At 71.2% G+C, this 57,671-nt stretch carries 50 protein-coding genes (2 of these 50 cut by a window edge); 31 read left to right on the top strand and 19 right to left on the bottom strand.

All coding sequences use genetic code 11. The features are described 5' to 3' along the window. Nucleotides 1–1,647, top strand: partial view of a glycoside hydrolase family 3 N-terminal domain-containing protein gene (locus AB0K21_RS06265; protein ID WP_364148263.1) — the 3' portion only. The gene continues 1,017 nt to the left of window position 1, outside the view; only the last 1,647 of its 2,664 coding nucleotides appear in the window; its start codon lies off the left edge, out of view; the stop codon is at nt 1,645–1,647. 91 nt (nt 1,648–1,738) lie between these two features. Here AB0K21_RS06265 and AB0K21_RS06260 read toward each other — a convergent pair whose 3' ends face one another. The 10 genes from AB0K21_RS06260 to AB0K21_RS06215 form a co-directional block, all read right to left on the bottom strand. Beyond that, a complete protein-coding gene (locus AB0K21_RS06260) occupies nt 1,739–2,263 on the bottom strand; it encodes a gas vesicle protein K (RefSeq protein ID WP_364148260.1) in 525 nt (174 codons plus the stop codon). A 71-nt stretch (nt 2,264–2,334) separates the two neighbouring features. Then, nucleotides 2,335–2,646, bottom strand: coding sequence for a gas vesicle protein (locus AB0K21_RS06255; RefSeq protein WP_343979406.1), 312 nt, complete (start codon nt 2,644–2,646; stop codon nt 2,335–2,337). Beyond that, a complete protein-coding gene (locus AB0K21_RS06250; RefSeq protein WP_343979409.1) occupies nt 2,636–3,445 on the bottom strand; it encodes a GvpL/GvpF family gas vesicle protein in 810 nt (269 codons plus the stop codon). Before AB0K21_RS06250 ends, AB0K21_RS06255 begins: the two co-directional genes overlap by 11 nt. Then, entirely contained in the window at nt 3,438–3,875 is a 438-nt protein-coding gene (locus AB0K21_RS06245; RefSeq protein WP_343979412.1) for a gas vesicle protein, read from the bottom strand. Before AB0K21_RS06245 ends, AB0K21_RS06250 begins: the two co-directional genes overlap by 8 nt. Before the next feature lies 1 nt (nt 3,876). Then, nucleotides 3,877–4,320: a gas vesicle protein GvpO gene (gene gvpO / locus AB0K21_RS06240; protein ID WP_343979415.1), complete on the bottom strand. Its 444-nt coding sequence runs from the start codon at nt 4,318–4,320 to the stop codon at nt 3,877–3,879. A 45-nt stretch (nt 4,321–4,365) separates the two neighbouring features. Further along, nucleotides 4,366–4,587: a gas vesicle protein GvpG gene (locus AB0K21_RS06235; protein WP_030922954.1), complete on the bottom strand. Its 222-nt coding sequence runs from the start codon at nt 4,585–4,587 to the stop codon at nt 4,366–4,368. Between the two features lie 4 nt (nt 4,588–4,591). Next, nucleotides 4,592–5,482 carry a GvpL/GvpF family gas vesicle protein gene (locus AB0K21_RS06230; protein ID WP_364148256.1) on the bottom strand — a complete coding sequence of 297 codons (891 nt, stop codon included), beginning with the start codon at nt 5,480–5,482 and terminating at the stop codon, nt 4,592–4,594. 1 nt (nt 5,483) lies between these two features. Then, entirely contained in the window at nt 5,484–5,906 is a 423-nt protein-coding gene (gene gvpJ, locus AB0K21_RS06225) for a gas vesicle protein GvpJ (RefSeq protein ID WP_343979423.1), read from the bottom strand. A 37-nt stretch (nt 5,907–5,943) separates the two neighbouring features. Beyond that, entirely contained in the window at nt 5,944–7,011 is a 1,068-nt protein-coding gene (locus AB0K21_RS06220; protein ID WP_364148253.1) for an SRPBCC family protein, read from the bottom strand. A 5-nt stretch (nt 7,012–7,016) separates the two neighbouring features. After that, nucleotides 7,017–7,622, bottom strand: coding sequence for a hypothetical protein (locus AB0K21_RS06215; RefSeq protein WP_364148250.1), 606 nt, complete (start codon nt 7,620–7,622; stop codon nt 7,017–7,019). 488 nt (nt 7,623–8,110) lie between these two features. On the opposite strand from AB0K21_RS06215, the gene AB0K21_RS06210 reads away from it, so the two are divergent. Both AB0K21_RS06210 and AB0K21_RS06205 read left to right on the top strand, forming a co-directional pair. Then, the gene (locus tag AB0K21_RS06210) at nt 8,111–8,803 is read left to right on the top strand and encodes a hypothetical protein (protein WP_343979432.1); all 693 of its coding nucleotides are present in this window, start codon (nt 8,111–8,113) and stop codon (nt 8,801–8,803) included. 14 nt (nt 8,804–8,817) lie between these two features. After that, entirely contained in the window at nt 8,818–11,730 is a 2,913-nt protein-coding gene (locus tag AB0K21_RS06205) for an AAA family ATPase (RefSeq protein WP_364148247.1), read from the top strand. A 101-nt stretch (nt 11,731–11,831) separates the two neighbouring features. Here AB0K21_RS06205 and AB0K21_RS06200 read toward each other — a convergent pair whose 3' ends face one another. Both AB0K21_RS06200 and AB0K21_RS06195 read right to left on the bottom strand, forming a co-directional pair. Then, the gene (locus AB0K21_RS06200; RefSeq protein ID WP_343979464.1) at nt 11,832–12,062 is read right to left on the bottom strand and encodes a DUF397 domain-containing protein; all 231 of its coding nucleotides are present in this window, start codon (nt 12,060–12,062) and stop codon (nt 11,832–11,834) included. 33 nt (nt 12,063–12,095) lie between these two features. Next, nucleotides 12,096–12,920, bottom strand: a complete 825-nt coding sequence (locus AB0K21_RS06195) for a helix-turn-helix transcriptional regulator (protein WP_343979438.1) — start codon at nt 12,918–12,920, stop codon at nt 12,096–12,098. A 192-nt stretch (nt 12,921–13,112) separates the two neighbouring features. Between AB0K21_RS06195 and AB0K21_RS06190 the strand changes: the two genes are divergently transcribed. Together AB0K21_RS06190 and AB0K21_RS06185 are read left to right on the top strand one after the other, a co-directional pair. After that, nucleotides 13,113–13,520, top strand: coding sequence for an ATP-binding protein (locus AB0K21_RS06190; protein ID WP_343979442.1), 408 nt, complete (start codon nt 13,113–13,115; stop codon nt 13,518–13,520). 119 nt (nt 13,521–13,639) lie between these two features. After that, on the top strand, nt 13,640–15,469 hold the full coding sequence (locus AB0K21_RS06185; protein WP_343979445.1) for a M14 family zinc carboxypeptidase: 1,830 nt from the start codon (nt 13,640–13,642) through the stop codon (nt 15,467–15,469). A 61-nt stretch (nt 15,470–15,530) separates the two neighbouring features. On the opposite strand, the gene AB0K21_RS06180 is transcribed toward AB0K21_RS06185, so the two are convergent. Continuing rightward, nucleotides 15,531–16,337, bottom strand: a complete 807-nt coding sequence (locus AB0K21_RS06180; protein ID WP_343979448.1) for a class I SAM-dependent methyltransferase — start codon at nt 16,335–16,337, stop codon at nt 15,531–15,533. 157 nt (nt 16,338–16,494) lie between these two features. Here AB0K21_RS06180 and AB0K21_RS06175 point away from each other — a divergent pair, with 157 nt between their 5' ends. Beyond that, complete coding sequence (locus AB0K21_RS06175; protein ID WP_364148242.1) at nt 16,495–16,977, top strand: hypothetical protein; 483 nt, start codon at nt 16,495–16,497, stop codon at nt 16,975–16,977. 68 nt (nt 16,978–17,045) lie between these two features. On the opposite strand, the gene AB0K21_RS06170 is transcribed toward AB0K21_RS06175, so the two are convergent. Both AB0K21_RS06170 and AB0K21_RS06165 read right to left on the bottom strand, forming a co-directional pair. After that, on the bottom strand, nt 17,046–18,581 hold the full coding sequence (locus AB0K21_RS06170; protein WP_364148239.1) for an aldehyde dehydrogenase family protein: 1,536 nt from the start codon (nt 18,579–18,581) through the stop codon (nt 17,046–17,048). 56 nt (nt 18,582–18,637) lie between these two features. Continuing rightward, on the bottom strand, nt 18,638–19,069 hold the full coding sequence (locus AB0K21_RS06165) for a cupin domain-containing protein (RefSeq protein WP_343979457.1): 432 nt from the start codon (nt 19,067–19,069) through the stop codon (nt 18,638–18,640). Between the two features lie 281 nt (nt 19,070–19,350). On the opposite strand from AB0K21_RS06165, the gene AB0K21_RS06160 reads away from it, so the two are divergent. The 5 genes from AB0K21_RS06160 to AB0K21_RS06140 all read left to right on the top strand — a co-directional run bounded on the left by AB0K21_RS06160 (nt 19,351) and on the right by AB0K21_RS06140 (nt 27,167). Then, nucleotides 19,351–20,727 carry an SWIM zinc finger family protein gene (locus tag AB0K21_RS06160; RefSeq protein WP_364148236.1) on the top strand — a complete coding sequence of 459 codons (1,377 nt, stop codon included), beginning with the start codon at nt 19,351–19,353 and terminating at the stop codon, nt 20,725–20,727. Further along, nucleotides 20,724–22,151, top strand: coding sequence for a DUF5691 domain-containing protein (locus AB0K21_RS06155; RefSeq protein WP_343980116.1), 1,428 nt, complete (start codon nt 20,724–20,726; stop codon nt 22,149–22,151). The genes AB0K21_RS06160 and AB0K21_RS06155 overlap by 4 nt, the downstream gene beginning before the upstream one ends. Beyond that, the gene (locus tag AB0K21_RS06150; RefSeq protein ID WP_343980120.1) at nt 22,148–23,215 is read left to right on the top strand and encodes an AAA family ATPase; all 1,068 of its coding nucleotides are present in this window, start codon (nt 22,148–22,150) and stop codon (nt 23,213–23,215) included. The genes AB0K21_RS06155 and AB0K21_RS06150 overlap by 4 nt, the downstream gene beginning before the upstream one ends. Before the next feature lie 252 nt (nt 23,216–23,467). Next, a complete protein-coding gene (locus AB0K21_RS06145) occupies nt 23,468–26,020 on the top strand; it encodes a DUF5682 family protein (RefSeq protein WP_364148234.1) in 2,553 nt (850 codons plus the stop codon). After that, on the top strand, nt 26,013–27,167 hold the full coding sequence (locus tag AB0K21_RS06140; RefSeq protein WP_343980126.1) for a VWA domain-containing protein: 1,155 nt from the start codon (nt 26,013–26,015) through the stop codon (nt 27,165–27,167). The genes AB0K21_RS06145 and AB0K21_RS06140 overlap by 8 nt, the downstream gene beginning before the upstream one ends. 226 nt (nt 27,168–27,393) lie before the next feature. Here AB0K21_RS06140 and nhaA read toward each other — a convergent pair whose 3' ends face one another. Next, nucleotides 27,394–28,710: a Na+/H+ antiporter NhaA gene (gene nhaA, locus AB0K21_RS06135; protein ID WP_364148230.1), complete on the bottom strand. Its 1,317-nt coding sequence runs from the start codon at nt 28,708–28,710 to the stop codon at nt 27,394–27,396. A 24-nt stretch (nt 28,711–28,734) separates the two neighbouring features. Beyond that, nucleotides 28,735–28,953, bottom strand: coding sequence for a hypothetical protein (locus tag AB0K21_RS06130; RefSeq protein WP_364148228.1), 219 nt, complete (start codon nt 28,951–28,953; stop codon nt 28,735–28,737). An 81-nt stretch (nt 28,954–29,034) separates the two neighbouring features. On the opposite strand from AB0K21_RS06130, the gene AB0K21_RS06125 reads away from it, so the two are divergent. After that, on the top strand, nt 29,035–30,405 hold the full coding sequence (locus AB0K21_RS06125; protein ID WP_343980133.1) for an MFS transporter: 1,371 nt from the start codon (nt 29,035–29,037) through the stop codon (nt 30,403–30,405). Nucleotides 30,406–30,639: 234 nt separating this feature from the next. Then, the gene (locus tag AB0K21_RS06120; RefSeq protein ID WP_364148225.1) at nt 30,640–31,644 is read left to right on the top strand and encodes an enolase C-terminal domain-like protein; all 1,005 of its coding nucleotides are present in this window, start codon (nt 30,640–30,642) and stop codon (nt 31,642–31,644) included. A 70-nt stretch (nt 31,645–31,714) separates the two neighbouring features. Here the strand turns inward: AB0K21_RS06120 and AB0K21_RS06115 are convergent, their stop codons facing one another. Then, nucleotides 31,715–33,172, bottom strand: coding sequence for an LCP family protein (locus AB0K21_RS06115; RefSeq protein WP_343980139.1), 1,458 nt, complete (start codon nt 33,170–33,172; stop codon nt 31,715–31,717). Between the two features lie 151 nt (nt 33,173–33,323). Here AB0K21_RS06115 and AB0K21_RS06110 point away from each other — a divergent pair, with 151 nt between their 5' ends. Further along, nucleotides 33,324–34,205 carry an enoyl-CoA hydratase-related protein gene (locus AB0K21_RS06110; RefSeq protein ID WP_364148222.1) on the top strand — a complete coding sequence of 294 codons (882 nt, stop codon included), beginning with the start codon at nt 33,324–33,326 and terminating at the stop codon, nt 34,203–34,205. Nucleotides 34,206–34,276: 71 nt separating this feature from the next. Here AB0K21_RS06110 and AB0K21_RS06105 read toward each other — a convergent pair whose 3' ends face one another. After that, on the bottom strand, nt 34,277–35,794 hold the full coding sequence (locus AB0K21_RS06105; RefSeq protein ID WP_364148219.1) for a prolyl oligopeptidase family serine peptidase: 1,518 nt from the start codon (nt 35,792–35,794) through the stop codon (nt 34,277–34,279). A gap of 141 nt (nt 35,795–35,935) precedes the next feature. Between AB0K21_RS06105 and AB0K21_RS06100 the strand changes: the two genes are divergently transcribed. The 17 genes from AB0K21_RS06100 to AB0K21_RS06020 all read left to right on the top strand — a co-directional run. After that, nucleotides 35,936–37,063, top strand: a complete 1,128-nt coding sequence (locus AB0K21_RS06100; protein ID WP_343980149.1) for an exonuclease SbcCD subunit D — start codon at nt 35,936–35,938, stop codon at nt 37,061–37,063. After that, nucleotides 37,064–41,044 carry an AAA family ATPase gene (locus tag AB0K21_RS06095; protein ID WP_364148216.1) on the top strand — a complete coding sequence of 1,327 codons (3,981 nt, stop codon included), beginning with the start codon at nt 37,064–37,066 and terminating at the stop codon, nt 41,042–41,044. Between the two features lie 442 nt (nt 41,045–41,486). Beyond that, nucleotides 41,487–43,520, top strand: a complete 2,034-nt coding sequence (locus AB0K21_RS06090) for an FAD-dependent oxidoreductase (protein ID WP_364148214.1) — start codon at nt 41,487–41,489, stop codon at nt 43,518–43,520. A gap of 88 nt (nt 43,521–43,608) precedes the next feature. Beyond that, on the top strand, nt 43,609–44,682 hold the full coding sequence (locus tag AB0K21_RS06085; protein ID WP_343963321.1) for a class I SAM-dependent methyltransferase: 1,074 nt from the start codon (nt 43,609–43,611) through the stop codon (nt 44,680–44,682). Next, on the top strand, nt 44,682–44,993 hold the full coding sequence (locus tag AB0K21_RS06080; protein WP_343963322.1) for a hypothetical protein: 312 nt from the start codon (nt 44,682–44,684) through the stop codon (nt 44,991–44,993). The genes AB0K21_RS06085 and AB0K21_RS06080 overlap by 1 nt, the downstream gene beginning before the upstream one ends. Then, the gene (locus AB0K21_RS06075) at nt 44,993–45,406 is read left to right on the top strand and encodes a nuclear transport factor 2 family protein (RefSeq protein ID WP_343963323.1); all 414 of its coding nucleotides are present in this window, start codon (nt 44,993–44,995) and stop codon (nt 45,404–45,406) included. Before AB0K21_RS06080 ends, AB0K21_RS06075 begins: the two co-directional genes overlap by 1 nt. 14 nt (nt 45,407–45,420) lie before the next feature. Continuing rightward, the gene (locus AB0K21_RS06070; RefSeq protein WP_343963324.1) at nt 45,421–46,551 is read left to right on the top strand and encodes an ABC transporter substrate-binding protein; all 1,131 of its coding nucleotides are present in this window, start codon (nt 45,421–45,423) and stop codon (nt 46,549–46,551) included. 150 nt (nt 46,552–46,701) lie between these two features. After that, on the top strand, nt 46,702–47,532 hold the full coding sequence (locus AB0K21_RS06065; RefSeq protein ID WP_364148209.1) for an ABC transporter ATP-binding protein: 831 nt from the start codon (nt 46,702–46,704) through the stop codon (nt 47,530–47,532). A gap of 14 nt (nt 47,533–47,546) precedes the next feature. Continuing rightward, the gene (locus AB0K21_RS06060; RefSeq protein ID WP_343963326.1) at nt 47,547–48,404 is read left to right on the top strand and encodes an ABC transporter permease; all 858 of its coding nucleotides are present in this window, start codon (nt 47,547–47,549) and stop codon (nt 48,402–48,404) included. Further along, nucleotides 48,401–49,171 (top strand): SDR family oxidoreductase, encoded by a 771-nt coding sequence (locus AB0K21_RS06055; protein ID WP_364148206.1) that lies wholly within the window; start codon nt 48,401–48,403, stop codon nt 49,169–49,171. Before AB0K21_RS06060 ends, AB0K21_RS06055 begins: the two co-directional genes overlap by 4 nt. 17 nt (nt 49,172–49,188) lie before the next feature. Continuing rightward, nucleotides 49,189–50,550, top strand: a complete 1,362-nt coding sequence (locus tag AB0K21_RS06050) for a M20/M25/M40 family metallo-hydrolase (RefSeq protein WP_343963329.1) — start codon at nt 49,189–49,191, stop codon at nt 50,548–50,550. After that, the gene (locus tag AB0K21_RS06045; protein WP_343963330.1) at nt 50,547–51,821 is read left to right on the top strand and encodes an Ohr family peroxiredoxin; all 1,275 of its coding nucleotides are present in this window, start codon (nt 50,547–50,549) and stop codon (nt 51,819–51,821) included. The genes AB0K21_RS06050 and AB0K21_RS06045 overlap by 4 nt, the downstream gene beginning before the upstream one ends. 64 nt (nt 51,822–51,885) lie before the next feature. Then, nucleotides 51,886–52,713 (top strand): IclR family transcriptional regulator, encoded by an 828-nt coding sequence (locus AB0K21_RS06040; RefSeq protein ID WP_343963331.1) that lies wholly within the window; start codon nt 51,886–51,888, stop codon nt 52,711–52,713. 50 nt (nt 52,714–52,763) lie between these two features. After that, the gene (locus AB0K21_RS06035; RefSeq protein ID WP_364148201.1) at nt 52,764–53,966 is read left to right on the top strand and encodes a CoA transferase; all 1,203 of its coding nucleotides are present in this window, start codon (nt 52,764–52,766) and stop codon (nt 53,964–53,966) included. Between the two features lie 63 nt (nt 53,967–54,029). Then, on the top strand, nt 54,030–54,926 hold the full coding sequence (locus AB0K21_RS06030) for a cyclase family protein (RefSeq protein WP_343963333.1): 897 nt from the start codon (nt 54,030–54,032) through the stop codon (nt 54,924–54,926). Then, the gene (locus tag AB0K21_RS06025; RefSeq protein WP_343963335.1) at nt 54,919–56,355 is read left to right on the top strand and encodes an MmgE/PrpD family protein; all 1,437 of its coding nucleotides are present in this window, start codon (nt 54,919–54,921) and stop codon (nt 56,353–56,355) included. Before AB0K21_RS06030 ends, AB0K21_RS06025 begins: the two co-directional genes overlap by 8 nt. Then, nucleotides 56,348–57,671: the 5' portion of a dihydroorotase family protein gene (locus tag AB0K21_RS06020; RefSeq protein WP_364148197.1), read on the top strand. The gene runs 146 nt beyond the window's last position; the window shows 1,324 of its 1,470 coding nt (coding positions 1–1,324); it begins with the start codon at nt 56,348–56,350; its stop codon lies off the right edge, out of view. The genes AB0K21_RS06025 and AB0K21_RS06020 overlap by 8 nt, the downstream gene beginning before the upstream one ends.

Genomic DNA, 57,671 nt, shown 5'->3' with positions numbered 1-57,671 from the left:
GCCCTCACCGACATCCTCAAGCAGAAGATCGGCTTCGACGGCATCGTCGTCTCCGACTGGAACGGCATCGGCCAGGTCGCCGGCTGCACCAACGCGAGCTGCCCGCAGGCGATCAACGCGGGCATCGACGTGGTCATGGTGCCCAACGACTGGAAGGCGTTCATCGCCAACACGATCGCCCAGGTCCAGAGCGGCGAGATCCCGATGGCGCGCATCGACGACGCGGTGACCCGCATCCTGCGCGTGAAGCTGCGCACCAACGTGCTCGACGGGCCGAAGCCCTCCAAGCGGGCCTTCGCCGGTTCCAGCGACGCGCTGCAGGCGAGGAGGCTCGCCAGGGAGGCGGCGCGCAAGTCGCAGGTCCTGCTCAAGAACAACGGCAGGGTGCTGCCGCTGGCCGCGAACTCCAAGGTCCTCGTGGTCGGCAAGAGCGCCGACAGCCTGCAGAACCAGACCGGCGGCTGGACCCTCACCTGGCAGGGCACCGGTAACGTCAACGCCGACTTCCCCAACGGCACGACGATCCTCGGCGGCCTGCGCGAGGCGCTCGGCGCGGCCAACGTCACCTTCAACGAGACCGGCGAGGGCGTCGACCCCTCGGCGTACGACGCGGTCATCGCGGTGATCGGCGAGACGCCGTACGCCGAGGGCGTCGGGGACCTCGCGCGGCGCTCGCTGGAGGCCGCCAAGATCTACCCCGCCGACCTCGCCGTGCTGGATCGGGTCAGCGGCAAGGGCGCGCCCGTCGTCACCGTCTACGTCAGCGGCCGGCCGCTCTGGGTCAACAAGGAGCTCAACCGCTCCGACGCCTTCGTCGCCGCGTGGCTGCCGGGCACCGAGGGCGGCGGTGTCGCCGACGTGCTGGTCCGGGGCAGGTACCGCGACGGCTTCACCGGAAAGCTGCCCTACTCCTGGCCCAAGAGCGCCTGCCAGACGCCGCTCAACGCGGGCACCGAGGGCTATGACCCGCTCTTCCCGCTCGGCTACGGCCTGCGCAACGGCCAGAGCGGGGCGGTCGGCACGCTGGACGAGACCGCGCCCGAGTTCGGCTGTGGCGGGCAGGGCGGCGGCGGTGAGGCGAGCGAGGATCTGGAGATCTTCAACCGGACCGACATCGCGCCCTACAAGAGCTTCATCGGTTCGGCGGAGAACTGGGGCGGCACCGAGATCGGCGCCGACGGCCAGGCGTCGCACGCCGAGATCTCCGTGGTGCAGTCGGACGTCAACGTGCAGCAGGACGGCCTGAAGGCGACCTGGAGCGGCACGGGCCCGGCACAGATCTACCTGCAGGACCCGGCGGGCGGTTCCGACCTTCGGGGCTACCTCAACTCCGATGCGGCTCTGGTCTTCGACACCATCGTCCACCAGGCCCCGGCTGCGAGGACCGTGCTCAGTGTGCACTGCGTCTATCCGTGCCTCTCAGAGGTGGTGGCGACCTCCCTCTTCCAGGGACTTCCGGCCGGGAGCAAGTCGACGGTCAAGATTCCCATCGCCTGCTTCGCCGCGGGGGGACTCGACCTTGAGGTGGTCAACACCCCGTTCCTCGTCTACACCGACGGAGCGTTCTCCGCCTCGTTCGCCAACATCCGCTGGGTGCCGAAGGCGGCCAACGACCCCGACGCCAAAAAGTGTGAGGACCTGACCTAGGGCTCTTCGCGCACGAGAGATCCGAGGGACGGGACTCGGTGGTCCGGCCACCGAGACCTGTCCCTCGCGTCTCCGGTCCCGGGCAGGTGGGTCAGTCCGTGGGCAGCAGGGTTCCGAGCGGCCCGAGGTCGAGGTTGAGGTCGGAGGGGGAGAGTCCGAAGCGCTCGCACAGTTCGGTCATCGCCTCCTCCAGACGCATGAGCGTCAGTCCCAGCACCTCGACCTGCTCGTCCGACAGGTCACCCCGGTCCATCCGGCGCACGCACTGGCGTTCCACCAGTTGCCGGATGAGCTCGACGAGGGTGAGCACGAGGCGGGTCAGGTCCCGCTCGACCGTCTCCGGGTCGGTGTTCACCCGCCAATGGCCGCTCCGCGCCGTCCCCCGTGCCGTTCCCCGAGCCGTTCTACGCGTGTTCCGGAAACCCTCCCACACGCCGCCGGCCCCCTCCCACACCCCACCGGTCCTCTCCCACACCCCACTGGCCTCCTGCCACACCCCGCCCGCCCCGCTCACCTCGCCGGAGCTCCTCCGGGTGTTTTCGGAAGTCCTGGGCGAGGTCTCGGCGGGCACCCGCGCCCTGCCGGACGCCTGCCGCGCGGTGCGTGGGTCCTCCACGGCGGCACGGGGTCTCTTCCGGGTGACACCGGGGGCCTCCGTCTCGTGGAGCTTCTTTTCTGACGGGCGGTTCACCGCGGGAACCCCTGGTCCGGTGAGTCGAGCGCCTTCGCAGGGGCGGTCGCGCCGAAGGTCCGTGCGACCGTGACCGTGCCGGGCGGGTTCGCGGAGGGGACCGGGTCGATCGCCCACACGGATGTGATCAGGGCGCGTAGGGAGATGCGGACGAGGTCGACGTCCGCGATGGAGAGCACGAGGTCGCCGCTGACGACGACCCCGCCCGCCAGCAGCCGGTCGAGCAGGTCGACGAGCGCCACGCGTTCGGCGGGAATGCGTCCCTGGGCGGCGAGCTCGGCGCCGCGCGGGCGGTGGTCACGTGTCATCGGAGGTCTCCCGGTCGGCCGGGCCGAGATCCAGCGCGGTGAAGGAGTAGGGCGCCCAGGGGCCGGTGAGCTCCACGTCGATCCCCTGACCGCGCAGACCGTCGACGGTCGCGACGAACTCCTCCGCGCGGTCCTCGTCGACGAGGTAGGCGCCGTTCAGCACCATCGGGTCCTCGCGGCCGGACAGCTCCGGATCCTGGGGCCGGTGACGATGACTCGCGACAGCGGTGGCGGCCACGGTGGCGTGGATGTGCTCCGCGCGCTCAGCCGTCAGGCGCCACGTCTCCTCCCGGCCGCGCAGATTCGCCCGGCGACGTTTCAGGTAGGCCGTACCCGGCCTGTCGTCCTCCGGCTCCGCGGCGGAGTCGGCGGAGTCGGCCGAGGGGGAGTCGGCCGCGGCCGCACAGGCGTACGCCTTCACTCCCCACTCCCTGCGACCGGTGACGCGGGCGAGCACCGCGGCGAAGTCGTCATGCCTGCGGTGCAGCAGGTCACGGACCTGGTCCTCGGTGCTGTAGACGGTCACCAGCCGGACCGGTGCCGTGGGAGCCTGCTGTGACACGGCCTCCACGACGCGATGGTGAGCGCGGGCCGTCCCCCCGACCCAGTCCAGATCCTCCAGGGAACGCCGCAGCGGCTCCTCGCCGAACTCGTCCAGGGGAACCGGGCTCACGTACGCGACCAGACCCTCGTGCGTGATCGCACGTACGGGGGCCCCGGCCACGCCCGACACGTCGGCGGGCAGAGCGCGGCCCAGGTCCTGGGAGATCGCGTAGAGATACGTACCGGCCTCAGCCATCGCGTTCCCGCTTCCTCAACCTGTCAGGTTCGCTGTACTCCCGTGGCCCTCTGGCACCTCTCGACTCCTTGACCTTCCTGGGGGATCTCTCTTCCCGCTCGTCTGGCCCGCCCTCCCCGGCGGCGGCCAGTTGACGGCGGAGACGGCGGTTCTCCGCGACCAGGTCTCGATCCTGCGCGGTGACCCACGGGTCGTGCTCCCACCAGTCGATGCCCAGTTCCCGGGCGGTGTCCACCGAGGCGATGAGCAGGCGCAGCTTGATGGTGAGCAACTCGATGTCCAGCAGGTTCACTCGGATGTCGCCCACGATCACGATGCCTCTGTCGAGCACCCGTTCCAGGATGTCGGCGAGATTGGCGGGACCCCCGTTGCTCGCCAGGCCCCCGCCGTAGGCCCTGGGGAGCGTGCCGGATCGCCCCACCTCGGCCATGTCAGCCCACCTCGCCGCTGTCGGGCCTGCCTCGCCGATAGCGTCGCACCCTGCGGTATGACAGGAGGTTCCCTTCGGCGTCCATCTCGGCCCGGTAGAGCGAGAGCATGTCGCCGGAGGAGGGGACGTGACGGTCCTCGACGACCTCGACCTCGACCAGCCAGCCGTCCTTCTCCGGCCGGACCAGTGTCACCCCTTCGGTGTCCTTGTCGATCAGCTCGGCGATGTGCCGCCGTCCGGTCGCTCCGGCGGTCGTCGCGGACAGCATGTGGGAGCGCCGTCGCGGTCGCCGGGCGGACTTCACCGACCGGCCGTCACTATCCGGCTCCTCCTCCTCTTCGTCGTCCTCGATGTCTTCGTACGACTCCTCGCCCTCGTCGAAAGCCTCGTCATCGTAGGAATCGTCGGTAGGGCGCTCCTTGCGAGGGCTGCGTTTGACAGGCACGGGCTCACTCTCCTCATCGTCTCCCGGCCGGCGTGGCCGCACCGGCTAAATGATCATCCCTTGGAGGATCTCCTCCGCGGCCTGGGCTTCCTCCTCCTCGGAGATCTCACCGGCGGCCCTCGCCTCTGCCAGCTCCTCCAGGCGGCGCCTGACCGCCATGGGGCTCCAGAGTTCCTGCTCGGCCTGCTCCTCAAGCAGTTCCGCGAGCCGGACCAGCCCGCGGACCGGTGCGAACGGCAGACCCAGGATCAGTCCTAGAGGTCCCACGTCATCACCCGTTCTCCTGTGTCCTGACGAAGTCGTACGGTGCCAGCGGGCCCAGCAGTCGTAGCCCGACCAGGCCCTCCCAGCGCTTTCCGAACACGTCCAGGGCCTTTTCGATATCCGGCTGCCGGTCGGTCCGCACGAGCAGGGCGAGGTGGGCGGCGTCCTGTTCATGGGTGGGATCGCGCACGGCGATGTCGACGCAGAGCGGAGTGAGGGCATCGACCAGTGCGGCGGTGTCGGTTTCGCGTCTGGCTGTGATCGACGCGTTGATCAGTTCTCCGATCCGCATTCTGGTGTCCCAGGTCGCCTCCTCGGGGAGGTCGCGGATCTCGTCGCGCAACCTCGCTATCTCGGGGTTCTCCTCCAGCACCTTCCGTAGGACGGCCTGCTCGACATAGCGCCCCTTCACCACGAACTCCGCCTGTCCCTCCAGGTCGTTCAGCGTGACGAGGAACTCGTCGTGGTGTGGCATGAGCAACTCGTCGACGACCGCCCGGGTGTCCGTCACCACCGCCCCGAAACGGATCGGGAGCACGGGCACCTCCGCGGCGGCTTCGTCCAGCAGTCGCTCGTGGGCCATGAGGTCATTCGGCCTGCCCAGCGGGCGATCGGTGGCCACGTCGCTTACCAGGGCGGCGATCTCGCCGTACCGCACCAGCCTGACCGCGCCCGGCGGGTCTCCCACCCCGATGGTGTCCGAGGTCAGTTCGACGTCCGCCGGGACGATCCCGTAGATGTAGACACCGGTGCTGGGCCTGGACGCGCCGGATCCCCTGGTGGCGGCGGTCCCCCGCCGCTCGGAGGCGGAACGCCTCTGGGTGGCGCGAGCGCCGGACGTGGACCCGCCGGACCCGTCGGACCGGGCGGCCTCCGGCTTCGCGCTGGAAGCGTGCATCTCACCGCTCCTTCCGTCGTCTGGGCCGGGGTGCCGTTTCGCGCTCCTCCTCGGGCTCCTCCTCCTCGGATTCGCCGGTCAGACCGCTGAGCTTCTCCTTGGCCGCGTCCAGCACCCCGTGTGTCGCCCCCTTGGCCACCGACTTGCCGCCCCCCTCTGTCATGTCCTGCACCATTTCCGGCAGGGTCTTCTGGGAGCCGGTCTGGGTGAGGTCGAGGCGGTTGACAGCCTTCGCGAAGCGCAGGTAGGTGTCAACGCTGGCCACCACGATCCGTATGTCGATGGTCAGGAGTTCGATTCCAACGAGAGAGACTCTGATGTAGGCGTCGATCACGATCCCCTTGTCGAGGATCGTGTCGACGACGTCGGCCAGCCCCGATGCGGATCGGTAGCCGGCGGCCCTGCCCCCCTGAACGACGGTCATGGCGTTCCTCTCTGGTTACCCGCTGCGACGTGTCCGGTCACACTTGGGCGGGGGTCTTGCGGCGACGGGCGGGCCGCTTGGACGGTTTCTTCGCGGCGGGTTTTTCAGGTTCCTCTTCTTCCGCCTCCTCTTCCTCCTCTTCCTCCTCTTCCTCCTCGGGTTCCTCGGCCTGTTCCTCCTCGCCCTGCTCGCCCTTCTCCTCTTCCTCGGGGCTCTCCGGTTCGGCCTGTTCGTCCTCGGAGCCCTTGGCCTCCTCCTCTTCCCGGAGGGCCGTCTCCTGGTCCTTGACGACCTTGCTGTCGCGGATCTCGCCACGCCATCCCTGAAGTTCGTCGGGCTTCAGGAGCACATGGTTCATGATGTGCCGCCGGAAGTGCTTGAGTTCGAGGCGCACCCGTCTGCCCTGGGCGCGCCACAGGTTGCCGGTGCCCTCGAACAGGCCCTTCGGGTGGTACTCCAGGGTGACCAGAACCCGGGTGAGGTCGGGGGTGATCTCGTGGAAGGTCACGATGCCGTCGACGTACCCCTTCGCCCCCTTCGAGCGCCAGATGATCCGCTTGTCGGGCACCTGCTCGATGATCGTCGACTCCCAGGTGCGGTGGGACAGGAAGATCTGTGCCTTCCACTCCAGCTTCTCGTCAGATGGCTGGTCGACGTTCTCGACCTTCTTCATGAACTTCGGGAAGTCTCCGAACTGGGTCCACTGGTCGTAGACCATGCGTATCGGAACGCCGATGTCGATGGATTCGACGATGTTGGTTATCTTCAACTTCCCGCCTTTCCCGCCCTTGCCGCCGCCTCCGGTGATCTTCTTGACCAGGCCGCCGATCGCCTTCTTGCCCAGTCCCTTCACCAGGCCGCCGGCCAGGGATCCCCCCGAGCCGGTCAGCGTGCTCAGCAGGCCCGATCCACCGCCTCCGGCATAGTCGGTCAGCTTGCCGGTCATCCCTTTGACCTTGTCGCCCACCGTGGACAGCGCCCGCTCCCCGACGGCGCCGAGGAGATTCTGGAACTCGTGGGTGAGCCGGTCCATGGAGTTCTCCTGGCCGTTGTGCTCGGGGCGCTGCTCTTTCTGGTCAGTCTGGCCCTTGGAGGCCTTAGCCATGGGGCTCACCCCCGTGCCTTGGCGGGCGCCCGCCTGGTTCGCGACGGTTCGGACTTGCGCTGACTTGAGCCCCGGCCTCTGGACCTGGCCGGTGCCGGCTCCTCCTCCTCTTCTTCTTCCTCTTCCTCCTCCTCTTCTTCTTCCTCCTCCTCAGGCTCCTCTTCCTCCTCTTCCTCCTCCTCCTCTTCTTCCTCTTCTTCCTCTTCCTCTTCGTCCTTGGGCTGGGACTTCTTCGGGGGTTTCGCAGTCTTCCCGCGACGCTTCCGGCCTTCCTCGGGCTCTTCCGGTTCCTCCTCGGCCTCCTCGGGGTTCCGCAGTGACTCGGCTCGGTCGTGCAGCTTGCCGCTCAGCGAGTCGATCTGTCTGGTCATCATGGATTTGGCGGCGTCCTTGCCCGCCTCCAGGAGGTCGCCGCGAATGCTTTCGGTGATCTTTTCCAGTTCCGGAGAGGAACCGAGTATCTTCAGCCCCTGCTGCAACAGGTCGCCCTTGCCGCCGCGCAGGTGGCCGGTCACACCGGCGATGGCCAGCATCGTGGCCAGCCGTACTTTCCCGCGCCCCAGAAGGTAGCCTCCGGCCACGGCAAGGGCCATTCGCACCATGTTGTTCACGATCACCACTCCCTGTCGTTGTCCTGCTGCAGAGTCCGTCTCATCTCTTTCGAGTCCTCGGGGCCGGACCCCGTCGGCACATCGCAGAGAAAGACGACATTGACCAGAGCTGACGCCCGTTGCGGTGAATATGGGAAGAGCATCCCGTTCCAACAATTTCATTTCCCCCTACCCTGGAAAACCCCCACAAAAACACATATGGGCAAAAAGGGGACAAAAGGGATATTGTTCTGGTCTGGCCTGCCCGGGGGTGGATTCCCGTCGTGGGCCGGAGGTGAAACACCCCTCCGTCCGCCTCTGGCCTACGGCAGAGGTCGAGAGTTCAATGATGTGTCGGGGGTCAACGGCGGAGCTTTGTAACAAGTGGAGCCAGGTTCCCGGAAAGATTTGGTCAAGGTTTCCGAGATGAATGGGTCGAGAAAGGAGAGAGGCGCTTAAAAAACGGGCACAACCATCTCGTTAACCCGTAAAGCGGAGGTACAGCCCTGGTGAGAAGATCGAGGGCCGGGTTCGCCGTGATCGCCATGGTGGTCGTTTCCGCCATGGTCGGCGGGCTCACGGGATGTGCACGTGCGGAGTTCACCTACGTCCGCCACGACGACGGGCAGACATACTTCAAGGTTCCGGCGGCCTGGCGGAAGGTCGACCAGACGGCGCTGGACAAGGCGACCATCGGAGCCGACCTCGAATCGGCCACCGCGCAGCTGCGCAAACAGCTCATCTGGTCGACCGCCTACGACGCCCACAGCAAGCCGTCTCCAGACCACCTGCTCGGCTACGGCACCGAGGACGAACCATTCGTCTTCGCCCGGATCGCCAAGCTCCTCCCCGAGGAGCGGGACGCGCTCTCCCTGAACAGCATGCGCAACTCCGTGCTGCCCGTCACCGAGACGGTGCGCGAGAAGTACGCGGAGATCCCCGGCTATCCGCTGAAGGACTTCGAGCTTCTCGCCGACGAGGTGCTCCAGCCCGGAGACGGCCTGCGCGGGGTGCACGTGCGGTTCAACTACGCGATCGAGGGCGCCGGGACGGAGACCTTCGACCTCACCTCCTATCTGGCCCCGGACGGCAAGCAGATCTCCACCCTGCTGATCCGCTGCTCGGCCGCCTGCTACCGGAAGCGCGCCGGGGAGTTCGACAGGATCGCGCAATCTTTCAAGGTCAAACGACTCACCGGGTGAGGAGAAGCCCGTAAATGAAGTCACCTCCGCCGCCCCCCACCTTCGAAGGACTAAGGGCCCCCGGCTCGGGTCCGACGGATCCGCATCCCGACAAGCGCAAGAAGATGCCTTTCTGGGATCGGATCAAATTCCTCCTCATCCTGACGATCATCTACTTCATCCTGGTATGGAGCGAGATGGCCTCATTCGAGGGCATCATGACATTCCAGGACGCGATGATCACCACCGCTGTCGCGGCGCCGTGGATCTTCTGGCTCCTGGGAGCCGAGTTCCTGCGCCAGCTCCACTTCTTCGTCAGCGAGCGCTCCGCCGGATACAACAGGTTCTGGACGCGCGGTGTGTTCGGCGGCTTCGAGCGCTGGACCCATCGCCGTTTCTCCGACTGGAATCGCTTCAGGATGGCGCGCGCCATCAAGTGGCTGTTCTGGATCGCGGTGCTCGCCCTCATCCTCGGCGAGGTGCTGGACACCTCTCCCGCGCTCGCGCTGTTCCAGGCGCCCGCGCTGCTCTGGCAGGCGCTGCCGTACATGGCGCAGCTCGCCTTCGCGTTCTTCTTCATCGCCTTCCAGTTCATCGGCCTGTTCTGGCTGCTGTCGCGGGGCGGCGTGGAGACCTACTTCCCCGACGACATCAAGACCCGCTTCACCGACGTCTGGGGCCAGGACCACGTCGTCGAGCGGGTCAAGGAGAACATCGTCTTCCTGGAGCGGCCGGACGCGATCGAGGAGCGTGGCGGCTACGTGCCCAGCGGCCTGCTGCTGTGGGGCCCGCCGGGCACCGGCAAGACCCTGATGGCCGAGGCGGTGGCCGGGGAGACCGGCAAGCCGTACGTGTTCGTCGACCCCGGCGCGTTCGTCAACATGTTCATGGGCATCGGCATCCTGAAGGTGAAGTCGCTGTTCAGGAAGCTCCGCAAGCTCTCGTTGCGATACGGGGGCGTGATCGTCTTCTTCGACGAGGCCGACTCCCTCGGACGGCGTGGCTCGCTGGCGCAGCAGGGGCCCAGGGGCGGCCCCGGATTCTCCCCGCACGTCGCGGGGTGCCACGGATTCGGCTACCTCAGCGAGGACACCCGCTGGTTGCTGACCCGCAAGGGCGCGGCGGAGCGGGAGGAGCCGGACACCGGCCGCAGCCGCTTCATGATGGGTGGCATGGGTGGCGGGGGCGGCGACCCGGGCACGCTGCAGGCGCTGCTCACCGAGTTGTCGGGGCTGAAGAAGCCCCGGGGCATCGTCAACCGGCATGTGCGAAGACTCTTCGGCATGCGGCCCAAGCCGCCGCCGAAGTACCGGATCCTGGTCATGATGGCCACCAACATGCCCAACTCGCTGGACGAGGCGCTGCTGCGGCCGGGCCGCATCGACCGCATCTACAAGGTGGGCTACCCGTCGAAGGCGGGCCGGGTCCGCACCTACCGGGGCTACTTCGACAAGGTCGACCACGAGCTGACCGACGAGCAACTGGACAAGCTGGCGACGATCACGCCCTACGCCACCGGCGCCACGATCAAGGACCTGGTGAACGAGTCGCTGATCACCGCGATCCGCGACGGCCGGGAGGTCATCACCTGGTCGGACGTGACCAGGGCCAAACGGCTCAAGCAACTCGGGCCACCCGAGGACGTGGAGTACATCGAGCGCGAGCGGCACGCGGTCGCCGTGCACGAGGCCTGCCACGCCGTGGCGGCCTACCGCACCCGCTACCACCTTGAGATCGACATCGCCACGATAGAGAAGGGCGCCGATTATCTCGGCATGGTCGCGAGCATCAAGCCCGAGGACCAGTTCACCCGCTGGAAGTCCGAGCACGAGGCCGACATCATGGTCTCGCTCGCCTCGCTGGCCGGGGAGCGGATGTTCTTCGGCGAGGACAACTCCTCCGGCGTCTCGGGTGACCTGTTCTCGGCGACGTACCTCACCGCGCTGATGGAGGCGCACTGGGGAATGGGGCGCGGAGTGACCTCGGTGCCCGCGCTGCAGGAACTGGAGATCATGGGAGGCAAGTCGATGCCCAAGCCCGGTGGCGGCGGCATCGGCTTCACCAAGGCACCGGGGGGCGGGCAGCCGCCGGCCCCCGACGTGCTGGGTGAGCGCATCGAGTTCAACCTGGTGCGCCTGCTGGACCGGACCGAGGAACTGCTGCGGGAGCATCGGAGAGACGTCCTGTGCCTGGCCCACGCGCTCGAGACGCACAAGACGCTCAACGGTGACGACGTGGTCGCGATCCTGGAGCGGAGGCAGGGGCCGCTGGTCGACGGCTCGGTCTATCTCTCGGAGGACTTCTACGCCGAGATCGAGGAGTATCACCTGGAGGCGGCACGGGCGCATCGCGAGCACAGCCACGTGTCGCGCACCCTGCCCGTCCCGGCGGCCCAGCTCAGGCTCGAACCCGCCGTCGCGGTCGTGCAGGGAGCGGTGGTGATAGGCAACGGCAACGGCAACGGCAACGGCAACGGCGCCACGATGCCGGCCGGGCCGGACTTCGTGCCGTGGGGTGACGGCGGTCCGGTGCCCCGGCAGGCGTCGCCACCGCCCGTGCCGTCGCCGCACCCTCCGCCGTCCGGTGTTCCCGCGTCGCGGGGCGGGCGGCTGAAGGTGGTGCTCCTGGTCGTGGTCAGCCTGGTGGCGCTGGCGGCCTTCACGCTGCTGGGCGTGTACGCGCTCAATGGCGGAGGTGTCGTGCTGGGCGGGGCGGGCTCGCCGGAGTCGGGCACGCTCCCGGTGGTGCTCGTCGCCGTGCTGGCCGCGATCGTGGGAGCGGGCATCGTCGCCACGGTCACCCGGGGATCGCGGGCCGCCAGGGCCAGGGCCGAGGCCCAGCGTGACAGCGCCGTGGAACGGGCGCAGTTGCTCGCCGCGGCGATGGACCCCGAGGTCGCCATGCGAGTCCTCGGCTACAAGGGCACCGATGAGCGGCCCCCGCGCTGACGGTTCCGAACACGCACAGCCCGCCGGGCCGAGGCCGCGGGCGGGCTGTGCGGCCGGGAGGTTCCGGGGGAGCCAGCGAGCCGGTTCCCCCGAAAGGCCCGTCAGTCGAACTCGCCGTCCTTCACGCCGCCGACGAAGGCGTCCCACTCGCTCCGGGTGAACGCCAGAGCCGGGCCGCCCGGATCCTTGGAGTCGCGGACGAGGTAAAGCCGATCGGCGTCGGCCTTGTGTCGGGCGACGGCCGGATCACCGGGGACGACCGCCACCTCCACGCAGTCGCCTCCGTTGGTGCTGCGACCGCTCTTACGCCACTTGGCGCCGGACAGATCCATCGTGGACCCTCGCACTTTTTCTTCCTTCTACGGCTAGGGGGAGGAAAACCTTCTCGCCATCTGGGCGATGAAGGCCGCCGACTCCTCCTGGCCGAGTGCCATCTCGCAGAGGCTCTCGAACATGGAGGCGTATCGGCTGACCTGCTCCGGGTCGTCCGGCACGAGCCCGCTCGAGGCCTGCTCCAGATAGAGCAGGTCGGGAACCTCGGGCTCGGGGAAGCTGAGCAGGCAGAACTTGCCGTCCATCGCCGCGTGCGCCCCCGCGGAGAACGGGGCGACCCGGATCTCCACGTTGGGCAGCGCGCCGAGGTGGACGAGATGCTCCAACTGCTCCGACATGACGTCGCGCCCGCCGATCTGACGCCGGATCACTGCTTCGTCGAGCACCGCGACGAGGTGGATCGGGTCACCGGGTCCGTGTAGCAACCGCTGGCGCGAGATGCGTACGGAGACCGTCTCCTCGACCTGGGAGGGGGTCTGGACAATGGAGGTCGCCTCGATCACCGCGCGTGCGTACGGTTCGGTCTGCATCAGGCCGGGAACGACGAGCGGCTCGTACGAACGCACGAGCGACGCCTCCGCCTCCAGCCCGATGTAGGAGTCGAAGCCCGGTTTGAGGGCTTGGCGGTGGGGGTGCCACCAGCCTCGCCGCCGGGCCTCCACGGCCATCTGGATCAGGGAGTCACGCGCCTCCCCGGTCACGCCGTACACCTCGGTGAGGGCCGACACGTCCGAGGGGCGGGGACGGGTCAGGCCCGTCTCGTATCTCCAGACGGTGGTGTCGGTGGAGCCGATCCGCTCGGCCACCTCCACCCGTGTCAGCCCGCTGTCCTTTCGCAGACGGTTCAGTTCCGCCATCAGGCGGCGATGACGGGCCGTGGGGCTGCGTCGAGAAGCCACGCATCTACCTCCCTCCGTCCTTTGATGGCAAATCTGTGGAATCTCAACATGAGGTATTGCAGTCCTTGATAGAACAGTTCACCGTGAGTGAGTGTGCCATCTCAGAGGGCGATGTGCATGGGATATGCGTGTCGGGGAGTGAGGTCAACCATGACGACCGGACGGCAGGCCGTCTCACCTCGATCCACGGTGACCCTCAAGGGGGTTCCGGAGTCGGTGTCGATGGCGCGAAGCCGGGTCAGGGAGCTGCTGGGCGAGGGACACCCCGCGTCCGACGACGTCATCCTCCTGGTGAGCGAGGTGGTGACCAACTCCGTGCTCCACTCGGGGTCCGGAGGGGGCGGAGAGGTCGCGATGACCGTGGCGGTGGGATCGGCCGCGGTGCTGGTCGAGGTCTGTGACGCCGGGTCGGGCGCGTCGATGCCGCACGTGCGCAACGACCCCGAGGCGGAGGGTGGGCGAGGCATGTTCCTGGTGGACCTGCTCGCCGACAACTGGGGCGTCCAGGACGACGCTCCCGAGGGCGCCAGGACGCTCTGGTTCGAGGTCGTCTTCTGATCTCGGGACGGAGGGGGTGCGGCTCCTAAAATTTGGGCCTTTGCTAATCAACCTCCCTGTCTGACTCTCAGTGGAGGCACGCGACAACCCCCTAGAGTGCGTGCCCGAGGAGGACGCAGGTGAGACGCCGTCTGATAGTGGTGTTCGCCGCCCTGGCGCTGTTATGCCTTGGCATGACCGGGGCGGGAGCCTCGGCTGAGCCGTCACCGAACAGCCAGTACAAGGTCCAGGGACCGAGCACCCCTCAGCAGCGCAGCGAGATCGCGGCCACCGGTGCCGCGATCGATCAGGTCGATCCTGACTCGGTCGTGGTCACCGCCAGCGAGACCGAGGTCGCCGAGATCAAGAAACTCGGCCACACCGTCACGAAGATCCCCAAGTCCCTGTACCCGACCGGGCCCGAACAGCGTTCGGACTTTCCGTCGGCCGACTCCGGCTACCACAACTACGCCGAGATGACCGCCGCGGTGAACCAGATCGTCGCCGACCACCCGACGATCGCCCGCAAGATCAGTTATGGCACCTCGTACGAGGGGCGCGACCTGATCGCCGTCAAGATCAGCGACAACGTCGCCACGGACGAGAACGAGCCCGAGGTGCTGTTCACGCATCACCAGCACGCTCGCGAGCACCTGACCGTCGAGATGGCGCTCTACCTGCTCAACCTGCTCACCGACGGATACGCCACAGACAACCGCATCACCAACCTGGTCAACAATCGTGAGATCTGGATCATGCCGGACCTCAACCCCGACGGTGGCGAGTACGACATAGCCACCGGTTCCTACCGCTCCTGGCGTAAGAACCGGCAGCCCAACTCCGGCTCCTCGTCCGTGGGCACCGACCTCAACCGCAACTGGGGCTACAACTGGGGCTGCTGCGGAGGCTCCTCCGGCTCCGCCTCCAGCGACACCTACCGGGGTTCGGCGGCCGAGTCGGCTCCCGAGGTCAGGGCGGTGGCCAACTGGGTCCGCAGCAGGATCGTCGGCGGTGTGCAGCAGATCAAGGCGCACATCGACTGGCACACCTACGGCGAGCTGATCCTGTGGCCGTACGGCTACACCTACAACGACACCGGCCCCGGCCTGACCCAGGACGACCGTGACGCCCACGCGACCCTGGGCCAGAACATGGCCGCCACCAACAACTACACCCCCCAGCAGGCCAGCGACCTCTACATCACCGACGGCACGATCGACGACTGGCTGTGGGGCGTCTACAAGATCTTCAGCTACACCATCGAGATGTACCCGGTCTCCTCCTCGCCGGGCTTCTACCCCCCCGACGAGCAGATCGTCCCGCAGACCACCCGCAACCGCGAGGCCGCGCTCCGCTTCCTGGAGTACTCCGACTGCGTCTACCGCATCATCGGCAAGGAGTCGCAGTACTGCGGCACCGGCACCCCGCCGGTGACCGTCTACTCCGACGAGTTCGAAACGGCGGCCGGCTGGACGACCAACCCCTCGGGCACCGACACCGCCACCTCGGGCCAGTGGGAGCGCGGCGTCCCGCAGGCCACCACCTCCAGCGGCGCCAAGCAGCTCGGCACCACGGTCAGCGGCACCAACGACCTGGTCACCGGCAGGCTCGCGGGCACCGCGGCGGGCGACCACGACATCGACGGAGGAGTCACCAGCATCCAGTCACCGGCCATCACCCTGCCGTCGACCGGGACGCTGAACCTGTCGCTGTCGTGGTATCTGGCGCACGGTTCCAACTCCTCCACCGCCGACTTCCTGCGGGTGAAGGTCGTCGGCTCCACCACCACCCAGGTGTTCCAGCAGCTCGGCGCGGCCGCCAACCGCAACGGCGCCTGGGCGGTCGCCACGGCCGACCTCTCCGCCTTCGCGGGCCAGACGGTCCGCGTCCTGATCGAGGCCGCCGACGCCTCGGGTGCCTCCCTGGTGGAGGCCGGCATCGACAACGTCAAGATCACTCAACAACCCTGACCCCTTCGGGGCGCCTTCGCCGAGGGCGCCCCGAGCCCTTCACCGGCAGGCTCGGCGCCGGTCAGACGCGGCAGATGAGCTCGCCGTGGAGCACCGACAGCCAGCCGTCCCGCTCTCCTGCCCAGGCGTGCCAGCCCGCCGAGAGGCGGCGCAGGTCCTCCTCGGTGCTGCCCGAGGCGAGGGCCTGGCGGGCCATGTCGGACTTCAGGATCCGCTCGGCCCACATGCCGCCCCACCAGGCGCGGTCCTCGGGTGTGGCGAAGCACCAGGTCGAGGAGGTGGCCGAGACGTCGGTGAACCCCGCCGCGTGCGCCCAGGAGAGCAGTCGCCGCCCCGCGTCGGGCTCGCCGCCGTTGGCCCTCGCCATCCTCAGGTAGAGGTCCAGCCACTCGTCCAGTTCGGGCGTCTCGGGAAACCAGGTGAACGCGGCGTAGTCACTGTCGCGTACCGCGACGATCCCGCCCGGCCTGCAGACCCGCCGCATCTCGCGCAGCGCCGACACGGGATCGCCGACGTGCTGGAGCACCTGGTGGGCGTGGACGACGTCGAAGGTGTCGTCGGGAAAAGACAGCTCGTGCACGTCCGCCACGGAGAACTCGACGCCGGAGCGCCCGCGCCGCTCCATCTCCGCGCGGGCCAGCCCGAGCGCCTCCTCGCTGATCTCGGCCGCGGTGACCGTGCCGGGCGCGACGCGCTCCGCCAGGTCGGCGGTGATGGTGCCGGGCCCGCAGCCCACGTCCAGCAGCGTCATACCCGCTCTCAGGTACGGCAGGAGGTAGGCCGCCGAGTTCTCCGCGGTACGCCACCTGTGGGATCTGAGCACCGACTCGTGGTGTCCGTGCGTGTACACGGCGCCCTTGGCTGTCATGGGAGACCTCTCCTTCTGTCCGTGCCCCCGACCGTAGCAGGAATCTCATATTTCAAGAAGAATTGTCTCATTATTTGGTCTAATTGTGTGGCCGTAACGGATTTCGCACCATTTCGTCGCTTGCTGTAACGGAGGAGGGCGCCCAGACTCAGATGGGATGTTCGCTGACACAATGGGGGTGATCCTCGTGCTCGAGGAGTTCAGCGCTCGCGAGACCTGGCCACTGGGGTGCACGCGCTGCGGGCACCTCTGGCAGGAGGAGTACCTCGTCCGTCACCTGACCGACGGGCACGGACACGACGTCGTGCTCTGGCTGAGGTCGGGCGTCATGGTCCAGCCGCCCTGGTCGGGAACGAACTGCCCCGCCTGCGGCTGTGACGGTGTCCGCGTCTTCCCGGTGGGTGCGCACCTCCAGGGGGGCACCCCACCCCCCGTCGCCCCCGCCCCCGCCCTCGAATCCGTCCCGGCTCCGGACCCCGCTCTGACAGCGATCCCCGCGCTGGGAGCCGGCGCCTCGCCCGCCAGGCCTCGGCCGCGTCGCCGCGTGTCGCAGCCGGTCCTGCTGGGCTCCCTCCTCGCGGTCGCGTTCCTGCTCTTCACGGGCTTCGAGCTCTTCGAACACATGCTGCCCCACCACTGAACCCGCCGCCCTGGACCGCCGGACCCCCGGGGGCGGGGATCCGGACGGGCACCGGGCGTCAGCGGGCGTCAGAGGCGGAAGCCCAGGTCGGGGACGATCTCGGCGACGTCCATCTGGGCCTTCTGCAGCCTGCCCGAGTAGTCCCAGTTCATCGCCTGCCAGCGGGTGAACTGGTCGAGAACCCACACCCCCGACTGGCGGCTGCCGTTGCCGGATCTGCCGTTGCCGCCGAAGGGCAGGTGAGCCTCCGCGCCGGAGGTGGAGTTGTTGACGCTCACCATGCCCGCGCCGATGCCGGCGCGGAAGCGGAACGCCGACTTCGGGTCGGTGGTGTAGATGGAGGAGGAGAGCCCGTAGCCGGGAAGGTTGGCCAGCTCGACGGCCTCCTCCAGGGTGTCGAAGGCGGTCACGCCGACGATGGGGCCGAAGGTCTCCTCAAGGAAGAGCCGGTCGTCGGGGCGGACCCCGTCCACGACCACCGGGTGGTAGTAGAGGCCGCCCTCCCCGGTGAAGCCGGCGCGCGGGTTGTCCGGGGTGATGCGTCCGGTGGGGCCGGAGACGACGGTGTGGTGCGGCTGGATCCAGCCCAGGTACTCCTCGTAGCGTGAGGCGAACCTCTCCTCGAGCAGCGGGCCGCAGAGCACGTCCCCGGCGGGGTCGCCGATCGCCGCCTCCGCCACGGCGCGCGCGTACCGGCGGAGGAACTCCTCGTGGACGCTCTCGTGCACGATCACCGTGCCGAGTGACGTGCAACGCTGCCCGGCGGTGCCGAAGCCCGCGAACAGCGCACCCTCCACGGCCAGGTCCAGGTCGGCGTCCGGCATCACCACCATCGGGTTCTTGCCGCCCAGCTCCAGGCAGGGGGACTGCAGGTGGCGCCCGCACAGCTCGCCGACCGCGCGGCCCACCGCGGTGGATCCGGTGAACCCGACCTTGTGCACCGTGCCCTCGGCCAGCGCCGACTCCAGGCCCTCGAACGTCGTGGCGCCGTCGGCGAGGACCAGGTTCAGCACGCCGTCGGGCAGCCCGGCCGCCGTGAACAGCCGGTAGAGCGCGTGCGCGGAGGCCGCCGCGTACTCGGCGGGCTTCCACACCACCGCGTTGCCGCACAGCAGCGCCGGGACCAGGTACCACGACGGCACCGCGACCGGGAAGTTTCCCGCCGTGATCACCGCGGCCACTCCCACGGGGACCCGGAAGGTGAACAGGTTCTTGTCCGGCATCTCCGAGGGGACCGTCTGCCCGTACAGCCGCCTGCCCTCGCCGAGGAAGAAGTCGCAGGTGTCGACGATCTCGCGCACCTCGCCCAGCGCCTCGGCGTACGGCTTGCCGATCTCGCGGGTGACCAGGCGGGCCAGTTCCTCGGCGTTGGCCTCCACCAGCCGCCCGATCGAGGCGATCACCCGCCCCCGGACGGGCGCGGGAACCCGGGACCACTCCCGCTGGGCCGCGGTGGCCGTGCGGCACGCGGAGGAGAACGTGCTCGCGTCCGCCAGCCGGACCCGCGCGACCACCTCGTCCAGGCGAGCCGGGTTGACCGACTCGTAGGCGGTGCCGTTGGATGCTTCTTTTCCGCCGATGACGGAGACGATCTCGCTGGTCACCTTCGACCTCCCGGTATGGACCTGTGACCGCATTCTCCCCGCGAAGGACGAGGCCGTCACATCATCCGGAAGTCGGCGAAGTCGAAACCCGGGGACACGACGCAGCTCACCAGTACGGCCTCGTCGCCGGCGGGGCGGGCGGCCTGCCAGGTGCCGCCGGGCACCACCGTCTGCGGGACCTGGCCCTCCTCCACCAGCGGACCCAGGGTAACGGAGTGGGCGGGCTGGCCCTCGTGGCCGCCGAGGGTCAGTGTCAACGGGCCGCCCCGGTGCCAGAGCCACACCTCGTCGGAGGCGACCACGTGCGGGCGCGACTCCTCGCCGGGCCCCAGCAGGAAGTAGATCCCCGTCGCGGTGGCCCGCGCTCCGGTGTACCCGGGCGGGGTGAGGTCGACGGAGGTTCTCCAGGTCTCGCGGAACCAGCCGCCCTCGGGGTGCGGCAGCAGGTCCAGGGTCTCGGCGAGCGGAGGACGGGAAGGAGTCGTCATCGCACCGATTCTAGGGACCCGGCTCCCTCGGACGGGCCGTGCGAGGTTCGTGCGAGCACCGACGTGTCGCCGGCGTGGGGCGGTATCGGGACGGTGTCGGGACGGTACGGGCGCATCCGCGGCGAAGCCGTCTGGACGGCCGACGGGACGGGCGCGCGCGAGGGTGCGCGTACGGGGCGCGACGGGGGTCGCCGCTCGGTGCGGGAGTCACCGGGGGGACGGAGATCGTCCTGCGGGGTGAGTGGTCCGGATTTGTCGGAGGGGTTGGCTAGGTTCGGTCCGTGATCGAACGGTGGAACCGGGATCAGGTGCTGGCGCTCGCGCCCGACGCCTCGTCCCAGAAAGCGGCCGGGACAATTTCCTCCCCCAGAAAGTGGTCGGGGACCGGAGTCACCGCCGACGCGGTGTGGGGTGAGTGCGCGGGCAGCGGCTCCAAGCCCTACCGGGCCTGCGTCGACCTGTCCGAGCCCGCCTACCGGTGCACCTGCCCCAGCAGGAAGTTCCCGTGCAAGCACGCTCTCGGCCTGCTGCTCCTGTGGTCGGCCGACGGCGTCCCCGCCGCGGAGGAGGTCGCCGACTGGGTGGGCGAGTGGCTCGACGGGCGGCGCGGCCGCGCGGCCAGGGCGGCGGAGGCCGGGGCGACCCGCGCCGCCAGGTCCGCCGAGGCGCCTCCCGCCGACGGCCGCCGGGCCGCGCTGCGCGAGCAGCGCGTGAGTGCCGGTCTGTCGGATCTGGAGCGCTGGCTCGCCGACCAGGTCAGGCAGGGCCTCGCCGGAGCACGGCGCCACGACCAGTGGGACGACCTGGTCAAGCGCCTGATCGACGCCCAGGCGCCCGCTGTCGCGGGCTCGCTGTCGCGCCTGCCCGCCGTGCTGGACGGCGATGACTGGCCCGCCCGCCTGCTCAGCGAGTACGCGCTGCTGCACCTGCTCTGCGTGGCCCACCGCAACCTCGCGGCTCCGGCCGGCGAGAGGACCGGCGAGGAGGTCGGCGCCGGTCCGGTCGCCGGCCCGGGGGGTGTGCCGGAGGCCGGGCCCGCGGGGCTCCTGGAAAGGGTGCGTGACCGGGTCGGTTTCTCGGTGACGAAGGAGGAGGTGCTCGCCGGGGCGGTCGTCCGCGACCTGTGGGACGTGCTGGGACGGCGTGACGAGGAGCACGACCGGCTGATCGCGCGCCGGGTCTGGCTGCGCGGACGCCGGACGGGCAGGGCGGCGCTGGTGCTGTCGTTCGCGCCGGTCGGACAGGCCCTCGACGCCTCGCTCGTCACCGGCACGACCGTGGACGCCGACCTGGCGTTCTATCCCGGCTCGACTCCGCTGCGCGCGGTGGTCGCCGCCCGGCACGACGCCGCCCCGGCCGGCCCGCCGCCCGGCCGGAGCATCGAGCGGGCGCTGGACGAGGTGGCCGAGGCTCTGGCGGGCGATCCATGGCTCGACTCCTGGCCGCTCGTGCTGGAGGGGGTGACCCCCGCGGGGAGTGGTTCGCGGCTCCTGGCCGGGCCCTCCGGCGGGCTGCCGCTCCACCCGTCCGCGGGAACCCCGTGGCGGCTGGTCGCCACCTCGGGCGGCCATCCGCTGACCGTCGCCGTCGAATGGACCCCGAGGGGCCTGCGCCCCCTCACGACCTGGGATGAGAAAGGCCGGGTGATCGCCCTGTGAACGCCTCCGCCGACTGGGAGGAGCTGGTGTCCACCGCGCTCGTCGGGACCGACCGGCGCCCGCTGCCCGGGGAGGGGGCGAGCGAGGTCGAGTTGCTCGGGCGAGCGGCCGTGCACACGCTGCGGATGCGCGCCGGGCGGCGGCCGGTCGCCCCGGGCGAGCCGCCGAGTCTGGCGGCGCCCGAGGAGCAGCCGGAGGTCTCGCGCGCCGCGGGCGACCGGCTTGCCCGCGTTCTCGGTGGTGAGCAGCCGAGACTGCTCACCGAGTGGCTGGAGACCGCGGCCGGGCATGGATACCGCCTCTCACCCCATCTGCTGCCCGAGCTGCTCGACCACGCGGTCAGGGACAGGTCGATCCGGCCGTACCTCGGCGTCCTGGCGGGCAACCGGGGGCGCTGGCTGGCGGGGCTGAACCCGGCGTGGGGTTTCCTGCTCGAGGAGGTCACGGGAGTGGCCGCGACCGACCCTGCGACCGACTCTGGGCCGACCTCGCAGGTCTGGGAGTTCGGCACCTCGGGTGACCGTCGCGTCCATCTGGGCGAGCTGCGGGCGGCCGATCCGGCGAGGGCCAGGGAACTGCTCGCCGCCACCTGGGAGAAGGAGGGCCCCGACGACAGGGCGGCTTTCCTGGAGGCTCTCACCACGGGGTTGTCGCCTGAGGACGAGCCGTTCCTGGAGGCCGCGCTCGACGACCGCCGCCGCGAGGTCCGCCACCAGGCGTCCGACCTGCTCACCCGGCTCCCCGGATCGCGCCTGGCCCTGCGGATGGCAGAGCGCGCCGCCCGGTATGTCACCGTCGTCGGCGGTGAGATCCACGTCGACCCGCCGGTGGCCTGCGACAGTGCCATGGAGCGCGACGGCATCCGGGCGAAGGCGCCCCGGGGGACCGGCGAGCGGGGCTGGTGGCTGCAGCAGGCCGTGGCCCGCACCCCGCTCGGCGTCTGGCCCCGGCTGCTCGGCCGGCCGCCCGGGGAACTGGTCCGCATGAAGATCGTCGACTGGAACCGTGAGGTCATGGCCGGTTGGGTCAGGGCCGCCGTGCTCCAGGGTGACCCGGAGTGGGCACTGGAGCTTTTCGCCTGGGATCCGATCGCCGACCTGCTGGCCGCGCTGCCCCGGGACAGGCAGGAGATCGTCGCGGCCGACTTCGTACGGCGGCACGGTCTGGACGGCCAACTGATCATGGTTCTCGGCGGGGCCGCGGCCCCGTGGGGTCCGGCCCTGGCCACGGCGGTCCTCCAGAAGATCATCGATGTGTCCGGCACCCAGCCGTGGAATCTCGGCGAGCTGACCAAGCTCGCCGGTGAGCGCATCGATCCGGCACTGCACGACATGGCCGGGCGGCTCTCACCGGAGCCGCCCATCCAGGAGGTCGCCGCCCTCCTGCGTTTCCGTGACGACATGTTGAAGGAGCTCACACAGTGACAACGGTTCTGCGGGCCCACGCCGAAGACCAGTACGCCGAGGAACTGGCGGTCCTGGCCAAGGGCGACGACCGGGTCCGTCCGCCGGGCTGGAAGCTGTCACCCTGGGCGGTGACCACCTACATCCTCGGTGACGGCGACCAGATCACCCCCAAGTACATCGGGCCGCGGCGCATCGTCGAGGTGGCCGTGGCGACGCTCGCCACCGACCGCGCGCTGCTGCTGCTCGGGGTGCCCGGCACCGCCAAGACCTGGCTGTCGGAGCATCTGGCCGCCGCGATCAGCGGTGACTCCACGCTCCTCGTGCAGGGCACGGCGGGCACCGCGGAGGAGGCCATCCGCTACGGATGGAACTACGCCAGGCTGCTGGCCGAGGGGCCGTCCATGGAGGCGCTCACGCCGAGCCCGGTGATGCGGGCGATGGCCGAGGGACGGCTGGCCCGCGTGGAGGAGCTGACCCGGATGCCCTCCGACGTCCAGGACGCGCTGATCACCGTGCTGTCGGAGAAGACGTTGCCGATTCCCGAGCTCAACCGGGAGGTGCAGGCCGAGCGCGGCTTCAACATCATCGCCACCGCCAACGACCGTGACCGCGGCGTCAACGACCTGTCGAGCGCACTGCGCCGCCGGTTCAACACGGTCGTGCTGCCGGTGCCCGCCACCGCCGAGGAGGAGGTGGACATCGTCTCCCGCAGGGTCGGTCAGCTCGGCCGCTCCCTGGAACTGCCCGAGACCCTCACCGGGCTGGAGGAGATCCGCCGCGTCGTCACGGTCTTCCGGGAGCTGCGCACCGGCGTCACCGAGGACGGCCGCACCAAGGTCAAGTCACCCAGCGGCACGCTCAGCACCGCCGAGGCCATCTCCGTCCTCACCAACGGCATCGCGCTGGCCGCGCACTTCGGCGACGGGGTGCTCCGCCCCTCCGACGTGGCCGCGGGGATCGCCGGCGCGGTGATCCAGGACCCGGTCTCCGACCGCGTCGTCTGGCGCGAGTACCTGGAGACCGTGGTGCGCGAGCGCCAGGACTGGCGCGACTTCTACCGGGCCTGTCGTGACGCGGGCTGAGGCGGTGCCCCCCAGGAGGGGGCCGCTCCCGATCTCCGTCCCGGGCTCCGGTCCCGTATCGGGTGGCACACCGGTGATCAGGCCGCGCGGTCGCCATCGCGCCATGCCGCCGGTCGGTGAGACGGCTTCCTCACCTGGTTCCGGTCCCGTATCGGATGGCACGCCCGCGGTCACTCCGCGCGGTCGCCATCGCGTCACGCCGCCAGCGCCGCCGGTCGGTGAGACGGCTTCCTCGCCGGTCAGGGGGCGACGATGAGCGTCTCCGTGCTGGGGATCCGGCACCACGGACCCGGGTCGGCGCGGTCCCTGTGCGACGAGCTCGACCGCCTCAAGCCGGACATCGTGCTCATCGAGGGCCCGCCCGAGGCGGACGAACTGGTCGAGCTGGCCCGTGACCCCGACCTTCGGCCGCCGGTGGCGCTCCTCGCCCACGTGCCGGGTGAACCGTCCACCGCCGCGTTCTGGCCGTTCGCGGTCTTCTCCCCCGAGTGGCAGGCGCTCCGCCATGCCGTCGGGGCGGGCATCCCGGTCCGCTTCTGTGACCTGCCGGCCGCGCACAGCCTCGCCTCCCGCCCCGGCGCGACCGGCGACGCCGAGCCGCGGGCCGGAGAGGAGCCGGACACGGGGGTGCCCGGCCTCCATCGTGAAACGGCGGAAGACGGCGGGAAAGGCGATGCCACCCCGCGGGCCGTACAGGTCGATCCGATCGGGGCCCTCGCCCGCGCCGCCGGATACGACGACCCGGAGCGGTGGTGGGAGGACGCCGTCGAGCACCGCGGCGACACCCCGTTCCACATGATCGCCCAAGCGGTGGAGGCGGTCCGCGAGGGACACGTCGCCGACGGGTACGAGGCGCGGCGCGAGGCCTTCATGCGGCGCACGATCCGCAGGGCGGTCCGGGACGGCTTCGAGCGGATCGCCGTGGTCTGCGGGGCCTGGCACGTCCCCGCACTGGCGGGCACGGCGGGTGAGGGAGCGTCCTGGGGAGCCGGGCTGCCCACCGTCAAGGCCGACGACGCGCTGCTCAGGGGGCTGCCCAAGGTCAGGGCCGAGATCACCTGGGTGCCGTGGACGTACGGCCGGCTGGCCTCCTGGAGCGGGTACGGCGCGGGTGTGACCTCCCCGGGCTGGTACCACCACCTGTTCGCCTCCCCGGACCGCCCCGTCGAGCGGTGGCTGACCGGGGCGGCCGGGGTGCTCCGTGAGGAGGACCTGCCGGTCTCCTCCGCCCACGTCATCGAGGCGGTCCGGCTCGCCGAAAGCCTGGCCGTGCTCAGGGGACGGCCCCTGGCCGGGCTGGCGGAGGTCACCGAGGCGGTCAGGGCGGTGCTGTGCGAGGGTGACGACCTGCCGGTGGAGCTGATCCAGCGGCGCATGGTCGTGGGGGAGCGGCTCGGCCAGGTGCCGGACAGCACCCCGATGGTCCCCCTCCAGCGTCACCTGCGCGAGGAGCAGCGGCGGGTGCGGCTCAAGCCCGAGGCACTCGACCGTGAGTACGACCTCGACCTGCGCAAACCCCTCGACCTGGAGCGCAGCAGGCTGCTGCACCGGCTCCGCCTGCTCGGCGTCTCCTGGGGCACTCCCCAGGAGAGCCGGAGCAAGGGCACCTTCCGCGAGTCGTGGTCGCTCGCCTGGCGGCCCGAGTTCGACATCGACCTGATCGAGGCGAGTTCCTGGGGCACGACCGTCCCGGCGGCGGCCGCCGCCCGCGTCCGCGACCTCGCCGACGGGGGCGGGGCGTCCGGCGGAACCCCCGGCTCGGGGACACCGGGCCGGGGAGGCGGCGCGGCCGGGACCGGGGCACCGTCCGGCGGGGCGCCCGGAGGCGTCACGCTGGCCGGGCTCACCGGCCTGGTGGAGCACTGCCTGCTCGCCGACCTGCCGGAGGCGCTGCCGCACGTGCTCGACGCCCTGTCGGCGCGGGCCGCGCTCGACGGCGACGTCACGCACCTGATGGCGGCGCTCCCGGCGATGGTCCGCGCCCAGCGATACGGCGACGTGCGCGGCACCCCCGCCACCGGCCTGACCACCATCGTCGGGGCCATGCTCACCAGGATCTGCGTCGGCCTCGGTGGCGCCGTCACCGGTCTCGACGACGACGCCGCCCGTGACCTGATCCGTCACATCGACGCCGTCCACGCCGCCGTCTCCCTGCTCGAAGCCGTGCCCGCCGATGCCGGCGTCTCCCGCGATTCACAGGAGACGGACGCCTCCGCCGGTTCCGTGAGCCTGGACGGTCCGGCGGGTGCGGAAGGCGCGAAGGAGACGAGGAGCACGGGAGCCTCGGGAGGCGCTGCCCGCCCTGAGGATGATTCTCCGCAGGGGCGGTGGTCGACGGCGTTGCGCGGGGCTTGTGGCCGCGGCGACCTGCACGGGCTCATCGAGGGCCGGCTCACCAGGATCCTGCTGGACGCGGCCGACCTCGACACGGCCGAGGCGGGCCGCCGGATGTCGCTGGCGATGTCGGCGGGGCACCCGCCGGCCAGGGCGGCGTCCTGGATCGAGGGGTTCCTTTCCGGAGGCGGGCTGCTGCTCGTCCACGACTCCCGGCTGCTCGGGCTGGTCGACGAGTGGCTCACCGGACTCGCCCCGGAGACCTTCGTCGACGTGCTGCCCCTGCTCCGCAGGACGTTCGGCGCCTTCGCGGCCCCCGAGCGGCGCTCGATCGGCTCGCGCGTCCGCTCTCTCGGCTCTGGCGGCGCGGACCGGGCACCGGAGGCGGAGGAGTTCGACGAGGAACGCGCGGCGGCGGCCGTGCGGACCGTGCTGGCGATTCTGGGAAGGACGGGGAGCAGCGATGGATGAGCGGTTGCGCCGCTGGCGAATGGTCCTGGGCGGTGACGCCGACGGCACCGGGTGCTCGCTCGCCGGAACCGACGCCCAGATGGACGGGGCACTGGCCGCGCTGTACAACGGCGCCGGTGCGGGGGCGGCCGAGCGGAGCGGGGGCCTGGGCGCCTCCGCGCCCCGGGTGGCGCGCTGGCTGGGCGACATCCGGTCCTACTTCCCCTCGACCGTCGTCCAGGTCATGCAGAAGGACGCCGTCGAGCGGCTGAACCTGACCCGGCTGCTGATGGAGCCGGAGATGCTGGATGCCGTCGAGCCGGACGTGCACATGGTCGGCACCCTGCTGTCGCTCAACCGGGTGATGCCCGAGAAGGCACGGGAGTCGGCCAGGGCGCTGGTCGGCAAGGTCGTCTCCGAGTTGGAGCGGCGGCTGGTTCAGAAGACCAAGGCCGCCGTGACCGGCGCCCTGGACCGCTCGGCCAGGACCCACCGGCCCAGGCGGGTCGCCGACATCGACTGGGACCGCACGATCCGCGCCAACCTGAGGAACTACCTGCCGGAGCGCAACACCGTGATCCCGTCCAGGCTGGTCGGATACGGCAGGAGGCAGCGGGCGGTCCAGCGAGAGGTGGTGCTCTGCATCGACCAGAGCGGATCGATGGCCGCCTCCGTCGTCTACTCCAGTGTGTTCGGCGCGGTGCTCGCCTCGATGCGCTCGCTGAAGACCTCGCTGGTCGTCTTCGACACGGCGGTCGTCGACCTCACCGACCAGCTCCACGACCCGGTCGAGCTGCTGTTCGGCACCCAGCTCGGCGGCGGCACCGACATCAACCGGGCCATCGCCTACTGCCAGGGCCTCATCACCCGCCCCAACGACTCGATCTTCATCCTGATCAGCGACCTCTACGAGGGCGGCGTGCGGCAGGAGATGCTCCGCAGGGTCGCCCAGATGACCGCGGCGGGCGTCCAGGTGATCGTGCTGCTCGCGCTCTCCGACGAGGGCGCGCCCTTCTACGATCACGACAACGCCGCGGCGCTCGCGGCCATGGGGGTTCCCGCCTTCGCCTGCACCCCCGACGCCTTCCCCGACCTGATGGCCGCGGCGATCGAGCGCCGCGACATCGGCCAGTGGGCCGAGCGCCGACTGGAGCGCACCGCCACCTGATCCCGTCCTGGTGAAGGAGGAAAGGCCACGGGGGCCCACCTTCTCCAGGACGTCAGGGGCCGAACGCGGCAGCCTGACACCCGCCGACGGATCAGCCGTCGTGGTGGGCGGGGCCGGTCACGACGGCCGTCTCGGAGGCCGTCTCGGACGGCTCTTCGTCCGGCGGCCTCTCGACGGCACGCCGAGCCCACGGTTCTCCTCCGTGCTCGGCAGGCCTCCCGGCCTTTCAGGAACGCTTCTGGTAGACGTCGGGGATACCGTCGTGGTCGCGGTCGACGGTTTCGGCCTCGTGGATGCGCCGGTAGACGCGGTTGCGCAGCCGCAGGATCACCGTCGCCGTCAGCGCCGCGATCAGGGAGCCGGTCAGGACCGCCACCTTGACGTAGGCGTCGCGCTCGCTGCCGGCGCCGAAGGCCAACTCCCCGATGAGCAGGGAGACGGTGAATCCGATGCCGGCCAGCACGGCCAGCCCGGCCACGTCCACCCAGGCCAGTCCCTCGTCCAGGCGGGCGTGGGTGAATCGGGCCACCAACCAGGTCGCGAGCATGATCCCAATGGGCTTGCCCGCCACGAGGCCCACGACGACGCCCACCGCGACCGGGTCGCTCAGGGCGCCGGCCAGGCCGCTCAGGCCGCCGAGGCTCACCCCGGCCGACATGAACGCGAACACCGGCACGGCCACCCCGGCCGAGATCGGCCGCAGCCGGTGTTCGAAGTGTTCGGCCAGACCGGGCCCGGCCTCCGGGCCGCCGGAGCGCTCGCTGCGCAGGACCGGCACGGTGAAGGCCAGCAGCACGCCGGCGACGGTGGCGTGTACGCCCGAGGCGTGCATCAGCGCCCAGGTGGCGGCGGCCAGTGGCAGTAGCAGCCACCAGGCGCGTACCCGGCGCTGTACCAGCAGGGCGAAGACCGCCAGTGGCAGCAGCGCGCCCAGCAGCGGCAGCACCGACAGGTGCTCGGTGTAGAAGAGGGCGATGATGACGATGGCCACCAGGTCGTCGACCACGGCCAGGGTGAGCAGGAAGGTGCGCAGCGCGGTGGGGAGATACCGGCCGATGACCGCGAGCACGGCCAGGGCGAACGCGATGTCGGTGGCCGTCGGGATCGCCCAGCCCCGTGCCGCGCCGGAGCCGGCACCGACGCCGAGGGTGAGCAGCAGGTACAGCACGGCCGGGACGATCACCCCGCCGAGCGCGGCCGCGACCGGTACCGCGGCCCGCCGCACCTGGCGCAGGTCACCGGCGACGAACTCGCGTTTCAGTTCCAGGCCGGCCACGAAGAAGAAGATCGCCAGCAGCCCGTCGGCGGCCCAGGTCGCCAGGCTCAGATCCAGGTGCAGCGCCGCCGGGCCTACCCTGAAGGCGCGCAGTGCCTCGTAGGTCCCTGACCACGGGGAGTTCGCCCAGATCATGGCGGCCACCGCGCCGGCCAGCAGCAGCGCTCCGCCGACGGTCTCCTCGCGCAGGATGCCGGCGATGCGGCGGGCCTCGGGCCACGAGCCCAGGCCGAGCAGACGGGACGTGCCGGGCGGGGTCTCGGTCATCGGCGCTCCGTTTCCGGGGTCGGGTCAGCCACTGCCGACCAGACTTCCCGGCGCACCACCGGCCACTTTACCCGCGGGGCCGCCGCCGGCCGACTCCAGGGTCATGGGAACGGGGCGGCCACCGAACCGTCCCCCGGCCGGTTCCGCAAGCTCGTCCACCGGGTCGACGATCCGGTGGAGGCCAACGGCACCGAGCGGTTCGAGTTCGGGCTCGACCTGCTGCTGGGAGGTCTGGTCTCGCACATCCGGGAGGCCGGTCCTACGACCAAGGACTGACGTGGCAGCCCGATGCCGGGGGCTGGGCGCCGGGCGTACCGTCGGCCCATGATTAGCATGACAGGCGAAAAGCGGGCCGCCGGGATATTCGCCGCGCGGCACCGTGCCCTGACCGTCGGGATGGTGGCACTCATCTCCCTGGTCGCCTTCGAGTACCTGGCGGTGGCCACCGCGATGCCGGTCGTGGCCGACGAGTTGGACGGTCACGCGCTGTACGGGCTGGCGTTCAGCGGGGCGATGGCGGCCGGGGTGATCGCGACGGTGCTGGGCGGGCGCTGGGGCGACGTCAGGGGGCCGGTGGCGCCGCTCTGGGCCGGCGTGGCGCTCTTCGCCGCGGGGCTGGTCGTGGCCGGGGCGGCGCCGACGATGGACGTGTTCGTCGTGGGCCGTTTCGTGCAGGGCTTCGGCGGGGGCGTCTTCCAGGTCGCGATGTACGTGCTGGTCTCGCGGGTCTACCCGGCCGAGACGCACCCCCGGGTGTTCTCGATCTTCGCGACGGCCTGGGTGGTTCCCTCCATGGTGGGGCCGGTGATCGCCGGCCTCGTGGTGGAGTACGCGGGCTGGCGCTGGGTCTTCATCGGCGTGACGGTGCTCCTCCTCCCCGCGGCGCTGCTGCTCTGGCGCGGGCTGGCCGCCGCGCCCATGTCGGACCGGCCGCAGACCGGCCCGCGCTCCTCGATCGCGCGACGGCTGGGCTGGGCGGTGCTCGTCGCGGTCGGCGCGGCACTGATGCAGTACGGGGGCGCGGCGCGCGGCGCCGGGTTCGTCCTGCTCGTCGTGGGGCTGGCCACTCTGGTCGCGGCGCTGCCCCGGCTGCTTCCCGAGGGAACCCTGCGCGCGGCCAGGGGCCTGCCCTCGGTGATCTCACTGCGCGGCATCGCGGCGGGCGCGGCCATCGGCGGGGAGGCGTTCCTGCCACTGATGCTCAACCAGGAGCGCGGCCTGTCGCTGACCATGGCCGGGCTCACCCTGACCGGTGGTGCGCTGAGCTGGTCGTTCGGCTCGTGGGTGGTGGGCCGCCGGAGTTTCGACCGGGTCCTGGTGCTGCGCTGTGGCTCGGCGCTGATCGCCGTGGGGCTCGCGCTGATGGGCCTGACCGTCTTCGCCGTCGTCCCGGTCGCCACCGCCTTCCTCGGGGAGATCGTCCTGGGGCTCGGCATGGGCATCGTGTACCCGACGCTGTCGGTGCTCGTCCTGGAGCTGTCACCCCCGGGGGAGGCGGGGGAGAACAGCGCGTCGCTGGGGGTCGCGGAGTCGGTGTACACGGTCGTCTCCGTCGCGGTCGCCGGTGCGCTCCTGGCGGCACTGGGCGCCTCGACCGTCGCCTACCTGCTCTGTTTCGGGCTGGCGGCGTTGATGGCGGCCACCGGGGTCCTGGTCGGCGCCCGGGTCGGAGCCGACGGCTCCGTCCGGGGCTGAGCTCCTCCTGGTGTGCCCCCTTGGCGACCTGAGTTCTGTCCGCACCGAAAGTGGCAGAAAAATCGTGAAAAACCGGACTTAATCCCACCCTTGCAGGCGGGAGGCATTCGCGGGCCGTCGTGGCACCATGGAAGAACGCCGTTCCCGGTGGTGTTGAGAGGAGTCCCGCCTTCGGGCGGGATTCGTGTTTTGGGAGCTTGAATTCTCCGGGTCCGGAGAGGTCAAGGGGGGATCATGCCGCGTGTCCGCGAGCTTGAGGTGTTCCGGTTGGTGCTGCCGTACGGCAGGCGGCCGGAGAGCATCCTCGTCCGGCTCACCGACTACGGGGGCATGACCGGGTGGGGCGAGGTCGTCGACGCCGACCCCAAGACCTGGGTCGCGCTGGAGGAGGGGCTCGCGCAGGCGCTGATCGGCGTCGACTGGGAGCACCCCGACGAGCTCGGCGCCGTCCCCGGCGGGTCCGCCGCCGACATGGCCTGCTGGGACCTGTGGGCGAGGATGCGCGGGGTGCCGCTGGCCCACGCGCTGGGCGGTACCCGTACCTCCCTCATGGCCACCGTCAGGATCGGCGCCGACCGCAATCTGGAGAGCCTGGTCGCCCGGGTGAACCGGCACGTCTGCGCCGGGTACGCCCACGTCACCCTGGACGTCCACCCCGGTTGGGACATCGAGCCGCTGCGCGCCGTCCGCCAGGCGTACCCCGTGCTGGGCATCAGTGTGGACGCCCGCGGCGCCTACCGCGACGTCGCCGCCCTTGAGGCGCTGGACGCCTACACGCTCTCCGCCATCGAACGCCCCTGCGCCGTTCTGGCCGACCACGCCGACCTGCAGCAGCGCGTCGCCGCTCCGGTCCTGCTCGAGGTCGCCTCGGCCGCGGAGCTGGGCGAGGCGATCGCCGCGGGGGCGGGCAGGGCGCTGCTGCTCCGCCCGTCGGCCCTGGGCTCCCTGCGCGAGGTACGGCGGGTGCACGACCGTGCGGTGCGCGCCGGATGGGAGATCGCCTGCGCCGGGGGCCGGGGCACCGGGCTGGCCCGCGCGGCCACCGTCGCCGCCGCCAGCCTGCCCGGCTGCACCCTGCCCTGCGATGTGGCCGAACCGCCGCGCAGCGCGCAGATCGTCGACCCGCCGGTCGGCGCCTCCGGCGGCGTGGTGGCCGTACCGCTCACCCAGCCGGGCCTGGGCCACCGCATCGACGAGGCCCGCGTCCGCCGCCTGGCCAAGGAGTCGTACTCGGCCTGACGCGCCCCCGGCCTGAAGGCCGGAACACCGGACCGCCTTCAGGTGGCGCGACGTTCCCGGCCGGCCCTGCTCAGCCGCAGCCTTCGGTGATGCCCTTGGGAGCGGTCGGGTCCGGCTTCGCCGTGCTGCTCGCCCTGGGAAGGGGCGTGCGTGAGGTCGTGGCCTGGGGGGTGGCCGTGGGGGCCGCGGTGGCGGTGAGGGGACGCCTGGTGACGGCCGAGGAGCGCAGGGCCTTCGCGGTGACCGTGCGGATCCTGCTCCAGTCGGGGTAGCCGGTGTTGATCAGCGGTGGGACGAACTGGACGCTGGTCACCTTCGCGTTCTTGACCTTCAGCGCCAGCGGCACCAGGTGCTCCAGCATCGGGCGCGGGATGTCGGTCCGCAGCAGTTCCTTGGTGGCCAGCGCGACCTGGTTGAACCGCGACAGCACGGTCGCCGGGTCCGCCTGGGAGAGCAGGGCGCCCAGCACGCACCGCTGGCGCCCCATCCGGGTGTAGTCGTCGCTGTTGGTGCGCGAGCGGGCGAACCACATCGCGTCGGCGCCGCGCAGCCTGCGGGTACCCGCCTTGACCAGGCCCTCGTCGTACTTGCCGAAGACCACGTCCTGGGGCACGGTCACCGTCACGCCGCCGATCGCGTCGATCAGCCGGGCGAAGCCCCACATGTTGGCCAGGGCATACCAGTCGATCTTCAGGCCCAGCGTGTAGCCGACCGTGTCGATGAGCGTCCTCGCTCCCTGCTTCTCGCGGCCCCCGAAGATCTCCGGGTGCGCGTCGGCGTACTCCCAGACGGCGAAGAGCAGGTCCTCGCGCGAGCCGTCCGGGTTGGCCGGGAGCCTGAATCCGTCGGGAAAGCGCCTCGCCATGGGGGAGCCGGGGACGAAGCGGACGTTCTCCAGGTTGCGCGGCAGGCTCAGCAGCACGGTGTTGCCGGTTTTGACATCTATGCTGGCCACGTTGATGCTGTCGGTCCGCACGCCCACCCGGTGGGTGTCGGCGTCCCCGCCGAGCAGCAGGATGTTCACCCGGTCGCGACCCGCCCACGGGTCGTTCTCTCCATCCCCGCCGCCGGTGGGGCGTGAGGTGGACGGGGCACTGAAGACGTCGTCCAGTGCCGACTGCGAGACCGCCGCGTACTGCCCGAGAAGGCCGAACGGTAACAGTACGGCCACCGCGAGCGTTCCCGCCAGGACCCCGGCGACCACCTGCCCGGCACCGGGCAGCGTGCCGGGGTTCATCACCACGAACGAGTGCACGACCAGGACGAACCAGGCGACGCCGAGCGCCAGGGAGGCCACCGTGACGCCGGTCAGCCAGGAGGAGGAGACCAACTGCCCGGCGAGGTCACCGAGGTCGGAGGTGAGCGCGACCCAGAGCAGGGACAGCAGCAGCGCCGCGTACGCGCACAGCAGCGCCAGCCCGGTCCTTCGCCATCCGGCGCGCAGATGCGCGGCGCCCGGGGCGATGGCGGCCAGCGCCGTCCAGCCGATGACCGCACCGACGCCGGGCGGCTTCGATCTGTCACGCAATTGCTCCCCGTTTCCTCGCGCCTGACTCGGGCTTGACCACCGCAGGGAGATGGTAGGGGGGCGAAACCAGGTCGCGGGCGACAAGTCGGTGAACAACTCGGGAAGCCGGCAAGGCTTTATCCTGTGATTTTGACTGGAATAAGATTCGGTCATGGCTTTCACCGAGATCGAGTACGGCGTGGCTGACGGCATCGCCACCATCACCCTCGACCGCCCGCACCGCCTCAACGCCTTCACCTACACGATGCGCCGCGAGCTGATCGACGCCTTCGACCTGGCCGACGCCGACGACGAGGCGCGCGTGGTGATCGTCACCGGCCGGGGCCGCGCCTTCTGCGCGGGCGCGGACCTCGGGGGTGGCGGTGACACCTTCAACCATGACAGGAGCGAGGAGATGTTCGGCGGTGAGGACACCGTCGACGGCTCGCCCCGCGACGGCGGCGGCACGGTCGCGCTCCGGATCGCCAGGTCGCTCAAGCCGGTCATCGCCGCGATCAACGGTCCCGCCGTGGGCGTCGGGGTGACGATGACGCTCCCGATGGACATCAGGATCGCCTCCGACACCGCCAGGTTCGGCTTCGTCTTCGCCCGGCGCGGCATCGTGACCGAGGCCGCCTCCAGCTGGTTCCTGCCCCGGCTCGTCGGCATCTCCCAGGCCATGGAGTGGGCCGCCACCGGCAGGGTCTTCCCCGCCGCCGAGGCGCTCCAGGGGCGTCTGGTCTCCAAGGTCGTCGCCCCGGACGAGCTGCTCCCCGCCGCCCACGCGCTGGCCCGCGAGATCGTCGGCAACACCTCCGCCGTCTCGGTCGCCGCGATCCGGCGGCTCATGTGGTCGGGCCTGTCGGCCGCCTCCCCCTGGGAGGCCCACCGGGCCGACTCGATTCTGATGCGCGACTTCGGCTCCGCGCCCGACAGCGCCGAGGGCGTCACGGCCTTCCTGGAGAAGCGGCCGGCGAAGTTCCCGATGAAGGTCTCCCGCGACCTCCCCGCCGCGGTCCCCTCCTGGCCGGACAACCCCTACGAACTTCCCTGACCTGCCGCCTCTCGCCGTCAGGCCGGGATGCGAGAGGCGGTGCGGGGAACGGGAACCCGTCGATCAGGACATCACCAGGGGAAGGCGAACAGACCGTAGTAGGCCGCGGCCACCAGGAGCAGGGCGGTGCCGCCGAGCACCCCGGCGATCGCGAAACTCTGTGGGCGGGAGGGCTCCCAGCCCTCCCGCAACCCCGCGACGACGGCCGCCACGCCCGTGACCTCCTGCAGCAGCATCAACAGCGCCAGGATCCTGATGACCAGCCATCCGGTGAGCACCGCGGGCCACGCCCCGGCCTGGTTGACCGAGAACAGCACGAGCAGCGTGATGAACGCCGCCACCGAGACCAGCAACCCGGCCCCGGTCCACGCCATCCGGCGGAACCGCCGCCGGATCGGCGGCCAGATCCGGGCGTTGGTCTCCGCGGCGGGTGACCGGCCGCGGAGCCGCACCACCATCTCGGCCACCGGGCCGACCACGTAGCCGACCGCGGCCAGGCAGAGCGTCAGCCCGATGACGGTCCCCCCGGCGTACCAGGGAGCCGCGGGAACGTCGCTGGCCTCCAGGCGCTGGATCGGCGTGGCACCGGCGATGCGCACCGCGGGTCTGGCCGTGCCGGGCAGGCCCAGGACCCAGTTGGCCAGCGTCTGCAGGTAGCCGGGCGCGAACGGGCCGCCGTGCACGCGCATGCCGTGGTCGGCGCGGTCGAGGTAGCGGATGGTGTAGTCGCCGTTACCGCCCTCGGCGAGCGCGCCGGTCAACGCCATGCTGCTCTCCACGAACGGGATCGAGGGATCGCGCGTGCCGTACAGGGCCAGGACCGGTTGCCGCATCCCGCGCAGCGCGGGCAGGCCGTCGTAGCGCAGGAAGTTCATGTCCACGGCGCCCATGGCGCGGGTGAGCAGCTCGCGTACCCCGCTGGGCGCGTACAGCCGTTCGAGCTGCTCGCCCAGTGCCCAGGTCACCTGCCGCATGGGGGAGACGTTGGGCGCCGACACCAGCACGGTGAACCCGACGGTGCTGCTCCTGGTGGCGGCGATGGGCACCACCCAGCTGCCCTCGCTCACCCCCCAGAGCCCCGCTCTGGCCGGGTCGACGTCGTCGCGGACGAGCAACTTCTCCAGAACGAGCAGGGCGTCGCGGGCGAGCAGGCCGAAGTCACGGTTGCGGAAGTCGTAGCCCACGGTCCGCTTGTCGTAGACGAGGGTGACGATCCCGGCCCTGGCCAGCCACTCGGCCTGGGTGGTGAACTCTCCCCTGACCCCGGCCCCGGCCCCCTGCACGAAGACCAGCGCGGGGTGGCGTCCGGGGGCGACCGGCGCGCGGATCGTCGCCTGGAGAGGAGTACCGTCCTCGGCCGTGACGGTGACGTCCTGCGTGGTGATCTGCCTGGTCGCGGCGACCGGCCTGACCTCGTCCGGCGGCTGGGAAGGAAGGGTCTGGAAGACCGGGTCGGCGCGGAGCGGGGTCGGGTCGAACGGCGGCGGCAGGGTGTAGCCCACCGTCGCGAGAACCACGAGGATCAGGCCGGAGGCGACGCTCAGAACGCCACGGCCGGCCTGGTTGTCGATCCGATCCCCGATCGTCACTCGCCTCCGTGATCGTCGTTTCCCGGTATCGTTCCCTCTGATCTTCAAACGTACCCATGGACGAAAACCCTGAGCGGAGCGGGAGATCCGAGTGATGTGAGTGGCCACATTTGTCGCTGAGTCCTGTTAGCTTCGTGCGACATGCGGGTGCTGCACACATCGGACTGGCACCTGGGCCGCTCGTTCCACCGGGAGAGTCTCCTGGCCGCCCAGGGTGCCTTCGTCGACCACCTGATCGAGACCGTCAGATCGGAGCGGATCGACGTGGTCGCGGTCTCCGGTGACGTCTACGACCGGGCACTGCCCTCGGTCGACGCGGTCGAGTTGTGCAACCAGGCGCTGCGGCGGCTGGTCGACACCGGGACGCGCACCCTGCTGATCAGCGGTAACCACGACTCGGCGCGCCGTCTCGGCTTCGGCGCGCACCTCATCGACGCGGCAGGCGTCCACCTGCGCACCGACCCCGAGCGGGTCGGCGAGCCGGTCGTCGTCGACGACGTCGCCTTCTACGGCATCCCCTATCTGGAGCCCGAGCTGGTGCGCGCCCCTTGGGAGCTGCCCGAGCGCACCCACACCGCCGCGATCGGGCACGCCATGTCCCTGATCCGCGCCGACCTCGCCCGGCGCGGACCCCGGTCGGTGGTCCTCGCCCACGCGTTCGTGACCGGGGGGCGGGGTAGTGACAGCGAGCGCGACATCAGTGTGGGAGGCGTCGCGCACGTCCCGGTGTCCGCCTTCGAGGGTGTCGACTACGTGGCGCTCGGCCACCTGCACGGCCGCCAGCGGATGAGCGAGACCGTCCGCTACTCCGGTTCCCCGATCGCCTACTCCTTCTCCGAGGCCGGGCAGGTGAAGGGGTCCTGGCTGGTCGACATCGGCCCCGGCGGGTACGAGCGCGCGGAGTTCGCCGAGGCCCCGGTGCCCAGGCAGGTCGGCCGGCTCACCGGTCGCATCGACGACCTGCTGGCCGCACCCGAGCACGCCCGCTACGAGGACCACTGGCTCCAGGTGACGCTCGTCGACCGGATCCGGCCCAAGGGCGCGATGGAGCGGCTCAGGTCCCGCTTCCCGCACACGCTCGCCCTGTCCTTCGAACCCGAGGGCGGGGCCGGTGAGACCGTCACCCGGCCCAGGGTGGCGGGGCGTCCCGAGATCGAGGTCGCCCTCGACTTCGTCCGCGAGGTGCGCGGCGAGGCCGCCGACCCCGCCGAGACCGAACTGCTGCAGAGGGCCGTCGAGGCCTCCCGCGCGAAGGAGGCGATGGCGTAGATGCGCCCGCACCGTCTGTGGATCACCGCCTTCGGCTCCTTCCCCGGTGAGGAGCAGGTCGACTTCGACGCCCTCGCCGAGGCGGGGCTCTTCCTGATCCACGGCCCCACGGGGGCGGGCAAGACCACGGTGCTCGACGCGCTCTGCTACGCCCTGTACGGCAGGGTGCCGGGCAGGCGCGACAGCGCCAAGAGCCTGCGCTGTGACCACGCGCCCCCGGGGCGCGGGCCCAGCGTGGCGCTGGAGGTCACGATCAGGGGGCGCCGGCTGAAGATCACCCGGTCGCCCGGCTGGCAGCGCCCCAAGCTCAGGGGCACCGGCACGACCAGGGAGAACGAGAAGGCACTGCTCACCGAGCTCGCCCCCTCGGGGGAGTGGGTGGGGCTGACCAACCGGGTCGACGAGGCGGGGGAGTTCATCGGCACCCTGCTCGGTATGAACGCCGAGCAGTTCCTCCAGGTCGCGATGTTGCCCCAGGGGGATTTCGCGAAGTTCCTTCGTGCGGACGGGGAGGACCGGCGCAAGGTCCTGGAGCGCCTCTTCTCGGTGAAGGTCTACGCCACCGCCGAGTCCTGGCTCGCAGACCGGCGTACCGAGGCGTTCCGCGAGCAGCAGGCCCTCCGCAAGGAGGTCGACTTCGCGGTGAAACGCCTTGAGGAAGCCGCGGGGTCCGCGCTCTCGGCCGCGCTGACCGATGCCTCGTCGGATGCCGCGGCGGAGGTCCCGGCGGAGGTCCCGGTGGAGGTCTCGGTGGAGGACGACCCGCTGGGATGGGCCCACGCGGTCGAGGAACTCGCGGCACGGGAGGTCACCCGGCTGAGCGGTATGGGCCTCGGCAGCGAGGCCGCCGTACGGCAGGCGCGGGAGAGCCTGGAACGTGGCACCGCGCTGGCCGACCGGCGCCGCCGCCACGCCGAGGCGCTGACCAGGAGCCGGGCGCTGGAGGAGACCGCCGAGGAGCGGGCGGACCTGGAGACCCTCCTGGAGGAGGCGGCGGCCGCCGACCGGGTGCTGCCGCTGATCCAGGGCGCCGAACAGCGCGCCGAGGCCGCGGCCAAGGCCCGAAGCCTGGCCGCCGACGCCGTCGCCCGCGCACTCCCGCTCGTCGACGCCACCCGGGACGTCGTCCACGACCGTACGGGCACCGGCGAGACAGGTGATCGTCTCGACGTCGGCGCGCTCCGCGACGACGACGCCCGGGACCGGGCGGAGGCCGGCGCGGACCGCCGTCACGCCGTGCTAGGCCGCCTGGTCGAGCTGGAACGCGACCGCCGGAGCGAGATCACCCGCCTGGGCGAGCTGCGCACGGAGGAGTCACGCCTGGCGGAGATCGTCCGGGACCGGGACCGGGCCGCTCGCGAGATCATCGAGTTGGCCGCCGCGCAGGCCGTGGCCGACTCCCGACTGAAGGACATCCCCGAGCTCAGGCGGGAGGTGGAGGAGCGTCTCACCGCCGCCCGTCTGGACGCCGCCCGCATCCCCGCCGCCGAGTCGGCGGTCGAGGGCGCCGTCACCCGCCTCCGGGCGGCCGAGCGGCGCACCCGCCTCGCCACCGACCTGGCCGCGGCCCGTGCCGACCTCGCCGCTCTCCTGCCAGGGGTCCGCGACGCCTTCGCCGCTCACCCGCTTCCGGGCCAGGCCCATGACGTGCTCGGGACCCGTCGCGAGGGCACCGGCCTGTCCGCCGAGCCCGGTGAGATCCGCGAGGTCCTCGCCGCCCGGGAGAGAGAGTGCGGGCGACAGCTGGCCGGGCTGGAAGGGCTGCGGGTCGAGGAGGCCCGGCTGGCCGAACTCGACGGGCTGATCGCCGCACTCGGCGACGATCTCGCGGAGGCGGTCCGGCAGGAGGGCGAGGTCCGCGAGCTCTGGGAGGCGCTGCCCGCCGAGGCGGCGGAGGCGACCGCGCGGCTGAACGAGGTCAGGGCCGCCGGGGCGGGACTTCCGGCGGCGCGGGCGCGTGCCGAGGCCGCCACCGCGTTGCTCGCCGCGGTACGGCGCCGCGAGGCGCTCAGCGCCGAGCTGGAGGTCGCGCGCGCGGCCCAGGTGGAGACCACCGACCTCGCGCAGGCGCTCCGCGACCGCTACCAGGACATCCAGCGGTCCAGGATCGAGGGCATGGCCGCCGAGCTCGCCGCCAAGCTCGTCCCCGGCGCCCCCTGCGCGGTCTGCGGCTCGCCCGATCACCCCGCTCCCGCCGCCCCCGCCGACGAGGTGCGCACCGCCGAGGACGAGCGCGCGGCCCAGGGCGTCTACGAGGCGGCCCAGGAACGGCGCCGGGAGGCGGAGACCACGGTCACGGTGCTGCTCTCCCGTCTCGGCGAGGTCCGCGCCGTCGCGGGGGAGGAGACCGGGGAACGGGCTGAGGAGACCCTCGCCGAGGCCGAGCGGGAACTGGAGGCGCTGACCGCCACGGCGAGCGCCGAGGACGCCCTCGCCGCCGAGGTGGAGCGGATCGCCGCCGAACTGGACGACGCCAGAACCCGGATCGAGGAGATCACCAGGCGGCTCGCCGAAGGCCGTGCCCGCCTGGCGGGATGGCAGGCCGAGCGTGACCGCCTGACCGCCCGCCTGGACGGGGCCCGGGGCGACGACCACACGGTCCAGGCCCGCCGCGACCGCCTGGCGGCGGAGGCCGGGCGTCTCTCCACGGCCCTGGCCGCAGCCGTCCACGCGGTCGAGGTCACCGCGGCCCACCGGGAGGCGAGCGATCGGACCGACCTGGCCGTACCCGACGCCACCGGCGAGCTCGCCGAGGCGGAGGGAGTGCTGGCCAGGCTCCGGGCGTCGGCCGAGGCCGAGCCGGAGCTGGCCGCGGAGGCGGCCGGGATCGCCGCCGAGTCCGAGCGGCTCCGGGAACGCTCGCGCGAACTCGCCGTCGGCCTGGCGGCCCGCCGTACGGACGTCGAAAGGCTCGGCGCCGACGCCGAGCGGCTGGCCGGGCGCGTCGACGAGGCACGCGGCCAGGACCCGACGCTGACCGCCAGGCTGGACCGGCTGGCCGACGAGGCGGAACTGCTCAGGGAGGCCGTAGAGGCGGTCAGGGACGAACGGGTCAGCGCCGCCGAGCTGGTGACCGCCCGCGACCGGGCGCTGAGCGCCGTCGTCGAGGCGGGCTTCCTCGGGCTGGACGACGCCCGCGCGGCCGTACGCTCTCCCGCCGACCGGGAGGAGAAGGCCGCCCGCCTCCACGAGCTCGCCACGGAGAGCGCCGCGGTCGCCGCCATGCTCGCCGACCCCGAACTGGTCGCCGCCGCCGCCGAGCCGGAACCTGACCTGTCGAGCCTGCGCGAGGCGCGGGACGCGGCCGACGCCGCCCATGCCCGCCTGCTCTCCGAACGGAGCCAGGCCAAGGGCCGGCTGGCCCGGCTGGCCGCCCTCCGCACCGAGCTGGCCGCCTGCCTGGAACGCTGGCGGCCCGCCGACGAGCAGCACCGCCTGGCCGACCGGCTCGCAGCCCTGACCGGAGGGAACTCCGCCGACAACCGGTGGAGGATGCGGCTCTCCTCATACGTGCTCGGCGAGCGCCTCAGCCAGGTGGTCGCCTCGGCCAACGAGCGGCTCGACCACATGTCGGGCGGGCGCTACCTGCTGGAACACAACCGCGACCGCTCCGCCGGTGACCGGAGCAGGTCCGGCGGCGGGCTCGGCCTGCACATCCTGGACAGCTGGACCGGTGTCGGCCGCGACCCGGCGACCCTGTCGGGCGGCGAGAGCTTCATCACCTCCCTGGCCCTGGCCCTCGGCCTGGCCGACGTGGTCACCGCCGAGGCCGGGGGAGTCGACATCGGCACGCTCTTCGTCGACGAGGGCTTCGGCACCCTGGACGAGGACACCCTCGACGGGGTGCTCGACATCCTCGACGGCCTGCGCGACAACGGCCGCGCGGTCGGCATCGTCAGCCACGTCGCCGAGCTGCGCACCCGGGTCCCCGCCCAGCTGCACATCCGCAAGGAACGCCGAGGTTCGACGGTCCGTCAGTGACCCGCCCGGCGGCGGCATGACGACATGACGTTCTTCTGAGCGCCGCGCGACTCTGAGCGCGCGTGACGACACACTCGGCGGCGTGGCCCGCCGACGGCTCCAGCAAGGCACGAATCGGCGCGTGCCGAACACCGCCTGCCGGGACGGCGCGGCTCGCGGGGGCGTGACCCGATGGCGGCGGTGTCCGCGGGGCCGTGCCGGTGTGTCCTTTCCGTTCGGGGTGCCGCACCGGTGGTGGTGGATCGGATCTTTTAGGGACGGGTTAGAAGCATGTTACGGCTGCCCGGAATTTTAAATCAACCATTGACTCCCTGTTTGTCACTGCTTACTGTTCCTTCCACGTCGTTCGGTTCATCTGAACGCCGTATCGCTGACCGGAACGATGAGGGACTCGATGGGTGCCCACGGTCATATTCACGCCACCGAGAGAGAAAGGGCGACGATGCCGGATCCGGGACCGCTGTTCTCGCCCGTCAGCCTGGGGCCGGTGGCACTGCGCAACCGGGTGTTCGTGCCCGGCCACACCACCAATTTCGGCCTGGACAACCGCCCGACCGCCCGGCACACCGCCTACCACCTGGAACGTGCCAGAGGCGGGGTGGGGCTGATCATCACCGAGGCGGTGCGGGTCCACCCCACCAGCGCCGGCAGGCACATCAGCCTCGGCAGCTTCGACGACTCCTCCATCCCGGCCTACGCCGAGGTCGCGGAGGCCGTGCACGCCGAGGGAGCGCGGATCTTCGCCCAGATCATGCACGCGGGGCGGCAGGCCTCCGGTGAGGCGACCCGCACCGCGGCCTGGTCGGCGGCCGACGTGCCGTGGGCCGCCGGGGCGCACGTCCCGCACGCGATGGGACACGGTGACATCGCCACGGTCGTCGGCGCCTTCGGCGCGGCCGCCCGCCGCATGGCGCAGGCCGGGTACGACGGGGTGGAGGTCCACCTCGGCCATGGCCACCTGCTCCAGCAGTTCCTCTCGCCGGTCACCAACACCAGGACCGACGGCTACGGCGGCGACCTCGACGGGCGTCTCAGGCTCACCCGCGAGGTGCTCGCCTCGGTGACCCGGCAGGCGCCGGACCTGCCGGTGGGCCTGCGGATCAGCGCCGACGAGTTCCTGCCCGGCGGTCTGACGCCGCAGGACATGCTGGAGGTCGTCGGGCTGCTGCGCGATGAGTTCCCGCTCGTCTACGTGCACGTCAGCCACTCGGCCTACCACGGCAGCTACTCGCTGGCGACGCAGATGGCCGACATGAGCTTCGGCCACGCGCCGTTCCGGCACCACGCCGCACTGTTCAAGCGGAGCTTCCCCGGCCTGGCCGTGCTCGCGGTGTGCCGGCTCGACAGCCTTCCCGAGGCCGTCGAGCTGGTCACCTCCGGTGAGGCCGACCTGGTGGGGCTGGCGCGGCCGCACATCGCCGACCCCCACCTGGTCCGCAAGGCGATGGAGGGCCGCTCGCACGAGTCCCGCTCGTGCCTGGCCTGCAACCAGGGCTGCATCGGGCGGCTGGAGAGCAGCCTGCCGATCTCCTGCGTGGTCAACCCCGAGGTCGGCGCCGAGCGGGAGTGGCGGCGGACGTGGGCGGAGCCGCCGCTCGCCGGTACCCGTCCCCGCCGGGTCCTCGTCGTCGGCGGCGGTCCCGCGGGCATGGAGGCGGCGCTGTCGGCCCGGCGCGCCGGTCACGACGTGACGCTCGCCGAGGCCGGTCCCGAGCTGGGCGGCCAGGTGGCGATCGCCGCCCGGGTACCCGGCAGGGAGCGCCTCGCGCTGCTCACCGCGGAACTCAGCCGGGACGTCGCCGCCGAGCGGATCACGATCCTGCTGGGGCACCGCGTCGAGGCGGCGGACCTCCTCGTGGGAGGCCGCCACGAGGGCGTCGACGACGTCATCGTGGCGACGGGCTCGCGACCCCGGCGGCGGGAGCTGCCGGGCGGGCCCCCGGTGTTCGACCTGTGGCAGGCGGTCGCCTCCCTGGAGGACCCGGCCTCACCGCTGCGCGGCACCGTCGCCATCCGCGACGACGAGGGGGCCTGGCCCGCCGCGTCGATCGCCGAGCACCTGGCCGGGCTGGGAGCGAAGGTGCACCTGCTCTCCCCGACCGCCTCGCTCGCCGCCCGCATCACCACGTACTCCAGGCTCGCGCTCACCCACCGCTTCGGCGAGCTGGGGGTCAAGGTCCACCCGCTGCGCGTCCCGCAGGGCGTCGAGGGCGGCCTGCTCACCCTCCGCGACACCCTGTGCGGCGACGTGGAGACCATGTCGGGCGTGACCGCGATCGTCGACGCGGGCACCCCCACCGCCGTGGACGAGCTCTACCGCGAACTCGACGCCCTGCCCGAGGCCCCCCGCGTGCACGTCGTCGGCGACGCCAACGCGCCGCGGACCGCGCTGGAGGCGGTCTACGAGGGACGGCTCGCCGGCACCTTCCTGACCGATGCCGTCAGCGGCGCGACCGCGCTGGCCCGTGCGCGCTGAACCACGCCCCGACCACACCGCCACCGTTCCCCGTCGACCCCGACGCGGCGCCGTAGAAGGGCACCGCTCGCCCCCTAGAAGGAGAACCATGATCGATATCGAGGATCGCCTGACCTTCGACGAACGCTCCACCGTGGACTACATCCTGGCGATGCGCAAGAGGTGGGCCGACACGCTCTACCCCGCCCTCGCCGAGGAGTACCGCGCCGACGGCGCTCCCGCGCAGACCGTGGAGGAGGCCGGCGAGCGGTTCCGCAACCTGAACCTCTACTCGTGGTTCAGCCACCTTGAGCGGGTGCAGCAGAAGATGCTGTGGAAGACCGCCGGCGACGCCGTCATCAGCCGCCGTGACGACCTGATCGACCAGCTGGGCGAGGTGCGGGCGCCGAAGGGCAAGCTCGTCCTGAACTCCGAGGTGGAGCTGCCGGACTGGTACACCGACTTCGACATCCACATCCAGCCCGGCGGATTCTTCTCCGACGACCTGTCCGCGTACGTCTACGAGTTCGGCGCGCGGATCGTCATGCTGCGCGACAACGACGGCTACAAGTTCCACCAGTTGTTCACCCAGACCGCGCTGCCCGACCTGCCGGACGCGGCCCGCGTGGTCGACATCGGCTGCGGCTTCGGCAAGAGCACCCGCCCGCTCGCGAACCGCTACCCGAAGGCCGAGGTCATCGGCATCGACTTCGCCGCTCCCGGCCTGCGCCTGGCGCACGCCGAGGCCGAGGCCGAGGGCGTCGCGATCACCTACCTCCAGGGCGACGGCAGGACGACCGGCCTGCCGGACGGCTCCTGCGACGTGGTCACCGGCACGATGGTGCTGCACGAGATGCCGGCCCAGGCCGTGAAGGAGACCATCCAGGAGGCCGCCCGCCTGCTGCGGCCCGGTGGGGCGCTCCGCTTCCTGGAGTTCCAGCCGACCGGTGATCCGTTCAGGGACGCGACGATCTTCGAGCACGCCGAGCGCAACAACGAGCCCTTCTTCCATGACCTGTTCGCCTCCGACCTCCTGGAGTTCTGCCGCGAGGCCGGTCTGACCGACGCGTCCTGGTCCCCCTTCGACGAGCGCAACGAGGGCGTGCGTCCCGAGGGCTGGGGCGACCGGCGCGAATGGCACTTCCCGTGGGCGGCTCTCGCCGCGAACAAGCCGGAGAACTGATGAGCGACGAATTCGACTACTTCCGCGACCGCCACCTTGGCAAGCTGCTCGACCTGGTCCTGCAGCTCAGCACCGACCTGCACGTCGCCAACCAACGGGTGCACGGTCTGGAGGCGCTGCTGGTCCGCCACGGCGTCCTCGCCGAGGGGGAGCTTGACTCCCTGGTGCCGGACGAGGCGGAACGCCGGACCCTGGAGCGCCAGCGCGACGCGATGATGAACCGCCTGATCAGGATCATCGCGGAGAGCGGCCCCGCCGAGCACCCGCTGCGCGACCAGTGGGAAGCCGCCCTGGCGGCCAAGGCCGGCTGATGGCCGCCGGCACGGCGGCCAAGCTCGTCGACCACTACCTGCAACTGTGCGAGGACCGCGACCTCGAAGAGGCCGCCAGGCTCCTGGCACCGGGGGTGCGGCTCGTCTTCCCGGGGGACCTGGTCTTCACCTCACTGCCGGAGATGGCCGCCGGCGCCGGCGGCCGCTACCTGTGGGTGCGCAAGAACCGCGAACGGTACTTCGAGGGTGAAGGTGACGACGACACCGCCGTCGTCACCTCCCTGGGCACCCTGTACGGCGAGGACCTGGCCGGGACCCCCTTCTCGGACATCCGCTACGTGGACGTGTTCGTCATCCGTGACGGTCTCATCGCCGAGCAGCACGTCTACAACGACCTCAGCGAGGCCGGGTTCCCCCTCCCCGGCCTGACACCCCCCACCCCATCGGTTTGACAGAGGTGCCGTACGTGAAGAAATCCCTGCGACTGGGCGTTGGCGCCCTCACCGTCGCGACACTGACCATGCTGGCCGGCTGCGGTGGAGGCGACACCGCCGCCCCCGAGGGCACCGACGGTGCCCAGACCGCCCGAGGAAAGATCACCTTCGCCATCGCCTCGGCGGTCATCGGCCCCAAGGAGGAGGTCGCCGCCTACGCGGTGGCCAAGGACCAGGGCTTCTTCGACGAGCAGAACCTGGACGTCGAGACCATCAACGCCGACGGGTCCGTGGCCGCCATCCAGGCGGTCGCGTCCGGCAGCGCCGACATCACCGCCGCCGACGCGGGCTCGATCCTCGCCGCGGCGGAGAAGGGCGTGCCGGTCAAGGCGATCGGCGGCCTGGTGCAGAACTGGCCGTGGGTCATGGCGGTCAAGCCGGGCAGCGGCATCAAGAGCGGCGCCGACCTCAAGGGCAAGAAGATCGGCGTCATCAGCCTGGCGTCGGGCTCCAGCCCGTACGCGCGGGGCTATGTCCGCGAGGCCGGGCTGGACCCGGAGAAGGACGTCGAGCTGCTGCCCGTCGGTGTGGGCGCGCAGGCCGCCGGCGCGATCAGCAGTGGTCAGGTGGACGCGCTCGCGCTCTACACCCAGGCGTACGCCGCGATCGAGAACTCCGGCGTCACCTACGAATACCTCCCCAACCCGGACATGTTCCAGGGGATCCGCTCCATCACCTTCGCCGTGCGCAAGGACGCCTTCGACGAGAAGAAGGACCTGCTGACCCGCTTCCTGCGCGCCGGCTACCAGGGCATGCTCTTCTCCGCGGTCAACAACGAGGCCGCCACCCGCATCGGCTACACGGTCTTCCCGCAGATCCTGGCGGGCAAGTCCGCCGAGGACCGGATCGCCGACGACACCAAGGTCATGGCGGCGTGGCTGAAGAGCGCGACCCCCACCACCGGTGAGCCGGAGACCTTCGCCGACTGGGGCGCGATCAGCGACCAGGAGTGGACGAAGACCGCCGCCTATACCAAGGGCGCCGGGCAGATCACCAAGGACCCGGTGATCGCCGACGTCTGGGACGCGAGCCTGCTGCCCGCGGCCAACGAGTTCGACTCGGCCGCGGTGGTCTCCAAGGCCAAGGCCTACAGCCCGAAGTAACCCCGGCCGTACGCCCGAGGTGACCCGGAGCCGCACACGCCGAAGTGCGCGGCCCCGGGTGACCCGGGGCCGCACCGCCAGAAGTGGATCAGGGCCGGAGCGACCGGCGACCACGACCGACCAGCACCCGAGCATCGAAGAGGAGGGCCGATGGCCATCAGGACCCCCGGCCGCCGCCAGGCCACCGCCGCATCGGCACCGGTGGACGAAGACGCATGGATCGAGGTGGCCGGCCTGCAGAAGCTGTACCGGCCCCGCAGGTCGGAGCCCACCCACGCGCTTTCCGACATCGGCTTCACCGTCAGGCGGGGGGAGTTCATCTCCATCGTGGGACCCTCCGGATGCGGGAAGACCACCCTGCTGAAGATCCTTGCCGGACTGATCCCCAAGAGCGAGGGCGTCGTCCGCGTCGCGGGACGGGACGTGGCCAAGCCGCTTCCCGAGGTGGGCATGGTCTTCCAGGCCGCGACCCTGCTGCCCTGGCGCACCATCCTGGAGAACGTGATGGTCCCCGTCGAGGTGCAGAAGCTCGACGCGGCCGTCTACCGCGAGCAGGCCAGGAACCTGCTGAACATGGTCGGCCTGGACGGCTTCGGCGACAAGTACCCGCATGAGCTCAGCGGCGGCATGCAGCAGCGCGCCGGGATCTGCAGGGCTCTGGTGCACGACCCGTCCGTACTGCTCATGGACGAGCCCTTCGGTGCCCTGGACGCCATGACCAGGGAGTACATGAACGTCGAGCTGCTGCGTATCTGGAAGGAGAGCGGCAAGACCGTCGTCCTGGTCACCCACTCCATCCCCGAGGCGGTGTTCCTGTCCGACCGGGTCATCGTGCTCAGCTCCCGCCCCGGGCAGATCGCCGAGATCGTCCCGATCGAGCTGGAGCGTCCGCGCGATCTCAGCGTGATGTCCTCCGATCGCGCCGGGGTCTACGTGGCACGAATCCGCCAGCACTTCAACGCCGCCGGCGTCATCGACTGACGAGGTACACCACCATGACAACGACCAAGGCCACTGACAGCCGCCCCGCCCGTCCACCGGGCCCGGCACCGAAGAAGAGCCGCCTGAGCGGGTTCGATCTCCGCGAGCGCCCCGAGCTCATCATGGTCCCCGGGGTCTTCGTGATCGCGGTGCTCGCCTGGGAGTTCCTCGTCCAGCCCCTCGGCATCGACGAATACGTGCTGCCCCGGCCCTCGCAGATCGTCGCCTCGCTGACCACCCAGCTCGCCGACGGCCTTTTCTGGTCGCACCTGCTGGTCACGCTCCAGGAGTCCCTGCTCGGCTTCGTGATCGGCGTCGGCGCGGCGATGCTGCTGGGCACGCTGATCTCCCAGGTGCGGCTCGCCGAGCGCACGCTCATGCCGTACATCGTCGCCTTCCAGACGGTGCCGAAGGTCGCCCTGGCGCCGCTGTTCGTCGTCTGGTTCGGCTTCGGCATGACCAGCAAGGTCGTCATGGCGGCGGTCATCTCCTTCTTCCCGATGCTGGTCAACGTCATCGAGGGGCTGCGCTCGGCCGACGCCGACCGGATCCAGATGCTGACCGTGTTCGGCGCGGGCAGGTTCCAGGTCTTCCGCATGGTCCGGCTGCCGAGCGCGCTGCCCTTCATCTTCGCCGGGCTCGACATCGGGATCGTCTTCGCCATCCTCGGCGCGGTCGTCGGTGAGTTCATCGGCGCCAAGGAGGGCCTGGGCTACCTGCTCCTGCAGACCAACTACAACTTCGACATCTCCGGCATGTTCGCGGTCCTGGTGGTGCTCTCCGTGCTCGGCCTCATCGCGCACTCACTGATCCGTTTCGCCCAGCGGCGCTTCGCCTTCTGGGCCGAGGACAGCCGGGTGATCGGCGCATGAGCGATCCGAACCGCTTCGACGGCAGGGTGGCGCTGGTCACCGGCGCGGGCCGGGGCATCGGCGCGGAGATCGCCGCCACGCTCGCGGCCCGCGGCGCCCGGGTGGCCCAGGCCGACGTGACCTCCGGTGACGACTGGCAGGCGCCGCTGCCCGAGAGCGACGGGCACACCCGCCACCACGTCGACGTCCGCTCGGCGGACTCCTGCCGCGCGCTGGTCGCCGAGGTGCTCGCCGCGCACGGCCGCCTCGACCACCTGGTCAACAACGCGGGCATCGTACGGCGGGGGCCGGCGGCCACGATGAGCGAGGGTGACTTCACAGAAGTCCTCGACGTCAACCTCACCGGCACCTTCCGGATGTCCCAGGCCGCCTACCCGGCGCTGCGCGACACGGCCAAAACGGTCGGCGAGAGCGCCGCGAGCGTGGTGAACATCGGCTCGACCAACGGCCACATCGCGGTCCTGGACACCCTCGGCTACTGCGTCAGCAAGGCCGGGGTCATGCACATGGCCAGGGTGCTCGCCCTGGAGTGGGCCCCCGACGGTATCCGGGTCAACGCCGTCGGGCCCACGATCGTGCCCACCGACATGACGGCCGACGTTCGCGCCAACGAGGCGTACATGAAAGACAAGATGGCCACCATCCCCCTGGGCCGTATGGCAGGGGCCGGCGACGTCGCCAACGCGGTCGCCTTCCTGCTCAGCCCCGCCGCCGCCATGACCACCGGTCAGACGATCTACGTCGACGGCGGAGTCACCACCCAATGACGCGTGAGGAGTGCTCCATGCCCAAGCCCGATGTCGCCGCCGCACTGGCCGCCGTCGACGCACACCTCGACACCTTCGTCGAGGAACTGCAGCAGCTCTGCCGGATCCGCAGCCGCCGCCAGGAACCCGACCAGATGGTGGCCACCGCCGACTTCCTCGCCGCCTCGATCGGCCGCTGGGGCGGCAGCGCCGAGGTCATCCCCTGGGAACACTCCCACCCGTACGTGCTGGGCGAGATCGGCGGCGGCGAGCCCGCCCTGCTGCACTTCAACCACTACGACGTCGAAGTGGAGCCGACCGGAGACGAGGACCGGTGGATCAGCCCGCCGTACGCGGCGGAGATCCACGACGGGCGGCTGTACGCGCGAGGCGTCGCCGACGACAAGGGCGCCCTCATGTCGCGCGTCCACGCCGCGGCCGTGTGGCGGCTGTCCGGCCAGGAGGCGCCGGTCACCAGCCGTTACATCATGGAGGGCAAGCAGTGGCTGCACAGTCCCGGCCTCGGCTCGTTCGTCCGCGCGCACGCCGACCGGCTGGCGAGCGACGGCACCCTGTGGGAGAACTCCTGGATCGACGCCCAGGGCAGGCCGCTGCTCAAGCTCAGCGAGAAGGGTGTGCTCTACCTCAGGCTGACCGCCACCACGCTGACGCGTGAGCTGACCAGCCAGAACACCGCACTGCTCCCGTCGGCGACCACCCGCCTGGCCGCCGCGCTGGCGAGCCTGCAGCGTCCCGACGGCACCGTCACCGTGGCGGGCTTCGCCGACGACGCGCGGGTGCCCACCGACGAGGAGCGGGAGCTGCTGGGCCGGCTGCACTTCGACGGCGACTTCCTGCGAGCCAGGGCCGGAGTCGACTCCTTCATCGGCGGCCTCGACGACGCCCAGGCCGCGGTCGAGATCCGCACCCGCCCGACCCTGACGGTCGCCGGCATCGTCGGAGGCGACAACCGCGACGACATCACCCTCGGCATCCCGGCCACCGCCGCCGCCAAGGTGGAGATCCGCCTGGTCGCCGGGCAGGACCCCGATCGGGTGCTGCGGGCCGTCGGCAAGCACCTGGCCGACAACGGCTTCGGCGACGTCACGATCGAGGTCATGGCCACCAGCAGTCCGAGCGCCACCGACCACCGCGACCCGTTCGTGTCGCTGGTCGCCGACGCGGCCCGCCGTGCCTACGGCGCCGAGCCCGTCATCGAGCCGTACACGCAGTGGATCGGCAACCAGGGCGTCATGGGTGGGCGCCCGATCGTCGGCATCGGCGTCTCGCGCGCCGACTCCGGGGTCGACGGCCCCAACGAGAACATCCTTGTGGAGGACTACCGCATGGGTATCAAGCACGTCGTCGAGGTCATGGCCGCGATGGCGGTGAACCGGTGAGCGCCACCCACCTGCGCGGTGCCTCCGAGCGCGGTTACCTCGACCTGCCCTGGGGGCAGGTCCACTACCGGCGCGCGGGCGACCCCTCGGCGGTCCCGCTGCTCATCCTGCACCAGTCGCCGCTGTCGTCGGCGACCTACGAGCCCGCCCTCGCCGCCCTCGCCGCGCACGGCCTGTACGTCGTCGCGGTCGACACCCCCGGTTTCGGGATGTCGGACGCGCCCGGCGAGCAGTGGTCCATACCGGACTACGCGGCGGCGACGTGGCGGATCGCCGACGCGCTCGGCCTGGGGAAGGTGCACCTGCTCGGGCAGCACACCGGCGCCGTGGTCGCCGCCGAGGCGGCGCTCACCGCCCGCGACCGGGTGAACGGCCTGATCTTCCAGGGGCTGCCGCTGTACGACGACGCCGAGCGCGCGGAGAAGAAGGCCGGCTACGCGCCGGGCTACCGGGTCGCCCACGACGGCGGCCACCTGAAGACGATCTGGGACCGGGTCTACTGGCTCTACCCGCGGATCTCGGCGGAGTCGGCCAGCCGCCAGGTCGCCGAGTATCTCAGCGTGGGCCCCGACTACGCGGTCGCCTATCGGGCGGTCTTCGACCACCGTCTGGACACCGCCGCGCTCGCCGGCATCCCCATGCTGCTGCTGCACGGCGGCGACGACGTGGTGGCCAGGATGAACGACGTCGTCCAGGCGGCGCTGCCGGGCGTGCCGCTGGTCACCATCCCCGGCGGCACCGACTTCGTCGCCGAGGAGCAGCCGGAGATCTTCGCCAAGGCGGTGGCCGAGCACGTGCTGGCGCACCGGGCCGCCCGGCCGGAGGCGACGTTCAAGCCGATCTACACCGCGACCGTCGAGGTCCAGGGCGGTCGCGCGGGTAGTGCCCGCTCGCTCACCGGCTCACTGGACCTCGCCCTCACCAGGCCCGCCGACCGCACGTCCGGCGACACCGGCACCGACCCCGAGGAGCTCTTCGCCGCGGGATACGGGGCCTGCTTCGCCGGCGCCCTGGGGGTCGTGGCCCGGCGCGAGCGGATCGGTCTCGACCCGGTGAGCATCACCACGTCGGTGACCCTCGGCTCGGTGCCCGGTGGGAAGTACGCGATCACCGCCGCGCTCGGCATCTCCGCGCCGCACGTTCCGCAGGCGGACCTGGAGCGGATCGTCGGCATCGCCGACGGCCTGTGCCCCTACTCCAACGCGATCCGAGGTAACGCCGACGTCACGATTGAGGTCCTCGGTGGTTCTCCGGACAGCGCTGTCCTATGACATTCACATGATCTCTCCCCCTACCGCGTCGCCTGCCGCGCGCGCCCTGACCAACGAGGAAAGCATGACCGTCGATGACATCGGAGAGGAGCAGGAGCCGGAACCGGAGCGTTCCCGCTCCGGTATCGCGCGGGTTCTCGCCGTGATCGATGTCATCGGCAGGTCGCCTCAGGCCCAGGGCGTCTCCGTGATCGCGCGGCAGACCGGCCTGCCCAAGGCCGTGACACACCGCATACTGCGGGAGTTGGTGGCCGGCCAGTTCCTGAGCTTCGACGCGGACACGAAGCTCTACCGCCTCGGCCCCGGGGCGTTGAGCATCGGCCTGGCCGCGATGCGCGAACTCGACGTGCCCGCCGTCGCGCACCGGCACCTGGTGGCGCTGGCCGAGCGGGCGGGCGAGACGGCGACGCTCTCGCTCCGTCAGGGCTGGTCGCGGGTCTACGTCGACCAGGTCCTCTCCGACCAGGAGATCCGGATGTCGGTGGCGCTGGGCACCAGCCATCCCCTGCACGCGGGGTCCTCCTCCAAGGCGATCCTCGCGGCGCTGCCCGACGCGGAGGTGGACGACTACGTGGCCCACCACCGCCTCGACAGCGTCACCGACGCCACGATCACCTCGACGACCGCGCTGAGCGAGGAGATCGACCGGATCCGCACCCTCGGCTACGCGGTCAGCTTCGGCGAGCGGCAGTCGGGGGCGACGAGTGTGGCGGCGGCCTTCCGCGGCGCGACCGGGCAGGTCGTCGGATCGGTGTCACTGTGCGGGGCGCAGGACATGTTCGTCCGCGGCCACAGAGAGCTGCTGGGGGAGTGGGTGGCCGCCGCGGCCGCCGACATCTCGGCCGACCTCGGCTTCCGCGCAACAGGCCGGAACAGGGGGGAGACCGGGTGACACCCGTCCGGAAGAACATCGACGAAACCTTTTCCGACCTGGGGGTAAGCATGCACGACGGACCACTGGAGGGCCTGCGGGTCGTCGACGCCTCGACGATTCTGGCCGGACCGCTGTGCGCTCAGATCCTCGGCGACTTCGGTGCCGACGTGGTGAAGATCGAGCATCCGACGGCGGGCGACGGCATGCGCGGCCACGGCGAGTCCAAGGACGGTGTCTCGCTGTGGTGGAAGGAGATCTCCAGAAACAAGCAGACGATCGGGCTCAGCCTGTCCGCGCCCGAGGGGGCCGCGCTCTTCCTGCGGCTGATGGAACGCACCGACGTGCTCATCGAGAACTTCCGGCCGGGCACCCTGGAGCGCTGGGGGCTGGGCCCCGACAGGCTGCACGAGGTCAACCCCGGGCTGGTCGTCGTCAGGATCACCGGCTTCGGGCAGACGGGACCGTACGCGGGGCGGGCCGGGTTCGGCACGCTCGCCGAGGCGATGAGCGGCTTCGCCCACCTGACCGGCGAGGCCGAGGGACCGCCCACGCTGCCCGCCTTCGGGCTGGCCGACAGCATCTGCGGCATCGCGGCCTCGTCGGCGACGATGATGGCGCTGTGGGAGCGCGAGCGTGACCCGGAGAAGCGCGGTCAGGTCGTCGACATGAGCCTGCTGGAGCCCATCATGACGGCCGTCGGCCCCTCGCCGACCGTCTACCAGCAGCTCGGGACCATCGCGCACCGGCACGGCAACCGTTCCACCAACAACGCGCCGCGCAACACCTACCTCACCTCCGACAGCCACTGGGTGGCGGTCTCGACCAGTGCCCAGACGATCGCCGAGCGGGTGATGCGCCTGGTCGGGCACCCCGAGGTGATCGACGAGCCCTGGTTCGCCACCGGCGCGGGCCGGGTCCGGCACGTGGAGCTGCTGGACAGGCTGCTCGGCGACTGGGTCGCCGAGCGCACCCGGGAGGAGGTCGTCGCGGAGTTCACCGCGGCGGGCGCCGCGGTCGCCCCGGTCTACGACGCCCGGGACCTCGTGGAGGATCCCCACGTCCGCGAGACCGGGATGCTCACCTCCGTCGACGACGCCGACCTCGGCTCCGTGCTGATGCACAACGTGATGTGGCGGATGTCGCGGACACCGGGCCGGATCCGGTTCACCGGCCGCGACCTGGGAGCCGACACGGACCATGTGCTCGTCGAGGAACTGGGCTGCGACCCCGCGACCCTGAGCGACCTACGAGAACGAAAGATCATCGCCTGATCCGCGACGGCGCGGTGACGCGCCGATCGGGGGACAGACGGACATCGGGAGAGACGAGACGACGTGAGCACATCCACCACCCTGGCCACCCCACCGGGAGAGACGGTACGCGACCCCCTGCTGGAGGCGGTACGCGGCGGCGTGACCGTGTACGACCTGGGCCGCCCGTTCTACGCGGGCATGCCGCAGTCGCCCAACCACCCCGCGTACACCCACACGCTCCCGCGCCGCCACGGAGACAAGGTGCGCCCCGACGGTGGGTCGGCGGCCAACGACATGCTCGTCATGGGCACCCACGTGGGCACGCACATCGACGCGCTGGCCCATGTGTCCCAGGACGGCCTGCTGCACGGCGGCGCGGACGCGGCGGCGGCCTGTGTCGGGGGTCGCTACCCCGAGCACGGCATCCACACGGTCGCGCCGATGGTGTGCAGGGGCGTGCTGCTCGACCTGCCCGCCGCGCTGGGAGTGGCCTCCTGCGAGCCGGGCTACGAGATCACCCCGGCCGACCTCGACCGGGCCGTACGGGAGCAGGGCACCGAGGTCGAGGCCGGTGACGTCGTGCTGATCCGCAGCGGGTGGGGCGGTCGCTTCTCCGATCCCGACCGCACGGTCTACATCGGTTCCGAGTCCGGCGTCCCAGGGGTGGGGGAGGCGGGGGCGTACTGGCTGGCCGAGCGCGGGGTGCGCGCCGCCGGGGCCGACACCATCGCCTTCGAGTGCCTGGCCCCGGGCCAGGGGCACAGCGTGCTGCCCGCGCATCGGGTGTTGCTGGTGGAGTCCGGCGTCTACATCATCGAGACGATGAACCTGGAGGAGGCGGCCCTGCACGGCGTGCACGAGTTCACCTTCGTGCTGTCGCCGCTGGCGCTCTTCGGCGCCACCGGCTCGCCGGTGCGGCCGCTGGCGATCGTCGGCCGGAGCGCCGAGGCCGCCGGGGAGGCGGATCGCCGTGGCTGAGCCGACGCTCGGCCGTCAACTGGCCGACTTCGCCGTCGACACCTCCTACTCGACGCTGCCCGCCGACGTCGTCGACAGCGTCCGCAAGCGGGTGCTCGACGTGATCGGGCTGTGCGTGGCCGCGCACCGGCTGCCGACCAGCACCGCCATCGTGGAGTACGTCCGCGACCAGGGCGGGCGCCCCCAGGCCCACGTGGTGGGCGGCGGCTCCGCGGTACCCGCACCGCTGGCCGCCCTCGCCAACGGGGTGCTCGCCCACTCCCTCGACTACGACGACACCCACCTGCCCTCGGTACTGCACCCCAGCGCCTCGGTGGTCCCGGCCGCGCTGGCCGCCGCAGAACTGGCCGGGGCGTCCGGCCGCGAGACGATCCACGCCATCGCGGTCGGCCTGGAGGTGTGCGTACGGGTCGGTATGGCGGGCTACGACCGCGAGGCCGGCAACTCGACGTTCTTCGAGCACGGCCAGCACGCCACGTCCATCTGCGGGGCCCTGGGCGGCGCCGTCGCCGCGGCCGTGCTGTTCGGCCTGCCGCGCGAGGGCGTGCTCGACGCGCTCGGCGTCGCCGCCTCCACCGCCTCGGGCATCATCGAGGCCAACCGCACCGGCGGCACCGTCAAGCGGCTGCACTGCGGCTGGGCGGCGCAGTCGGCGGTGACCTCGGCCGAGCTGGTCAGGCGTGGCTTCACCGGGCCGCCGACCGTGCTTGAGGGCAGGTTCGGCTTCTTCCAGGCGTTCCTGCACGGGCGCTACGAGGCGTCGGAGATCACCTCCGGCCTCGGCACCGACTGGGCGGCCCCCGGGATCTTCTTCAAGCCCTACCCCGCCAACCACTTCGTGCACACCGCCGTGGACGCCGCGATCGGGCTGCGCGAGCAGGGGCTCGACCCCTCTCGGGTGGAGAGCCTGACGCTGGGCGTCCCCGCGCCCGTCATCCGGACGATCGGCGAGCCCATCGACGGCAAGCGCACTCCCGAGACCGGCTACCAGGCGCAGTTCAGCGGTCCGTACGCGGTCGCGGCCGGGCTGCTGGGCGGCGGCGGCCTCGGTGTGGGGCTCGCGGACTTCACCGACGAGCTGGCCCGAGACCCGCTCCGCAGGGACCTCATGGCCAAGGTCGAGGTGGTGGCGGACGAGCGCGCCACCGAGATCTTCCCCCACCAGTTCCCCGCGGTGCTGCGCGCCCGCGACGCCGACGGCCGGGAGTGGAGCCAGGAGGTGCTCACCAACAGGGGCGGCCCCCAGCGGCCGCTCTCGGCGGGCGAGCTGGCGGCGAAGTTCCGCGACAACGCCGAAGGGCGGCTGTCGGCCGCCGCCATGGACGCCGTGACCGACCGGGTGGCACGGCTCGACGAGTTGGACGACATCGGAGACCTGCTCCGCCTGGTGGCGGAGCCGCAGCACGCGACAGGAGACGGCCGTGACTGAGTATGACCTGCTGGTGAAGAACGTCCGCGTGGTCTCGCACGACCGCGACGAGCCCGTCGAGGCGGACATCGCCATCAAGGACGGGCGGATCGCCAGGGTGGAGCCCGGCCTGGACGCCTCGGCGGCCCGCGAGGTCGTCGACGGCGCCGGCAAGCTCGCCTTCCCCGGCGTGGTGGACGCCCACCAGCACTGGGGCATCTACAACCCGCTGGGCGAGGACGCCGTCTCGGAGAGCAGGGCGAGCGCCCAGGGCGGTGTCACCACCGCGCTGACCTACATGCGGACCGGCCAGTACTACCTCAACAAGGGCGGCGAGTACGCCGACTTCTTCCCCGAGGTGCTCGACGCCGCCGCCGACCGCGCCTACGTCGACTACGGCTTCCACCTCGCGCCGATGTCGCGCGGTCACATCGGGGAGATCCCCGACCTGATCGAGCGCTTCGGCGTCACCTCGTTCAAGGTCTTCATGTTCTACGGCAGCCACGGCCTGCACGGCCGCTCCGCCGACCAGAACTCCTTCCTGATGATCCCGCCAGGGGAGCGCTACGACTACGCGCACTTCGAGTTCGTGATGCGCGGCGTGCAGGCGGCCAGGGAGCGCTTCCCCGATCTCGCCGACGAGATCTCGCTGTCGCTGCACTGCGAGACCGCCGAGATCATGAGCGCGTACACCAAGATGGTGGAGGACGCCGGAGACCTGAGCGGCCTGGCCGCCTACCACGCCTCCCGGCCGCCGCACTCCGAGGGGCTGGCGGTCTCCATCGCCTCCTACCTGGCCCACGAGACCGGCCTGCCCACCATCAACCTGCTGCACCTGTCGTCCAGGAAGGCGGTGGACGCCGCGGTCCGGATGGCCGGCGCGTTCCCCCACATCGACTTCCGGCGCGAGGTGACCGTCGGCCACCTGCTGGCCGACATCACCACCGCGCACGGCCTCGGCGGCAAGGTCAACCCGCCGCTGCGGCCCCGCGAGGACGTCGAGGCGCTGTGGGAGTACGTGCTGGACGGCACCGTCGACTGGGTGGTCAGCGACCACGCCTGCTGCCGGGACGAGACGAAGTTCGGCGAGCCGCGTGACGACATCTTCGTCGCCAAGTCCGGCTTCGGCGGAGCCGAGTACCTGCTTTCAGGGATGATCACCGAGGGCCGTCGCCGCGGCCTGTCCTACGGGCGGATCGCGGCGCTCACCTCGCGGAACCCGGCGACCCGTTACGGCCTGCGCACCAAGGGCGCCATCGCGGTCGGCCTGGACGCCGACCTGTGCCTTGTCGACCCGGACCGGACCTGGACCGTCCGGGCCGCGGACTCGGAGTCGA

This window comes from Streptosporangium sp. NPDC049248, from assembly GCF_040678965.1.
Lineage (GTDB): Bacteria > Actinomycetota > Actinomycetes > Streptosporangiales > Streptosporangiaceae > Streptosporangium > Streptosporangium fukuiense.
The sequence above is the reverse complement of the archived record's forward strand: the minus strand, read 5'-3'. Positions and strand labels throughout refer to the sequence as shown.

Bases quoted from the DNA above. Each gene is read 5' to 3' on its own strand.
- AB0K21_RS06255 (WP_343979406.1), bottom strand. From the start codon at position 2,646: ATGACACGTGACCACCGCCCGCGCGGCGCCGAGCTCGCCGCCCAGGGA.
- AB0K21_RS06250 (WP_343979409.1), bottom strand. From the start codon at position 3,445: ATGGCTGAGGCCGGTACGTATCTCTACGCGATCTCCCAGGACCTGGGC.
- AB0K21_RS06245 (WP_343979412.1), bottom strand. From the start codon at position 3,875: ATGGCCGAGGTGGGGCGATCCGGCACGCTCCCCAGGGCCTACGGCGGG.
- AB0K21_RS06230 (WP_364148256.1), bottom strand. From the start codon at position 5,482: ATGCACGCTTCCAGCGCGAAGCCGGAGGCCGCCCGGTCCGACGGGTCC.
- gvpJ (WP_343979423.1), bottom strand. From the start codon at position 5,906: ATGACCGTCGTTCAGGGGGGCAGGGCCGCCGGCTACCGATCCGCATCG.
- AB0K21_RS06220 (WP_364148253.1), bottom strand. From the start codon at position 7,011: ATGGCTAAGGCCTCCAAGGGCCAGACTGACCAGAAAGAGCAGCGCCCC.
- AB0K21_RS06205 (WP_364148247.1), top strand. From the start codon at position 8,818: ATGAAGTCACCTCCGCCGCCCCCCACCTTCGAAGGACTAAGGGCCCCC.
- AB0K21_RS06200 (WP_343979464.1), bottom strand. From the start codon at position 12,062: ATGGATCTGTCCGGCGCCAAGTGGCGTAAGAGCGGTCGCAGCACCAAC.
- AB0K21_RS06195 (WP_343979438.1), bottom strand. From the start codon at position 12,920: ATGGCGGAACTGAACCGTCTGCGAAAGGACAGCGGGCTGACACGGGTG.
- AB0K21_RS06190 (WP_343979442.1), top strand. From the start codon at position 13,113: ATGACGACCGGACGGCAGGCCGTCTCACCTCGATCCACGGTGACCCTC.
- AB0K21_RS06180 (WP_343979448.1), bottom strand. From the start codon at position 16,337: ATGACAGCCAAGGGCGCCGTGTACACGCACGGACACCACGAGTCGGTG.
- AB0K21_RS06175 (WP_364148242.1), top strand. From the start codon at position 16,495: ATGTTCGCTGACACAATGGGGGTGATCCTCGTGCTCGAGGAGTTCAGC.
- AB0K21_RS06165 (WP_343979457.1), bottom strand. From the start codon at position 19,069: ATGACGACTCCTTCCCGTCCTCCGCTCGCCGAGACCCTGGACCTGCTG.
- AB0K21_RS06145 (WP_364148234.1), top strand. From the start codon at position 23,468: ATGAGCGTCTCCGTGCTGGGGATCCGGCACCACGGACCCGGGTCGGCG.
- AB0K21_RS06140 (WP_343980126.1), top strand. From the start codon at position 26,013: ATGGATGAGCGGTTGCGCCGCTGGCGAATGGTCCTGGGCGGTGACGCC.
- nhaA (WP_364148230.1), bottom strand. From the start codon at position 28,710: ATGACCGAGACCCCGCCCGGCACGTCCCGTCTGCTCGGCCTGGGCTCG.
- AB0K21_RS06125 (WP_343980133.1), top strand. From the start codon at position 29,035: ATGATTAGCATGACAGGCGAAAAGCGGGCCGCCGGGATATTCGCCGCG.
- AB0K21_RS06120 (WP_364148225.1), top strand. From the start codon at position 30,640: ATGCCGCGTGTCCGCGAGCTTGAGGTGTTCCGGTTGGTGCTGCCGTAC.
- AB0K21_RS06110 (WP_364148222.1), top strand. From the start codon at position 33,324: ATGGCTTTCACCGAGATCGAGTACGGCGTGGCTGACGGCATCGCCACC.
- AB0K21_RS06100 (WP_343980149.1), top strand. From the start codon at position 35,936: ATGCGGGTGCTGCACACATCGGACTGGCACCTGGGCCGCTCGTTCCAC.
- AB0K21_RS06095 (WP_364148216.1), top strand. From the start codon at position 37,064: ATGCGCCCGCACCGTCTGTGGATCACCGCCTTCGGCTCCTTCCCCGGT.
- AB0K21_RS06090 (WP_364148214.1), top strand. From the start codon at position 41,487: ATGCCGGATCCGGGACCGCTGTTCTCGCCCGTCAGCCTGGGGCCGGTG.
- AB0K21_RS06085 (WP_343963321.1), top strand. From the start codon at position 43,609: ATGATCGATATCGAGGATCGCCTGACCTTCGACGAACGCTCCACCGTG.
- AB0K21_RS06080 (WP_343963322.1), top strand. From the start codon at position 44,682: ATGAGCGACGAATTCGACTACTTCCGCGACCGCCACCTTGGCAAGCTG.
- AB0K21_RS06075 (WP_343963323.1), top strand. From the start codon at position 44,993: ATGGCCGCCGGCACGGCGGCCAAGCTCGTCGACCACTACCTGCAACTG.
- AB0K21_RS06065 (WP_364148209.1), top strand. From the start codon at position 46,702: ATGGCCATCAGGACCCCCGGCCGCCGCCAGGCCACCGCCGCATCGGCA.
- AB0K21_RS06060 (WP_343963326.1), top strand. From the start codon at position 47,547: ATGACAACGACCAAGGCCACTGACAGCCGCCCCGCCCGTCCACCGGGC.
- AB0K21_RS06055 (WP_364148206.1), top strand. From the start codon at position 48,401: ATGAGCGATCCGAACCGCTTCGACGGCAGGGTGGCGCTGGTCACCGGC.
- AB0K21_RS06050 (WP_343963329.1), top strand. From the start codon at position 49,189: ATGCCCAAGCCCGATGTCGCCGCCGCACTGGCCGCCGTCGACGCACAC.
- AB0K21_RS06040 (WP_343963331.1), top strand. From the start codon at position 51,886: ATGACCGTCGATGACATCGGAGAGGAGCAGGAGCCGGAACCGGAGCGT.
- AB0K21_RS06035 (WP_364148201.1), top strand. From the start codon at position 52,764: ATGCACGACGGACCACTGGAGGGCCTGCGGGTCGTCGACGCCTCGACG.